The 55,716-nt window shown below is 71.6% G+C and carries 54 protein-coding genes and 2 tRNA genes (1 of these 56 only partly in view); 18 read left to right on the top strand and 38 right to left on the bottom strand.

Annotated elements, in window-relative coordinates:
• Positions 1 to 185, top strand: the final stretch of a protein-coding gene (locus AB0K28_RS15500) for an aldehyde dehydrogenase (RefSeq protein WP_364369787.1). Its footprint begins 1,249 nt before the window's first position; 185 of the gene's 1,434 nt are visible here — the last part of the coding sequence; its start codon lies off the left edge, out of view; it ends in the stop codon at positions 183 to 185.
• 222 nt (positions 186 to 407) lie between these two features.
• On the opposite strand, the gene AB0K28_RS15495 is transcribed toward AB0K28_RS15500, so the two are convergent.
• From AB0K28_RS15495 to AB0K28_RS15480, 4 genes are all read right to left on the bottom strand, one after another.
• Complete coding sequence (locus AB0K28_RS15495; protein WP_364369784.1) at positions 408 to 1,160, bottom strand: alpha/beta fold hydrolase; 753 nt, start codon at positions 1,158 to 1,160, stop codon at positions 408 to 410.
• A 49-nt stretch (positions 1,161 to 1,209) separates the two neighbouring features.
• Positions 1,210 to 1,575: an AMP-binding protein gene (locus tag AB0K28_RS15490; protein WP_345389116.1), complete on the bottom strand. Its 366-nt coding sequence runs from the start codon at positions 1,573 to 1,575 to the stop codon at positions 1,210 to 1,212.
• Between the two features lie 78 nt (positions 1,576 to 1,653).
• Entirely contained in the window at positions 1,654 to 4,068 is a 2,415-nt protein-coding gene (locus AB0K28_RS15485; RefSeq protein WP_364369781.1) for a LuxR C-terminal-related transcriptional regulator, read from the bottom strand.
• A gap of 52 nt (positions 4,069 to 4,120) precedes the next feature.
• Complete coding sequence (locus AB0K28_RS15480; RefSeq protein WP_364369778.1) at positions 4,121 to 4,864, bottom strand: AMP-binding protein; 744 nt, start codon at positions 4,862 to 4,864, stop codon at positions 4,121 to 4,123.
• Positions 4,865 to 5,041: 177 nt separating this feature from the next.
• On the opposite strand from AB0K28_RS15480, the gene typA reads away from it, so the two are divergent.
• Entirely contained in the window at positions 5,042 to 6,892 is a 1,851-nt protein-coding gene (gene typA, locus AB0K28_RS15475) for a translational GTPase TypA (protein ID WP_345389122.1), read from the top strand.
• Positions 6,893 to 7,106: 214 nt separating this feature from the next.
• Positions 7,107 to 9,635, top strand: coding sequence for a hypothetical protein (locus AB0K28_RS15470; RefSeq protein ID WP_364369775.1), 2,529 nt, complete (start codon positions 7,107 to 7,109; stop codon positions 9,633 to 9,635).
• A gap of 4 nt (positions 9,636 to 9,639) precedes the next feature.
• On the opposite strand, the gene AB0K28_RS15465 is transcribed toward AB0K28_RS15470, so the two are convergent.
• From AB0K28_RS15465 to AB0K28_RS15450, 4 genes are all read right to left on the bottom strand, one after another.
• Positions 9,640 to 10,290, bottom strand: a complete 651-nt coding sequence (locus AB0K28_RS15465; protein ID WP_364369772.1) for a DUF2461 domain-containing protein — start codon at positions 10,288 to 10,290, stop codon at positions 9,640 to 9,642.
• A gap of 31 nt (positions 10,291 to 10,321) precedes the next feature.
• The gene (locus AB0K28_RS15460) at positions 10,322 to 11,113 is read right to left on the bottom strand and encodes a polysaccharide deacetylase family protein (RefSeq protein WP_364369770.1); all 792 of its coding nucleotides are present in this window, start codon (positions 11,111 to 11,113) and stop codon (positions 10,322 to 10,324) included.
• 30 nt (positions 11,114 to 11,143) lie between these two features.
• Entirely contained in the window at positions 11,144 to 11,449 is a 306-nt protein-coding gene (locus tag AB0K28_RS15455; protein WP_355426970.1) for a hypothetical protein, read from the bottom strand.
• 160 nt (positions 11,450 to 11,609) lie between these two features.
• Positions 11,610 to 12,185 (bottom strand): XRE family transcriptional regulator, encoded by a 576-nt coding sequence (locus tag AB0K28_RS15450; RefSeq protein WP_364369768.1) that lies wholly within the window; start codon positions 12,183 to 12,185, stop codon positions 11,610 to 11,612.
• 84 nt (positions 12,186 to 12,269) lie between these two features.
• Between AB0K28_RS15450 and AB0K28_RS15445 the strand changes: the two genes are divergently transcribed.
• Both AB0K28_RS15445 and AB0K28_RS15440 read left to right on the top strand, forming a co-directional pair.
• On the top strand, positions 12,270 to 13,109 hold the full coding sequence (locus tag AB0K28_RS15445) for a DMT family transporter (protein WP_364369766.1): 840 nt from the start codon (positions 12,270 to 12,272) through the stop codon (positions 13,107 to 13,109).
• A 54-nt stretch (positions 13,110 to 13,163) separates the two neighbouring features.
• Positions 13,164 to 14,072, top strand: coding sequence for a sensor histidine kinase (locus AB0K28_RS15440; RefSeq protein ID WP_364369764.1), 909 nt, complete (start codon positions 13,164 to 13,166; stop codon positions 14,070 to 14,072).
• A 1-nt stretch (position 14,073) separates the two neighbouring features.
• Here AB0K28_RS15440 and AB0K28_RS15435 read toward each other — a convergent pair whose 3' ends face one another.
• Positions 14,074 to 14,658, bottom strand: coding sequence for a sigma-70 family RNA polymerase sigma factor (locus AB0K28_RS15435; protein ID WP_345389138.1), 585 nt, complete (start codon positions 14,656 to 14,658; stop codon positions 14,074 to 14,076).
• Positions 14,659 to 14,905: 247 nt separating this feature from the next.
• On the opposite strand from AB0K28_RS15435, the gene AB0K28_RS15430 reads away from it, so the two are divergent.
• Entirely contained in the window at positions 14,906 to 15,979 is a 1,074-nt protein-coding gene (locus AB0K28_RS15430; protein WP_364369762.1) for a PLP-dependent cysteine synthase family protein, read from the top strand.
• Here the strand turns inward: AB0K28_RS15430 and AB0K28_RS15425 are convergent.
• A complete protein-coding gene (locus AB0K28_RS15425) occupies positions 15,969 to 16,934 on the bottom strand; it encodes an iron-siderophore ABC transporter substrate-binding protein (RefSeq protein WP_364369760.1) in 966 nt (321 codons plus the stop codon). The genes AB0K28_RS15430 and AB0K28_RS15425 overlap by 11 nt on opposite strands.
• Positions 16,935 to 17,033: 99 nt before the next feature.
• On the opposite strand from AB0K28_RS15425, the gene AB0K28_RS15420 reads away from it, so the two are divergent.
• The 3 genes from AB0K28_RS15420 to AB0K28_RS15410 are packed head-to-tail and all read left to right on the top strand — an operon-like array spanning position 17,034 to position 19,887.
• On the top strand, positions 17,034 to 18,068 hold the full coding sequence (locus tag AB0K28_RS15420) for an iron ABC transporter permease (protein ID WP_364369757.1): 1,035 nt from the start codon (positions 17,034 to 17,036) through the stop codon (positions 18,066 to 18,068).
• A complete protein-coding gene (locus tag AB0K28_RS15415) occupies positions 18,068 to 19,111 on the top strand; it encodes an iron chelate uptake ABC transporter family permease subunit (protein WP_364369754.1) in 1,044 nt (347 codons plus the stop codon). Before AB0K28_RS15420 ends, AB0K28_RS15415 begins: the two co-directional genes overlap by 1 nt.
• The gene (locus tag AB0K28_RS15410) at positions 19,108 to 19,887 is read left to right on the top strand and encodes an ABC transporter ATP-binding protein (RefSeq protein ID WP_364369751.1); all 780 of its coding nucleotides are present in this window, start codon (positions 19,108 to 19,110) and stop codon (positions 19,885 to 19,887) included. Before AB0K28_RS15415 ends, AB0K28_RS15410 begins: the two co-directional genes overlap by 4 nt.
• Position 19,888: 1 nt before the next feature.
• Here the strand turns inward: AB0K28_RS15410 and AB0K28_RS15405 are convergent, their stop codons facing one another.
• The 6 genes from AB0K28_RS15405 to AB0K28_RS15380 form a co-directional block, all read right to left on the bottom strand.
• Positions 19,889 to 21,574: a tetratricopeptide repeat protein gene (locus AB0K28_RS15405; RefSeq protein WP_345389146.1), complete on the bottom strand. Its 1,686-nt coding sequence runs from the start codon at positions 21,572 to 21,574 to the stop codon at positions 19,889 to 19,891.
• Positions 21,575 to 21,833: 259 nt separating this feature from the next.
• Complete coding sequence (gene ftsY, locus AB0K28_RS15400; RefSeq protein WP_364369748.1) at positions 21,834 to 23,015, bottom strand: signal recognition particle-docking protein FtsY; 1,182 nt, start codon at positions 23,013 to 23,015, stop codon at positions 21,834 to 21,836.
• 53 nt (positions 23,016 to 23,068) lie between these two features.
• Entirely contained in the window at positions 23,069 to 26,749 is a 3,681-nt protein-coding gene (smc, locus tag AB0K28_RS15395; RefSeq protein ID WP_364369745.1) for a chromosome segregation protein SMC, read from the bottom strand.
• Between the two features lie 169 nt (positions 26,750 to 26,918).
• Positions 26,919 to 27,113, bottom strand: a complete 195-nt coding sequence (locus tag AB0K28_RS15390) for a hypothetical protein (protein ID WP_090938435.1) — start codon at positions 27,111 to 27,113, stop codon at positions 26,919 to 26,921.
• Positions 27,114 to 27,303: 190 nt separating this feature from the next.
• Positions 27,304 to 27,591 (bottom strand): acylphosphatase, encoded by a 288-nt coding sequence (locus AB0K28_RS15385; protein WP_364369742.1) that lies wholly within the window; start codon positions 27,589 to 27,591, stop codon positions 27,304 to 27,306.
• Between the two features lie 17 nt (positions 27,592 to 27,608).
• A complete protein-coding gene (locus AB0K28_RS15380; RefSeq protein WP_364369739.1) occupies positions 27,609 to 28,511 on the bottom strand; it encodes a LysR family transcriptional regulator in 903 nt (300 codons plus the stop codon).
• Positions 28,512 to 28,605: 94 nt separating this feature from the next.
• Between AB0K28_RS15380 and AB0K28_RS15375 the strand changes: the two genes are divergently transcribed.
• Complete coding sequence (locus AB0K28_RS15375) at positions 28,606 to 29,781, top strand: MFS transporter (RefSeq protein WP_364369736.1); 1,176 nt, start codon at positions 28,606 to 28,608, stop codon at positions 29,779 to 29,781.
• Here the strand turns inward: AB0K28_RS15375 and mutM are convergent.
• From mutM to AB0K28_RS15335, 8 genes are all read right to left on the bottom strand, one after another.
• The gene (gene mutM / locus AB0K28_RS15370) at positions 29,729 to 30,574 is read right to left on the bottom strand and encodes a bifunctional DNA-formamidopyrimidine glycosylase/DNA-(apurinic or apyrimidinic site) lyase (protein WP_364369733.1); all 846 of its coding nucleotides are present in this window, start codon (positions 30,572 to 30,574) and stop codon (positions 29,729 to 29,731) included. The two genes, AB0K28_RS15375 and mutM, sit on opposite strands and share 53 nt — an antisense overlap.
• Positions 30,575 to 30,990: 416 nt before the next feature.
• Entirely contained in the window at positions 30,991 to 31,704 is a 714-nt protein-coding gene (gene rnc / locus AB0K28_RS15365; RefSeq protein WP_345409369.1) for a ribonuclease III, read from the bottom strand.
• A 222-nt stretch (positions 31,705 to 31,926) separates the two neighbouring features.
• Positions 31,927 to 32,106 carry a 50S ribosomal protein L32 gene (gene rpmF / locus AB0K28_RS15360; protein ID WP_082535183.1) on the bottom strand — a complete coding sequence of 60 codons (180 nt, stop codon included), beginning with the start codon at positions 32,104 to 32,106 and terminating at the stop codon, positions 31,927 to 31,929.
• Between the two features lies 1 nt (position 32,107).
• Entirely contained in the window at positions 32,108 to 32,659 is a 552-nt protein-coding gene (locus tag AB0K28_RS15355; protein ID WP_345389161.1) for a YceD family protein, read from the bottom strand.
• Positions 32,660 to 32,731: 72 nt separating this feature from the next.
• Positions 32,732 to 33,208 (bottom strand): pantetheine-phosphate adenylyltransferase, encoded by a 477-nt coding sequence (gene coaD, locus AB0K28_RS15350; protein ID WP_345389163.1) that lies wholly within the window; start codon positions 33,206 to 33,208, stop codon positions 32,732 to 32,734.
• Positions 33,209 to 33,222: 14 nt separating this feature from the next.
• Positions 33,223 to 33,789, bottom strand: coding sequence for a 16S rRNA (guanine(966)-N(2))-methyltransferase RsmD (rsmD, locus tag AB0K28_RS15345; RefSeq protein WP_364369728.1), 567 nt, complete (start codon positions 33,787 to 33,789; stop codon positions 33,223 to 33,225).
• Between the two features lie 549 nt (positions 33,790 to 34,338).
• The gene (gene recG, locus AB0K28_RS15340; protein WP_364369725.1) at positions 34,339 to 36,510 is read right to left on the bottom strand and encodes an ATP-dependent DNA helicase RecG; all 2,172 of its coding nucleotides are present in this window, start codon (positions 36,508 to 36,510) and stop codon (positions 34,339 to 34,341) included.
• Between the two features lie 129 nt (positions 36,511 to 36,639).
• The gene (locus tag AB0K28_RS15335; protein WP_364369722.1) at positions 36,640 to 38,181 is read right to left on the bottom strand and encodes a DAK2 domain-containing protein; all 1,542 of its coding nucleotides are present in this window, start codon (positions 38,179 to 38,181) and stop codon (positions 36,640 to 36,642) included.
• Between the two features lie 302 nt (positions 38,182 to 38,483).
• On the opposite strand from AB0K28_RS15335, the gene rpmB reads away from it, so the two are divergent.
• A complete protein-coding gene (gene rpmB, locus AB0K28_RS15330) occupies positions 38,484 to 38,669 on the top strand; it encodes a 50S ribosomal protein L28 (RefSeq protein WP_043618345.1) in 186 nt (61 codons plus the stop codon).
• A 305-nt stretch (positions 38,670 to 38,974) separates the two neighbouring features.
• Here rpmB and AB0K28_RS15325 read toward each other — a convergent pair whose 3' ends face one another.
• Entirely contained in the window at positions 38,975 to 40,660 is a 1,686-nt protein-coding gene (locus AB0K28_RS15325; protein WP_364369719.1) for a hypothetical protein, read from the bottom strand.
• Positions 40,661 to 40,927: 267 nt separating this feature from the next.
• Positions 40,928 to 41,905, bottom strand: a complete 978-nt coding sequence (locus AB0K28_RS15320) for a thiamine-phosphate kinase (RefSeq protein WP_364369716.1) — start codon at positions 41,903 to 41,905, stop codon at positions 40,928 to 40,930.
• Between the two features lie 47 nt (positions 41,906 to 41,952).
• Here AB0K28_RS15320 and AB0K28_RS15315 point away from each other — a divergent pair, with 47 nt between their 5' ends.
• Both AB0K28_RS15315 and AB0K28_RS15310 read left to right on the top strand, forming a co-directional pair.
• Positions 41,953 to 42,186: an Lrp/AsnC ligand binding domain-containing protein gene (locus AB0K28_RS15315; protein WP_345389169.1), complete on the top strand. Its 234-nt coding sequence runs from the start codon at positions 41,953 to 41,955 to the stop codon at positions 42,184 to 42,186.
• A 9-nt stretch (positions 42,187 to 42,195) separates the two neighbouring features.
• Positions 42,196 to 42,627 (top strand): DUF3515 family protein, encoded by a 432-nt coding sequence (locus tag AB0K28_RS15310; RefSeq protein WP_345389171.1) that lies wholly within the window; start codon positions 42,196 to 42,198, stop codon positions 42,625 to 42,627.
• Here the strand turns inward: AB0K28_RS15310 and AB0K28_RS15305 are convergent, their stop codons facing one another.
• The gene (locus tag AB0K28_RS15305; protein ID WP_364369712.1) at positions 42,628 to 43,722 is read right to left on the bottom strand and encodes a D-alanine--D-alanine ligase family protein; all 1,095 of its coding nucleotides are present in this window, start codon (positions 43,720 to 43,722) and stop codon (positions 42,628 to 42,630) included.
• Between the two features lie 223 nt (positions 43,723 to 43,945).
• Between AB0K28_RS15305 and AB0K28_RS15300 the strand changes: the two genes are divergently transcribed.
• Entirely contained in the window at positions 43,946 to 44,392 is a 447-nt protein-coding gene (locus AB0K28_RS15300) for a zinc ribbon domain-containing protein (protein ID WP_345389173.1), read from the top strand.
• Here AB0K28_RS15300 and AB0K28_RS15295 read toward each other — a convergent pair.
• Together AB0K28_RS15295 and AB0K28_RS15290 are read right to left on the bottom strand one after the other, a co-directional pair.
• Positions 44,289 to 45,299, bottom strand: coding sequence for an NAD(P)H-dependent glycerol-3-phosphate dehydrogenase (locus AB0K28_RS15295; protein ID WP_345389175.1), 1,011 nt, complete (start codon positions 45,297 to 45,299; stop codon positions 44,289 to 44,291). The genes AB0K28_RS15300 and AB0K28_RS15295 overlap by 104 nt on opposite strands.
• A gap of 4 nt (positions 45,300 to 45,303) precedes the next feature.
• Positions 45,304 to 45,906, bottom strand: a complete 603-nt coding sequence (locus AB0K28_RS15290) for a lysophospholipid acyltransferase family protein (RefSeq protein ID WP_364369708.1) — start codon at positions 45,904 to 45,906, stop codon at positions 45,304 to 45,306.
• A gap of 187 nt (positions 45,907 to 46,093) precedes the next feature.
• Between AB0K28_RS15290 and cofC the strand changes: the two genes are divergently transcribed.
• Both cofC and AB0K28_RS15280 read left to right on the top strand, forming a co-directional pair.
• Positions 46,094 to 46,738: a 2-phospho-L-lactate guanylyltransferase gene (cofC, locus tag AB0K28_RS15285; protein WP_364369705.1), complete on the top strand. Its 645-nt coding sequence runs from the start codon at positions 46,094 to 46,096 to the stop codon at positions 46,736 to 46,738.
• Between the two features lie 17 nt (positions 46,739 to 46,755).
• Positions 46,756 to 46,971 (top strand): hypothetical protein, encoded by a 216-nt coding sequence (locus tag AB0K28_RS15280; RefSeq protein ID WP_345389181.1) that lies wholly within the window; start codon positions 46,756 to 46,758, stop codon positions 46,969 to 46,971.
• A 57-nt stretch (positions 46,972 to 47,028) separates the two neighbouring features.
• Here AB0K28_RS15280 and AB0K28_RS15275 read toward each other — a convergent pair whose 3' ends face one another.
• The 4 genes from AB0K28_RS15275 to leuC all read right to left on the bottom strand — a co-directional run bounded on the left by AB0K28_RS15275 (position 47,029) and on the right by leuC (position 49,635).
• Positions 47,029 to 47,328, bottom strand: coding sequence for an HU family DNA-binding protein (locus AB0K28_RS15275; RefSeq protein WP_355428372.1), 300 nt, complete (start codon positions 47,326 to 47,328; stop codon positions 47,029 to 47,031).
• A 100-nt stretch (positions 47,329 to 47,428) separates the two neighbouring features.
• Positions 47,429 to 47,668 carry a hypothetical protein gene (locus AB0K28_RS15270; protein WP_364369702.1) on the bottom strand — a complete coding sequence of 80 codons (240 nt, stop codon included), beginning with the start codon at positions 47,666 to 47,668 and terminating at the stop codon, positions 47,429 to 47,431.
• Positions 47,647 to 48,234 (bottom strand): 3-isopropylmalate dehydratase small subunit, encoded by a 588-nt coding sequence (gene leuD / locus AB0K28_RS15265; RefSeq protein WP_364369699.1) that lies wholly within the window; start codon positions 48,232 to 48,234, stop codon positions 47,647 to 47,649. The genes AB0K28_RS15270 and leuD overlap by 22 nt, the downstream gene beginning before the upstream one ends.
• A gap of 15 nt (positions 48,235 to 48,249) precedes the next feature.
• The gene (gene leuC, locus AB0K28_RS15260) at positions 48,250 to 49,635 is read right to left on the bottom strand and encodes a 3-isopropylmalate dehydratase large subunit (protein WP_364369696.1); all 1,386 of its coding nucleotides are present in this window, start codon (positions 49,633 to 49,635) and stop codon (positions 48,250 to 48,252) included.
• Positions 49,636 to 49,697: 62 nt separating this feature from the next.
• Here leuC and AB0K28_RS15255 point away from each other — a divergent pair, with 62 nt between their 5' ends.
• The gene (locus AB0K28_RS15255) at positions 49,698 to 50,414 is read left to right on the top strand and encodes an IclR family transcriptional regulator (protein WP_355428362.1); all 717 of its coding nucleotides are present in this window, start codon (positions 49,698 to 49,700) and stop codon (positions 50,412 to 50,414) included.
• A 58-nt stretch (positions 50,415 to 50,472) separates the two neighbouring features.
• Positions 50,473 to 52,185 (top strand): hypothetical protein, encoded by a 1,713-nt coding sequence (locus tag AB0K28_RS15250; protein WP_364369693.1) that lies wholly within the window; start codon positions 50,473 to 50,475, stop codon positions 52,183 to 52,185.
• A gap of 104 nt (positions 52,186 to 52,289) precedes the next feature.
• Here the strand turns inward: AB0K28_RS15250 and AB0K28_RS15245 are convergent.
• The 5 genes from AB0K28_RS15245 to AB0K28_RS15225 form a co-directional block, all read right to left on the bottom strand.
• Positions 52,290 to 52,362, bottom strand: a tRNA-Glu gene (locus AB0K28_RS15245).
• A gap of 19 nt (positions 52,363 to 52,381) precedes the next feature.
• A tRNA-Glu gene (locus AB0K28_RS15240) sits at positions 52,382 to 52,457 on the bottom strand.
• An 80-nt stretch (positions 52,458 to 52,537) separates the two neighbouring features.
• A complete protein-coding gene (locus AB0K28_RS15235) occupies positions 52,538 to 53,119 on the bottom strand; it encodes a hypothetical protein (RefSeq protein WP_364369690.1) in 582 nt (193 codons plus the stop codon).
• Between the two features lie 317 nt (positions 53,120 to 53,436).
• Entirely contained in the window at positions 53,437 to 54,057 is a 621-nt protein-coding gene (locus AB0K28_RS15230; protein WP_364369687.1) for a response regulator transcription factor, read from the bottom strand.
• A gap of 111 nt (positions 54,058 to 54,168) precedes the next feature.
• A complete protein-coding gene (locus AB0K28_RS15225) occupies positions 54,169 to 55,626 on the bottom strand; it encodes a sensor histidine kinase (protein ID WP_364369684.1) in 1,458 nt (485 codons plus the stop codon).
• Positions 55,627 to 55,716: the final 90 nt, after the last annotated feature.

Genomic DNA, 55,716 nt, shown 5'->3' with positions numbered 1-55,716 from the left:
CCGACTCCGAGCACGGCATGGAGGTGGCCCGCCAGGTGCGTACGGGGACGTACGGGGTGAACTGCTTCATGCTGGAGACCAACGCCCCCTTCGGGGGCTACAAGGCCAGCGGCATAGGCCGCGAGCTGGGTCCCGAGGGGCTCAACGGCTACCTGGAGTACAAGACGATCGCCCGCCTGGGCTGAGGCCGTGCCTGAGAGGGGCCTCCCCCCCGGAGGCCCCTCTCGGGCGGACCTAGCGCGCCCCCGCGACGCTAGGTCCCGCCGGCGGCGGAGCACCATGCGTGACGCGACCGCTACGGACCGACCACAGCAGTATGTCCCACGGCAAGAGCAACGACACTTTGCTCCCCCGGAGACTTTCTCCCGGCGGTTTCCATCCGTACGCCGCAGGATGACGGGTATTACTCAGGAAGGGTGAGTTGTCAGCCACTTGCCGATCCGGCGGATGAGATCGGGGGTCGCCGCCGACTCCGCGTGCCCGAAGCCGGGCTCCACCCACAGCTCCTTCGGCTCCTTGGCGCCCGCGTACAGCTGCTGGGCGTGATCCAGCGGGAAGAAGTGGTCGGCGTCGCCGTGCACGATCAGCAGCGGCACCGGCGAGATGAGCCCGGCCGCCTCGTGCGGCGGCATCGGGATCGGGTCCCACTGCCCGCGCGCGATGCGGGTGCGCTTGGCCACCCTGGCCGCCCACCGGCCGACCGGCTGCTCGATCGCCCAGTGCACCTGCCGCATCGGCCGGGTGCCCCGGTAGTACCAGCGGGCCGGGCCGCTCACCGCGACCACCGCGTCCACGCCGCCGCGCAGCCCCGCGTGCCGCACGGCCACCGCCGCGCCCATGGAGAAGCCCACCACCGCGACCCGCCGGTAGCCGATCACCCTGGCGTGCCTGACCGCCGCCTCCACGTCGAGGATCTCCAGGTCGCCGACCGTGGTCTCGCCGCCGGAGCGGCCGTGGCCCCTGAAGTCGAAGGCCACCACGCCGCCGTAGCGGCTCAGCACGTGGACGATGCGGCGGGCGCTGCGCTCCCGCCACGAGCCGGTGAAGCCGTGCGCCACGACGATGCCGAGATCGGTGCTGATAGAGGGGGTGTGCGCGGCGTCGATGCGGACGCCGTCCTCGGTTCTGAGCATGACGGGGAAGCTGGGCGCGAACGGCATGACACGAGCTTAGATTCGCCGCCCCCCGGTCCTCGCGCGACCCTCCAGCTCAGGGGTGCCGCGGCACCAGATCGGCCATGCTCACCACGATCCGCACCCGCGACTCCTCGGCCGCGTCGAGCGCCTCGCGGACGTTGGAGATCATCACCCGGGCGCCGCTGTCCAGGATGCGCCGGCGCAGCTCGGCCGCGTCGAGATGGGCGGGCAGCGGCCACACCACGCCGCCCGCGGCGATCACCGCATCGGTCGCCACCAGCAGGTCGGGCCCGACCGGCAGGCAGATGAGCACGGTGTCACCCGCGCGCACCCCGCTGCGCCGCAGCTGGACGGCCGCGACCGCGGACCGCTCGTCCAGCTGCTCCTCGGTGAGCTTCAGGCCGGTGCCGGAATCCACCATCACGATGCGCTCATCCATGGGGAACACCGTAAGGAGGGTGACCTGTGCACACATGGGGCGGAATATGCAGATCCGTATGCAGAAGCGGCCGCTCCGTTACTGGGCGGACCTGGGCTGTTCCGCCGCCCACACCGCGATCTGCGCCCGCGAGGTGTAGCCCAGTTTCTCCATGATGTTGGCGATGTGGCGGGCCACCGTGGCCGGGCTGATCACCAGCTCCTCGGCGATCGCCCGGTTGGACAGACCCCGGGTGAGCAGGCCGGCGATCTCCAGCTCGCGGGCGGTCAGCAGCGAGCGCCTGACCGGCTCGGCCGGCGCGGGCGCCGCCGCCGGTGGCCGCGCGCCCTCCAGCACGTGGCGCGCCGCGTCGTACGGGCGCGTCGCCCGTCCCCGCGACCACAACGCGGTGGTGCGGCCCTCGCCCAGCTTCGTCCTCGCCCGGCCGAGCAGCTCTTCGATCCTCCTCGTGGCCGCGTGCTGGCCGATCGACTCGCGCAGGACGGCCGCCGCCGCTGCCGCCAGCACCGCGCCCTCCAGGTCGCCCTCGCACTCGGCCAGCACCGACAGCCCCACCAGGCAACGGGCCACCCCCTGGCGCTGCCCGGTCGCCCGGCCCAGGGCGAGACTGGCGGCCAGCCGCTCGCGGGCCACGCCGAACTCGTGCAGCAGCGCCGCCACCCGGCCGATCCTGGCCAGGCAGCGCGCCAGCTCCAGGTCGCCGCCCAGCTCGCGCAGCCACGGCACGGCCCGCTCGTACTGCTTCTTGGCGGTCACCAGGTCGCCCCTGGCCTCGGCCACGGAGCCGAGCTGGGCGGCGGTGCGCGCCATGATCCAGCGGTGGCCGTGCTCGCGCGCCCGCGCCAGCGCGTCCTCGCCGAGCCGCTGCGCCTCGCGCAGCCGGCCGCGGACCAGCGCCACCGCCGACAGCCCCGCGAGGCCCGCCGCCTGGTTCCAGGTGTCGCCCGAGCGGATGGCCAGCGCGAGGCCCTCCTCGGCGTGGTGCAGCGCCGCCTCCGCCCGCCCCATGCGCAGCAGCACCACGACCATGAGGCTGTGCATGACGCAGCGCGGGAACACCTGGTCGGGAGGCAGCCCGGCCAGGCTGCGCCCGGCCATCTCCAGCGACCTGCTCAGCTCGTCGCGCGCTTCGAGACCATAGGCGAGGTACGCCTGCGAGTGGGCGACCTCCTCGGCCGGCACGTCACCGGGGTCGAGCGAGAGCAGCCGCTCGACCCAGCCGACGATCTCCGTCACGTTGCCGCCCAGCGGCAGCAGGCCCGTGCTCGTGCGGCACAGCCGCAGCCCCATGACCACGTTGCCTGACTCGGCGGCCCAGTCGAGCGCCAGCCGCTGGTCGTCCATCAGGCCGCGGCTCGCCCTGGCCGCCGCCAGCCTGCGCGACCACGGCTGCCTGGGCTCCACCATCTCGACGGCGAAGTGGCGCTCCATCAGGTCGCAGAGCACGTGCAGGTGCCGCTCGCGCAGCGCGCCGCGCTCGCCCGCCCGGTCGAGGCGTTCGAGCGCGTACCGCTTGATGGTCTCCAGCATCCAGTAGCGGCCGCGGGCGCCGTCGCAGAGCACCAGTGACTTGTCCACCAGGCCACCGAGCAGGTCGAGGATCTCGTCGGCCGCGATGGGCGGCGCCGCGCACACCCGCTCGGCCAGCTCCAGGTCGAAGTCGCCGGCGAACACCGACAGCCGCCGCAGCAGCACCTGCTCCCCGGGCGAGAGCAGGTCGTAGCTCCACTCGACGGTCGCGAGCAGCGTGCGCTGCCGGGCGGGGGCCGTGCGCCCGCCGGTGGTCAGCAGCGAGAAGCGGTCGTCGAGGCGGCCCGCGATGCGGGCGGGGCTCAGCACGGTCGTACGGGCCGCGGCCAGCTCGATCGCCAGCGGCAGCCCGTCGAGCGCCCGGCACAGGCGCACCACGTCGGGCAGGCTCTCGGGCCCCAGCCGGGTGCCGGCCGCCGCCGCCCGGTCGAGGAACAGCCGCACGGACTCGGCGTCGGCGGTGGCCTCCTCCGGCACGTCGAGCGGCGGCACCCGCCAGATCAGCTCGCTGGCGATGCGCAGCGGCTCTCTGCTGGTGGCCAGCACGCGCAGCGACGGGCAGGCCGACACCAGCGCCGCCGCGACCTGCGCCGACCTGTCGACGAGGTGCTCGCAGTTGTCGAGCAGCAGCAGGCAGCGCTGGTCGCGCAGCCGGGCGGTGACGGTGTCGAGGAGCGGGGCGCCCTGCTCCTCCGCCACGCCGAGCACCTGGGCGATCTCCCGCTCGACCAGCTCGGGCCGGGCGATCCTGGCCAGCTCGACCAGCCAGACGCCACCGGGAAAGGACGGCACGAGCCCGGCCGCGACACGCAGGGCCAGCCGGGTCTTGCCGATGCCGCCCACCCCGCACAGCGTCACCACGCGCGTCTCGCCGATCAGCTCGCGCAGGTCGTCGAGGTCACGCTCACGTCCGACGAACCGGTTGGGCTCGACCGGCAGGTTGTGCTGGGGGGAATCTGGCATGTGCTCACCCTGCGTCGCGGAAGGATCACACTCTCGCACAGTGTCGCACTTTTCACAGGCCAAGCGAACTGACGACCGCCCTTTCGTCGACCACCCGCAGGGTGGGGTCGCCCAGCAGCCTCCTGGCCAGGTCGTAGGGGGCGACGACCACCGTGGCCCGCCGTTCCTGCGCCAGCACCCGGCAGCCCACCAGGCTCGGCTCGTGGGCGACCACGACGTGGGCGCCCGCCGTCATCGCTAAATCGATCGTGCGCAGGCCGCGGAACGGCTCGCTGACCGCGCTGATCAGCACGTCGTCCTTGCCGACGACCAGACGGGTGGCGAGCCTGCGCAGGTCGGTCGCCAGCTCGGCGTTGTCGAGCAGCCGGGAGCCGTCGAGCGTGAGCGCGGGCCCGGCCAGCGGGCCGAACTCGACCACCGCCGGCCCCACCAGCTCGCTGAACGGCCGGGCCCCCGGGACGGGACGGAAGGAGAAGACGAGGTCGGCCTTGACCGCGGCCGGGTCGTAGCGGTCGTAGGTGATCGAGATGCGCGACTCGCCGTGGCTGCCGAGCACGGCGATGCCGCCCGCCCAGGCCACCGCGTGCACCGCCACCGGCAGGGCCGCGCCCAGCGGGACGTCGACGAGCACCCGCTCGCCGTAACGCAGGCCCTGCGCCTGCAGCCCGGCCGCCGCTCTGGTCACCCGTCTGGAGAAGGCCGCGTAGGACAGCACCTCGCCGGTCCTGACGTCGCTCACCGCCGGCTGATCGCCCTGCATCGGTGCCGCCGCCATCACGAGCTCTGTCCAGGTCATGCCGCCAATCTAGGGATCCGGGCCGCACTTGCCATGCGCAGGATTGTGCAGGCCGCTATGTAGTCGCGGGCCGTCGCGGAGGTTCCCGGCTCGCGCCTGCCAGCCGAGGGGATCAACTAGACTTATGAGGTCGCGACTTCGCGCGGCCGCCCCCACGACACAGAGCGAGACGTCATCATGCCTTTGAACAGCCGCGACGACCTGCGGAACATCGCGATCATCGCGCACGTCGACCATGGCAAGACCACGCTGGTCGACGCCATGCTCTGGCAGTCCGGGGCCTTCCGCGCCAACCAGGACGTCGACGACCGCGTCATGGACTCCAACGACCTCGAGCGCGAGAAGGGCATCACCATTCTCGCGAAGAACACCGCCGTCCAGCACGGCGGCATGACCATCAACATCATCGACACGCCGGGCCACGCCGACTTCGGCGGCGAGGTCGAGCGGGGGCTGTCGATGGTCGACGGGGTGGTGCTGCTGGTCGACGCGTCCGAGGGGCCGCTACCGCAGACGCGGTTCGTGCTGCGCAAGGCGCTGGCCGCGAAGATGCCGGTCATCCTGTGCATCAACAAGGTCGACCGGCCCGACGCCCGCATCAAAGAGGTCGTCGACGAGGTCTACGAGCTGTTCATGGACCTCGACGCCACCGAGGAGCAGATCGACTTCCCGATCGTCTACGCCTCGGCCAAGGCCGGGCGGGCCTCGATGGAGCGTCCCGACGACGGCGGCATGCCCGACTCCGAGGACCTCGAGCCGCTGTTCGACATCATCAAGTCGACGATCCCGGCGCCCACCTACGACCCGAGCGCGCCGCTGCAGGCCCACGTCACCAACCTCGACGCCTCCTCCTACCTCGGCCGCATCGCGCTGTGCCGCATCCACCAGGGGGTCATGCGCAAGGGCCAGCAGGTGGCGTGGTGCCGCACCGACGGGTCGATCCAGCGGGTGAAGATCACCGAGCTGCTGATGACGCAGGCGCTGGAGCGCAAGCCGGCCGAGGAGGCGGGCCCCGGCGACATCATCGCGATCGCCGGCATCCCCGAAATCATGATCGGCGAGACGCTGGCCGACCCCGACGACCCGCGCCCGCTGCCGCTGATCACCGTCGACGAGCCGGCCATCTCGATGACCATCGGCACCAACACCTCGCCGCTGGTCGGCAAGGTCAAGGGCTCGAAGGTGACCGCCCGCATGGTGAAGGACCGGCTGGAGAAGGAGCTGGTCGGCAACGTCTCGCTGCGCGTGCTGCCCACCGACCGCCCCGACGCCTGGGAGGTGCAGGGCCGCGGCGAGCTGGCGCTGGCCATCCTGGTCGAGCAGATGCGCCGCGAGGGCTACGAGCTGACGGTCGGCAAGCCGCAGGTGGTCACCAAGGTCATCGACGGCAAGGTGCACGAGCCGGTCGAGCGGCTGACGGTCGACTGCCCCGAGGAATACCTGGGCGCGGTCACCCAGCTGCTGGCCGTGCGCAAGGGCCGCATGGAGCACATGACCAACCACGGCACCGGCTGGATCCGCATGGAGTTCGTGGTGCCGGCCCGCGGGTTGATCGGCTTCCGCACCGAGTTCCTCACCGAGACCCGCGGCACGGGCCTGGTGCACCACGTGTTCGACTCCTACGAGCCGTGGTTCGGCGAGCTGCGCACCCGCAACAACGGCTCGCTGGTCGCCGACAGGTCGGGCCCGGTCACCGCGTTCGCGATGCTCAACCTCCAGGAGCGCGGCACGCTGTTCGTCTCGCCCGGCACCGAGGTCTACGAGGGCATGATCATCGGCGAGAACTCCCGCTCCGACGACATGGACGTCAACATCACCAAGGAGAAGAAGCTCACCAACATGCGCTCCTCCACGAGCGAGGAGACGGAGAAGGTGATTCCGCCGCGGGTGTTGTCGCTGGAGCAGGCGCTGGAGTTCATCCGCGAGGACGAGTGCGTGGAGATAACGCCCGACCACGTACGCATCCGCAAGGTCGTGCTCGACGCCGCCACGCGCGGCCGGGCCGCGGCCCGCGCCAAGCGCGCCTGACGCACGATTCCCTGCAAGCCGCGTTTCGTTTGCTTTATGCCGGCAAAGCGCGGCTTGCTGGTTAGTGACGGCAGTCAACGTGGCGGCTCGGCCACCTGCGATGAAAACGCCCTTCCGGGTCGCGTCGTCAAGAAATGTTGTCATGGGAACAGCTGTAATCACACCGTGACCACATGACATAGAACATTCGCGTTCGCCGGAGAATCATCCATTTGTGGGAAAGCTCCGGACTGCTATCGCGTTCGGGCTGGCTCTGGTGTCGTTCGGGGCGATCGTGTGGTGCACCGTGGCAGCCAGACCCGTAGCGGGGCCCGCACCGCCCCAGGGCACCGCGGCGCCCAACCCGTGGGTGGCCGCCGCCGCCCGCGCCGATCCCGAGGTGGGCTGGGCACGTACGGCCGCGACCGAGGTCACGGTCGCCGCGGCCGCCGATGCCGACCTGAACGAGGTGCCCGAAGGGCGCATCGACCCCCGCCAGCGGCAGGTGAAGGTGACGGTCGTGCACCGGCTCACGATGGTCCGCGACGACCCGCTCATCGAGACGCTGCGCCACGGCGCCGGCTTCCCTGCGACGTTGCAGCAGGTCACCGACGCCGCGTTCGGCGCGATCAAGGTGGACGGAGCCGCCCTCGCGCCCACCACCCGCCTCGCGCCGCTGCTCGGCTCGGACCAGCGGGGCACCACCGCCACGTTCACCGTGACGCTGCTGCGCCAGCTCGGCACCGACGCGCTGCTGAGGCTGCACTTCGCGGCGCCGAACGCGTTCCCCCTCATCGTCACGGGCCGCTCCATCGCGGTGCTGCCCGGCGAGTGGGCCGTGCTGCGGCTGGAAGGCATCACGCCGGAGCAGGAGCGGCGGGAGCGGCTGGCGTTCACCGTCGGGGCCTACCCGGTGAGCATGACGCTGGCGCCCGCCTCGTACGGCTTCGCCGACGTGGCCGCGCCCGACGACTTCTCGTGGGCCACCGCGCTCGGCGTGCTGACCGCGATCGCGCTGGCCGCGGTGCTGCTGCGCTCGCTGGGCGAGGGCTGGTGGTCGCGCATCCACAACAGGGAGCTGGGCGCCGGGCTGGCGCTGGCCGCGCCCGCGCTGCTGATCCCGCTGGCCGCCGAGGACTGGTCGGCACTCGCGTACGTGATCCTCTTCGTCGCCGTGCCCCTGCTCGCGCTGCGGCACGCCGGCCGGGTGATCCCGACCAGCCCGCCGTGGACCACCCGCGACCTGCTCGTGGTCACCGGCGCGGGCGTGCTGATCGGGCTCGGCATGCTGAGCTGGTCGTGGCTGCACGGCCAGCTCCCCGGGCAGGCCCTGCTGGCCGGCGGCGCCGTGGCGGCGCTCGCGGCGGCCGGCTCGGCGGTCGCGTTCAGCGTGGACCTCGGGGTGCGGCCGGTGATAATCCGGCTGGCGATGCTGTCGGCCGAAGCCGCGATCGGGCTGCTGGCGCTGGCGTTGTGGCTGCGCGCGCTGCTCGGCGGGGTCTACCCGCCCGACAGCATCCGGCTGGTGCTGGCACTCGGCTGGGCGATGATCCCGGTGGCGGCGATGGCCGTGGCGACCAAGCGGTGGAGCCGCCAGGTCGTCGTCGGGGCCGTGCTCATCAGCCTGCTCGTGCAGGGCTGGCCCACCGAGTGGCTGGACGCCGGGTCGTGGAGCCTCGCCGTCTCGCAACCCGAGCCACGGATCGGCAGCCTCGTGCTCACCCCGATCGTGCGCGGTGTGCTGGGCCTGCTGCTGCTCGGGTTCGTGATGCTGGTGCTGCGGCTGTGGCGGCTCGGCAGGCAGGGCTCGGCCGTCGGTGACCCGGTGGCCGAGTCCACCATGATCGCGGTGCTGATGGTGCTCTACATCACGCCGGGCGGCAGCATCACGCTGGCCGACATCGACGTGCCGCTGCCGCTGCTCGCGATCACCTCGCTCGTCGCCTGGGCCACCGCCCGCTGGCTGCTCACCGGCCCGCGCCCGGCCGTACCCGAGCCCGCCGACCAGGACGAGCACCGCCGGCTCGTCAGGGCCGCGCTGCACCGGCGGCTGCTGCTGGTCTCCGAGCAGGAGCTCTATCGCACGGGACGCACCCGCATCGGCGCGGGCGAGCTGTCGATCCCCGCGTTCGAGCAGCAGCGCAGCGCCCTGGAGGGGGCCATGAACGAGCACGGGAGACACCCCGAGACCGCGTTCGCCACCTCGGCCGGCTGCCCGCCCTGGCACAACGCGGTGCCCGCGTTCACCGTCAGCCTGCTGCTCAGCCTGCCCTTCGCCATCGTGTACGGCTGGCCGGAGGGCGCCGACCTGACCAGCTTCGTCTTCGACAGCCGCTATCTGCTCACCCTGCCGGCGTTCGGCTTCCTGTACGGCTACTTCTACCCGCGCGTACGCGGCACCCAGCCCATGACCAAGGCCCTGCACCTGGCCGCCGCCGCGCTGCTCACCGAGCTGTCGGGCTATCTGCCGACGCTGGCCGAGCCCGACATCGGCGCCTTCGACAAGATGCAGGTGGTGGGGATCGTGGTGGGCCAGGTGATGCTGGTCTGCGTCGGCCTCGGGTTGTTCTGGGAGTGGCGGATCATGCACCTGGCGGGCGAGCCGTGGGCGCGGGTGCGCACGCTGCGCAGTGTGCGCAGCCTCGCCGCCCCCGCGCTGGCCCTGGTGCTGGCCGCCGGCACGACCGCCGCGTCGTCGGCCGCCGGTCAGACCGTGGACCGGATACTGAAAGGCGACCAGGTGACCATCAGCGCTCCCCGCTGACCCTTCAGCGGCGGGACAGCTCGCTCCCGCGTACGTGCGTGCACAGCCACTCCACCAGCGGCCCGAAGGCGCGCCACGAGCGCTCGACCCGCGCACGCACCTCGGGCGTGTGCACCCACGGCTCCGGCTCCCACCGCACCCCGGCGTAGATCGAGCGGTGGCGCAGCAGGCCGATGCGCGGATGGTCGTCGTCGAAGCCCCTGGGCCTGGTCTTGAGGCGGTCGCCCATCAGCTCGTAGCCCGCGGTCACCAGCCGTTCGGTGAGCGCCGCCAGCGGCTTGCCCGAGACGTCTTCGTCGACCGCGGCGCGATAGCGGGCCACCTGGTCGGACGCGCCGGTGTAGACGCCGCCCGCGGCGAAGACGCCGGCCGCGCTCAGCTCGACGTAGTAGCCGATGCCGGGCATCAGGCCGGCGAAGGCGCCCTGGTGGGTCTTGTAGGGCGACTTGTCCTTGGCGAAGCGCACGTCGCGGTAGGGCCGGAACAGGTGGACCTCACCGAACTCCGGGCCCAGCTCGTCGGCCAGCGCCAGCATGGGCGCGCGTACGGCCTCCTCGTAGAGCTGCTTGTGCTGGGCGAAGTAGGTCTTGGAGTTGTCAGCCTCGAGCCCCTCGTAGAACAGGAACGCCTCGTCGGGGAAGCCGGTGAATCCCATGAGGTCAAGGGTGCCATGCGGCACCGACAACTCAGCGTTCGGTGTACATCTTCCCCGGTGACGGTGTCCTGCCGTACAGCTCCGAGACGGTGACGAAGGTGAAGCCCCTCCTCGCGAGGGTGTCGAGCACCTTCGGCATGGCGTCCACGGTGGTGCGGTGAATGTCGTGCAGCAGCACGATCGAGCCGGGCTTGGCGTGCGACGCCCGTTTGGCGACGGTCTCGGTGACGCGGTCACGCCAGTCGAGGGTGTCGAGGTTCCACAGGATCTGGGCCAGGCCCTCGCGCCTGGTCTCGGCCGCGACCTGCTCGTCGGTCGACCCGTACGGCGGCCGCATCACCCGCATCCGCACCCCGGTGAGCTGCCGCACGATGTGCTCGGTGTGCCGCAGCTCCTGCTTGACCCGGTGCGGCGGCAGCTCGGCGAGCGGCGGATGGCTCCAGGAGTGGTTGCCGATCTCGTGACCGTCGTCCACGATGCGGCGTACGGTGTGGCCGCCCTTGTCGGCCGCCACCATCTGGCCGATGACGAAGAAGGTGGCTCTGACGTCACGGCTGCGCAGCAGGTCGAGCAGCCGCCAGGTGTGCTCGCCCGGCCCGTCGTCGAAGGTGAGTGCCACGCACTTGAGCTTGGAGCAGTCGAAGTTCCGGCTGCGCGGCCAGCCCGCCTGCATCGACACCAGCCGTTTGGCGAACGTCACGGGATCGATGGTGGCGGGCTTGATGGGTGTGACCTTCATGTGCTGGTGCTGGCGTCGCGGCACCGCGTGGGTGACGCAGACGGCCAGCGCGAGCAGGGCCAGCGGCAAGGCCCAAACGCGCATGCTTCCCCCCGGAACGCCGCATGCGGGGGCCTATGGATAGTCCTGGACCGGCACCCCCCGCAGTTCCCTGGCCAGGTCGTCCCACCAGAGTGGGATATCGGCCTGCAATTCCTGGAAGCGGCGCGCCACGCGCATGGCACATCCAAGCGGATCCGTACCCAGATGCCGACGTTTCACCGGTCCTTCCTGCCAACGGTAAAAACCATCTCTATAACGTACGACCAGCCCTATCCACACCGAGATGGTCTCGCCGTCCCCCACCTCGTAAGCGCTGGTGACGCCCAGGCCATGAAGCTCCGCCTGGAGCTTCTCCGTCGCCGCTCGAGCCTCACTCACACGTCACCCCCTGCCGACGTCGCGCCCACCGGGCCGCGGAGCACGGTCGGCGCACACTGGGGATGTACCCAGCCACGGGCCTCAGCCGTCCAAAGCATGGAGTAATCATGAAACTCCACCGGGTCATCCGGAGGGCTTTCGCGCTTATTGATCAGGGATCTCAGGCGTCGTTCGCGGCGCGCGGCTCGGCCACGGCCATGACGAACCTGAGGGCCGCATCGCCCTGGTTGGCGTAGCGGTGGGGGCGGTCGGCGGTGAAGAGCACGGCGGCGTCCTCGCCGACCACGTGGCTCTTGCCGGCCACGATCAGCGTCAGCTCGCCCTGCAGGACGGTGAGCATCTCGCGGGTGCCGGGCGGATGGGCGTCGCCGTCGTGGTGCTCGCCGGGGGCGAGGCGCCAGTCCCACAGCTCCAGGATCAGCGGCATGTCGGCGCCGACCAGCAGCCGCGCCTGCACGTCGCCCTGGTCGAAGGTGACCACGTCGCTCTTCTGGACGACCCGCACCATGGGGACGTCGGCGACCTCCACCAGCCTGGCCACGGTGACGCCGAGCGCGGAGGCGATGCGGGTGAGGGTGGACACGCTGGGGTTGGTGCGGCCCTGCTCGACCTGGACGAGCATGCCCCGGCTCACGCCCGACCTGGCGGCCAGCGCGTCGAGGGTGAGCCCGCGGTGGGCCCGCTGGGCGCGCACGTTGTTGGCGATGGCCTGGGTGATCAGCTCGGGGTCTTCCATGTCAGTGCAGTGTAGTGAATGTGTCGTGCAGTGCACTGTACTCTGTAGGTTGCACTATTAGTGCAACAGAGAGGACTCCCCCTGGTGACCGTCATCCTGGCAACCGCCTGCGCCATCGTCTACGGCACCGCCGACTTCTTCGGCGGCCTGGCCACCCGGCGCTCGCAGGTGCTCTCCGTCGTCGTGCTCTCCCAGACGGCGGGCCTGGCGCTGGTCCTCGCCCTGCTGCCGCTGCTGCCCGGCACGTACAGCGCCCAGGCGCTCTCCTGGGGCCTCGCCTCCGGCCTCGCGGGAGCGGCCGGGCTGGTGCTGTTCTACCGGGCGCTGGCCACGGGCGTGATGTCCGTGGTGGCTCCGACGACCGCGGTCACCTCGGCCGCGCTGCCGGTCGTGTTCGGTCTGGCCACCGGCGACCGTCCCGGCCCGTGGGCGCTGGTCGGCGTGGTGCTGGCGCTCGGCGCGGTGCTGCTGGTCAGCCAGGACGGCTCGGGCGGCGGGAAGGTCACGCCGCGCTCGGTGCTGATCTCGCTGGCCGCCGGCGCGGGCTTCGGCGGCTTCTTCATCCTGCTCGCCATGGCGCCCGACGACGCCGGCATGTGGCCGCTGGTCGGCGCCCGCCTGTCGTCGGTGTCGGTCGTCGCCCTGCTGGCCCTGCTGACCAGGCGCGGGCTCAGGCCGGTGCCGGGCTCGCTGGGCGTCATCGCGGCGGCCGGCGTGCTCGACATGGCGGCCAACGTGCTCTATCTGCTCGCCCAGCGCGACGGCCTGCTGAGCCTGGTCGCGGTGCTCGTCTCGCTCTATCCCGCCAGCACGCTGCTGCTCGCCAACCGGGTGCTCGGCGAGCGGTTGCGGTCCGTCCAGATCACCGGCGTCGTCTGCGCACTGGCCGCGGTGGCGCTCATAGCCGTTGCACAGCACCCCTAGCCTTGCTACGTTTCGCCCGTGCGCCCTGACCGGGCACGTTCCGATGGTGGGTCGTTGAAGCACGTCGCGGTGCCGTACGACTCGGAGGAGTCCTTCGTGACTCTGACCGTGCCGCGCGTGCGTTCCGCGCTGGACGAAGGCAGGCGCGTGCTGGTCGTCACCGGCGCCGCCAAGCTCGGCCTGCTGGCCGCGGCGCTCGGGCCCGACGCCGGCCGCATCGACAGCCGCACCCCCGCCGCCTGGTACGCCCATCCGTACCGGATGCTGGCCGCCTATCACGACTACACCCGCGGCCGGCCCACGCTGGTGATCGGCGAGCCGGCCTGGACGGACAGGAGCGAGCGCGACCTCAGGGAGCTGATCCGATGCGACTCGGTGCTCAACGCCGCCCTGCACCGCGCGCCCGCGATCGTGATGTGCCCGTACGACGTGCGCCGGGTCCCCGAGCCCGTCGTGGAGTACGGCCCGGTCATCCACCCGGTCCTGCTCGGGTCTGACGGCGAGGTGACGAGCACCCGCTTCGTCCACCCTCAGGACCTGGCGTTCGACGACGACCACGCGCCCCTGCCCGCACCCGCACCCGACGCCCGGATCGTCCGCTTCACGGGACGCGAGCTGAAACGCCTGCGCCAGAGCGTCGGCGACTACGCCAGGGCGGCGGGCATGGACCACGACCTCATCACCTCGCTGGTGATCAGCGTCTCCGAGATCGCCGCCAACAGCGTCGAGCACGGCGCCGGCCACGGCACGGTCGCGATGTGGCTGCGTGAGGGCGAGCTGATCTGCGAGATCGCCGACCCGGGAGGCGCGCTGGACGACCCGTTGCCCGGCTACATACCACCAGAGCCCGAATCCCCTCGGGGATACGGGCTCTGGATCAGCAGGCAGTTGTGCGACTTGGTGGATCTGCGCGCGGAGGACGGTCTGTTACGGGTCCGCCTCCATCTGAGGACGGAGAGGTGAGTCAGGCGGCCCGCTGCGCGGGCAGGCGCACGGCGCCCTCCTCGCGGGCGTACTCCTCCAGCATCCCCCGAAGCTGGCGGCGGCCGCGGTGCAGCCGCGACATCACGGTGCCGATGGGCGTGCCCATGCGCTCGGCGATCTCCTTGTACGCGAAGCCCTCGACGTCGGCCAGGTAGACGGCCACGCGGAAGTCCTCGGGGAGGGAGCGCAGGGCGTTCATGACGACGTTGTCGGGCAGCCGGTCGAGCGCCTCGGTCTCGGCCGACCGCAGACCGGTGGAGCTGTGCGACTCGGCGGCGTGCAGCTGCCAGTCCTCGATGTCCTCGGCGGCGGACAGCTTGGGCGAACGCTGCTTCTTGCGGTAGTCGTTGATGAAGTTGTTGGTGAGGATGCGGTGCAGCCAGGCCTTGAGGTTGGTGCCCTCGCGGAACTGGTGGTACGACGTGTACGCCTTCGCCACCGTCTCCTGCACCAGGTCCTCCGCGTCCGCGGTGTTGCGGGTCAGGCGCATGGCGGAGGCGAACAGCTGCGACGTCACGGGCACGACGTCCCGCTCGAACCAATCCTGTCGCTGCTCATCGGTCATGGTGATCAATTCATTCCCCCTTGCGCTATCCCCCGTTTCGGCACAAGCCGCCTGACGGCGGTTCCATCATCGCAAGCCCCCGGTAAGGGGCGCGTTAGCGAGGTCCGCCTGTGGTCAGTAGGGGTTACGTCCATCTGCTCGCGGCGTGCGTGGTCACGTCCACGGCCGGACAAGTCTCATTATCATAACACTACCCACCCAATTCCACAGGAATAGTGGCGAGTGTCACATGGGATAGCGTATGGCCATGAGATTCGTGGACCGGCATGAGACGGGTACACGCCACTGGGTGGCTGAGGCCATACGCAAGGTCGAGGCCGACGCCAACCGTAGTTGCGACACACATCTGCACGTCTTTCCGCTGCCCCCGCAGTGGGGCGTAAACCTTTATCTGAAAGACGAGTCGGTGCACCCTACCGGTTCACTCAAGCACCGGCTGGCCCGCTCCCTCTTCCTGTACGGCCTGGCCAACGGCTGGATCGGCCCCACCACGACCATCGTCGAGGCGTCGAGCGGGTCCACCGCCGTCAGCGAGGCGTACTTCGCCCGGTTGCTCGGTCTTCCGTTCATCGCGGTCATGCCCGCCTCCACGTCGCCGGAGAAGTGTCACCTCATAGAGTTCTACGGCGGGAAATGTCATTTGGTTGACGATCCGGGCGCGATCTATGACGAATCTCACCGTCTGGCCGCCGAGACCGGCGGCCACTTCATGGATCAGTTCACCTACGCCGAACGGGCCACCGACTGGCGGGGCAACAACAACATCGCTGAATCGATCTATTCACAGATGTCCTTGGAGCCGCACCCCGAGCCGTCCTGGATCGTGGTGGGCGCCGGCACCGGCGGCACGTCCTCGACCATCGGCCGCTACATCCGCTACCGCCGCCACCCCACCCGCCTGGCCGTCGTCGATCCCGAGGGCTCGGCGTTCTACCCGAGCTGGGTCTCCGGCGACACGGCGGTCACGGCCCCCGGCTCGCGCATCGAGGGCATCGGACGGCCCCGGGTGGAGCCGTCGTTCCTCCCCACGGTCATCGACCGGATGATCGCGGTGCCGGACGCCCGCTCGATCGCCGCCATGCACTGGACCCGCGAGGTGACCGGGCTCGACGTCGGCGGCTCCACCGGCACCAACATGGCGGCCTGCGTGCAGCTCATCGAGGAGATGCGGGCGGCCGGCGAGCAGGGCAGCATCGTGACGCTGGTGTGCGACAGCGGCGACCGCTACAAGGGCACCTACGGCAACCCCGGCTGGCTGGCCTCCCAGGGCATGGACATCGAGCCACACCTTGAGGAGCTGCGCCGGTTCATCAACGGCTAGCGTCGACGCCGAACAGTTCGGCAACGTCGTCCAGCATCGCCTGCGCCCCCTGGATGCCCACCGCGGTCATCCAGGTGAGGTCGCTGACCTCGTGCTTCTTCCCCTTGAGCTTGGCCCACAGCGGGTTGCCGGTGAACTTCTCCTTCGGCCCGTCGGAGGCCGGGTCGGGGTAGGTCGCCACGAAAATGTGGTCGGCGTCGAGGTCGCTGATGCGTTCCTGGCTGACGTTCACCGCGATGGCGTCCTGGACGGTGGGCTGGCCTTCGGGGCGCGGGAAGCCGACGTCCTTCATGACCAGGCCCGAGTAGGAGTTCTCGACGTACAGACGGGTCGTGGGCTCGCCGGCGAAGCGGACGATCGAGATGGTGGGCAGCTCGCCCTCCTTCTCCTTGATCTGCTCGCCGATCGTGGCGGCGCGCTCCTCGTACGCCTTGATCCGCGTCTCGGCGAGGTCCTCCTTGCCCAGGGCCTGGCCCATGAGCCGGAGGTTGTCCTTCCAGATGGCCCCGGTCGTCTCGCTGAACACCGTGGGGGCGATCTTCGAGAGCCGGTCGTACAGAGCCTCGTGCCTGACCTTCGCCGAGACGATCAGGTCGGGCTTGAGCGCGATGATCTTCTCCAGGCTCGGCTGCTCCAGCGTGCCGACCGCGGTGGCCTCCTGCCCATGGCTCTGGACGACCGGGCCGAGGTAGTCGGGCAGCTTCGTGTCGATCGACCGGTACGTCGTGTACCCCACGACCGGCGTCTCCAGCGTCAGCACCGCGTCCACGAAGCTCTGGTCGAGCGCGACCACCCGCTTGGGCTGCGCGGGGATGACCGTCTCCCCCATCGCGTGCCGCACGGTCCTGAACGGCGCCGCGCTCTGCGAAGGGGCGGGGCCGGGGTCCGCCGAACCACCGCAGGCGGCCAGTCCCACCAGCAGAACGGCGCCGACCAGCACGCGCAACGGTTTCATCAGATCCCTTTCCCCGAAGTAAGGTAAGCCTAAATTAGGTTAGCCCTGCCTAAGCTGGCATACTTCAGCGGGATCGGGCAAACGTCAGGAGGGCATCGGGTGAGCGCAACCGCCGTCGCCCCGCGCCTCCACGGCATCCAGCGGCGCCGGTTCGGCCTGCTGGCCGCCCTGCTCGCGGCCGTCGCCATCGGTGTGCTGCTGAGCATCACGATCGGGTCCAAGTCCGTGCCGCTCGCCGACGCTTGGCACGCGATCACCGCCCCGACCGGCACCGAGAACGACATCGTCATCCGCTCCCTGCGGCTGCCCAGGACCGCGCTCGGCGTCATGGCCGGTGTCGCGCTCGGCGTGGCGGGCGCCCTCATGCAGGGCCACACCCGCAACCCGCTCGCCGACCCCGGCCTGCTCGGCGTCACGCAGGGCGCCGCGTTCGCCATGGTGTCGTCGATCATCCTGCTCGGCACGTCGAGCCTGCTCGCCTACATCTGGTTCGGCCTCGCCGGCGCGCTCGTGGCCAGCGTCGCGGTCTTCGCGCTCGGCATGGTGGGCGGCAGGGGCGGGCCCACGCCGGTCACGCTGGCCCTCGCCGGCACCGCCGTGAGCGCCCTGCTCTACGCGCTGACCTCGGCCATCGTGCTCCTCGACGAGCAGGCGATGGACGTCTTCCGCTTCTGGCAGGCCGGCTCCATCGCCGCCAGGGGCGCCGACGTGGCCTGGCAGGTGCTGCCGTTCATCCTGGCCGGGTTAGTGCTCGCGATGATCAACGCGCCCGGCCTCAACGCGCTCTCCCTCGGCGAGGACGTCGCCCGCAGCCTCGGCCAGAACATCGCCATGACCCGCACGGTCGGCGTCGCCGCCGTCACCCTGCTGTCGGGCGCGGCGGTGGCCGCCTGCGGCTCGCTCGCCTTCGTCGGGCTCATCGTGCCCCACCTGGCCAGGCCGCTGTCCGGCACCGACCACCGGTGGCTGCTGCCGTACTCGGGGCTGATCGGCGCCGCCCTGCTGCTGGTCGCCGACGTCATCGGCCGCGTCGTCGCGCCGCCCGGCGAGCTGGAGGTGGGCGTCGTGCTCGCGCTGCTCGGCGCGCCCTTCTTCGTCGCCCTGGTACGCCGCAGAAAGCCCGTACGCCTGTGATGACCACCCTCCCCCTGCGACTCGGCGGCCTGTCCTGGCGGCTGCGGCTGCGCGGCGTCGCCGTCACCGTCACGGGCGCCCTGCTGCTCGCCCTGCTCATGGCCCTGAACATGCGCATCGGCGACATCGACATGACGCTGCCCGAGGTGCTCGCGGGCACGTTCGACGCGGGCAGCCCCGCCCACTTCGTCATCATGGAGCTGCGCCTGCCGCGCGCGCTCACCGGCGCCCTCGTCGGCGCCGCGCTCGCGCTGTCCGGCGCCATCATCCAGTCGATCGCCCGCAACCCGCTCGCCAGCCCCGAGATCCTCGGCGTCACCACCGGCGCCTCGGTCACGGTGGTGGCCGGCGTGGTCTTCAGCGGCAGCGTGTACGGCGGCGTCAGCGGCCTGCTGGCCGGCCTCGGCATCCCGGCGCTCGCGCTGCTGGGCGGCCTGATCGGCGCGGCCATCGTGTACGGCCTGGCCTGGCGGCGCGGCCTGGACGGCTACCGCCTGGTGCTGGTCGGCATCGGCGTGGCCGCGGTCTTCACCAACGTCAAGTTCTGGCTGCTGACCGTCGGCGACGTCAACGACACCGGCCGCGCCATGGTGTGGATCAGCGGCTCGCTCAACGGCCGCGGCTGGGAGCACGTCGTCCCGACCGCGCTGGCCCTGGTCGTGCTGGTGCCGCTCACCCTGCTCGGCACCCGCTCGCTCGACGCCCTGCGCTTCGGCGACGACACGATCACCGCGCTCGGCATCCGAACGAACCTGGCCAGGGCCCTGATGATCCTGGCCGCCGTGCTGCTGGCCGCCGTGGCGACCGCGTCGGCCGGGCCGATCGCGTTCGTGGCGCTGGCCTCGCCGCAGATCGCGCTGCGCCTGGTCCGCTCCGGGCAGCCGCCGCTGCTGTGCTCGGCGGTCGTCGGCGGGGTGCTCACCACGGGCGCCGACCTGCTCGCCAGGTCCCTGTTCTCCCCCATCGAACTGCCCGTCGGCATCGTCACCGCCGTGCTGGGCGCCCCCTACCTGATCCACCTGATCTGGAGGTCGCGAAAGTGAGACTGCAGGCCGCCGACGTCAAGCTCGGGTATGGCGACCGCCTCATCGTGGACGGGCTCGACCTCGGCATCGAGGCGGGCACGGTGACCACCATCATCGGCCCGAACGGCTGCGGCAAGTCGACGCTGCTGCGCGCGCTGGGCCGGCTGCTCAAGCCGCAGGGCGGCGAGGTGCTGCTGGACGGCAAGCGCATCGACAAGATCCCCACCCGCGAGGTGGCCAAGATCCTCGGCGTGCTCCCCCAGTCGCCCACCGCCCCCGAGGGGCTGACCGTCGCCGACCTGGTCGCCAGGGGACGTCACCCGCACCAGACGTGGTACCGGCAGTGGTCGTCCGACGACGAGGGCGCGGTCGCGGCGGCCCTCGACATGACCGGCCTCGCCGACCTCGCGGAACGTCCGCTCGACGAGCTGTCCGGCGGGCAGCGGCAGCGGGCGTGGATCTCCATGGCCCTCGCCCAGGGCACCGACCTGCTGCTGCTCGACGAGCCGACCACGTTCCTCGACCTCGCGCACCAGGTGGAGGTGCTGGAGCTGGTCCGGCACCTGCACGAGGAGGGCGGGCGTACGGTCGTCATGGTCCTGCACGACCTCAACCTCGCCGCCCGCTACGCCGACCGCCTGGTCGCCATGCGGTCAGGCCGGGTCTTCGCCTCGGGAAACCCGCACGAGGTGCTCACCGAGGAGCTGCTGCGCGAGGTGTTCGAGCTGGACGCCAAGGTCATCCCCGACCCGGTGGCCGGCACCCCGCTGGTCGTCCCGATCCGCCCGCTCTGATTCAGCCGTCGGCCGGCTCGGCCAGCGCGGCCCGGACGTCCGCGTCGTCAGGAGCCAGCTCCGCGGCCCTGAGCAGGTCCTGGCGGGCCTGCCCGGTCAGTCCCGCCGCGCGGTACGCCAGCGACCTGTTGAAGAGCAGCTCCGCCGTCTCCCCCAGCTTCAGCGCCCGCGTCAGGTCGGCCACCGCCAGCTCGTTGTCGCCCCGCTCGTACGCCAGCTCCGCCCGCCCCGCCCAGGCCGCCACCAGCTCGGGATCGAGCTCAAGCGCCCGGTCGAAGGCCAGCCGCGACTCCGGGTAGCGCTCCTCGGCCAGCTCGACCTGCCCCAGCACGCACAGCAGGTAGGGGTCGTGCGGGGCCAGCGACAGCCCGCGCTCGACGTCCTGCCGCGCCCGTGCGTAGTCTCCGGCGGCGACGTGCAGGCCGCAGCGGTTGACGTACGCGGGGCCGAAGTCGGGGTCGAGCTCCAGCGTGTGGTCGAGGTCGGCGAGCGCGCCTCCCAGGTCGCCGGCCGCGTAGCGGACCTCGGAGCGGTTGTAGTACGCCTCGGGGAAGGGCGGGCTGAGCCGCATCACGCTCTCGTAGTCGGCCAGCGCCTCGGCCGAGCGGCCCATGGCGTGCAGCAGGTTGCCCCGGTCGAGGTAATAGTCGGGGTAGCCGGGGTCGGCGGCGATCGCCCGGTCGTAGCCGGCCAGCGCCTCCTCCCTGCGCCCGCCGAGTGCCAGCAGCTGGGCCCTGTTGGCGTACAGGATGAGCTTGTGGATCGGGTGCTCGTCGCGCAGGTGCGTCTCGGCCAGCTCGATCGCCTGCGCCACCAGGTCCATGGCCGACTCGCGGCGGCCCCTGCGCAGCTCGACCAGGGCCTTGCCGTTGAGGTCGAAGCCGAGGTGGAAGGCGCGCTCGCGGGGGTCGGGCAGCAGCGAGGTGATGGTGACGGCCTCGTTGATCCAGGCCAGCGCCTGTTCGGGGTCGCGGGCCGCCGGGTCGTGGTGACGGACGAGGATCATGGCCGTCGCGTACGCGATCGTCGCGCGGTGCTTGGGGTCGGTGCTCAGCCGCCTGGCCCTGTCGTACAGGTCGCGGGCCTCGTCCTCGCGCTCGATCGCCTCCAGCGCGGCGGCGACCCGCTGCACGAGCACCTGCCAGCGCTCCGGATCGTCCTCGTACGCCAGCCCGCGCAGCACCTCGAGGCCCGACTCGGCCATGGCGTGGTGGAAGCCCTCGTCGCGGTAGCGGTCGAAGTCGGCCCGCAGCGGCCCCGAGCCAGGCGCCGACGGTCCCTCCTCGACGCGCAGCAGGGCGGGGTCGAGCCGGCGCCGCAGCACGGCCACCAGCTCGGTGTCGGTGTGGTCGGCCTCGCCCAGGTTCGTCACGCGCAAGGTGAGCGGCCCGGTGCGGGTCAGGTGATCACGGACGAACTCCGCCAGCCCGTTGGCCATCCGCAGGCTGCGCCGCGCGCCCGGCACCAGCACGCGCTGCGCTCTCGGCAGGTCGTCGGCCAGCGAGTGCCGGCGTGCGGGCACGACGTCCCGCAATGAGGGCGCGGCGGCCCTGATCTCGATGTCGTGCGCGGCGACCAGCTCAGGCGCGCTTTCCAGCGCGGCGGGAACGAGCCGCGCGAGCAGGGCCGAGGCCAGCGTGTACGGGCCGCCGATCCGGCGGTCCGCGTCGATGAGGATCGTCTCCACAGGGGTGGTTCCGCTTCGGCCGGCGCCCCCGCGGAGACGCCGGCCCGCGCAGCTCAGGCGCTGTGCCTCGGAGCCGCCGCAGCGGTCGGCTTCACAGTTCCTGGCCGGTGGACGACGATCTTCTTCATGAGCGGCCTTTCACGTTCCAATTGGGACCGAACGATCTTTGATGACGATATATGTCAACACAAGAAAAACCGGTCGATCAAGGCTTATCTGGTAAGGGCTCCTTCACCTTGAATTACGGCGTATCCGTAACTCACTCCCCCAAAATCGCGTCCACGAAGACTTCGGGGTCGAAAGGCGCCAGATCGTCAGGCCCCTCGCCCAGCCCCACGAGCTTCACCGGCACGCCCAGCTCCCGCTGCACGGAGATCACGATGCCGCCCTTGGCGGTGCCGTCGAGCTTGGTCAGCGCGATGCCGGTGATGTTGACCACCTCGGCGAACACCTGCGCCTGGCGCATGCCGTTCTGGCCGGTGGTGGCGTCGAGGACGAGCAGCACCTCGTCGACCGTGGCCTTCTTCTCGATGACCCGCTTGACCTTGCCCAGCTCGTCCATGAGGCCGGTCTTGGTGTGCAGGCGGCCCGCGGTGTCGACGATGACCGTGTCGACCTTCTCCTCGATGCCCTTGGCCACCGCGTCGAACGCCACCGACGCCGGGTCTCCGCCCTCGGGCCCGCGCACGGTGTCGGCCCCCACCCGCTCGCCCCACGTCTGGAGCTGGTCGGCGGCGGCGGCGCGGAACGTGTCGGCCGCGCCCAGCACGACCTTCTTCCCGTCGCCGATGAGCGAACGGGCCAGCTTGCCGGTGGTGGTGGTCTTGCCGGTGCCGTTGACGCCCACGACCAGCACGACCGCCGGCCGCTCACCGTGCTTCTGCACCCGCAGCGTACGGTCGAGGTCGGGGTTGACCTGGGCGAGCAGCTGCTCGCGCAGCAGGCCGCGCACCTCATCCTGGCTGCGGCTGCCGAGCACCTTCACCCGGGTGCGCAGCTCCTCCACCATGACCTGGGTCGGCGCGACGCCCACGTCGGCGCTGATCAGGCTCTCCTCGATCTCGTCCCACACCTCGTCGTCGAGGCGGTCGCGCGAGAGCAGCTCGAGCAGGCCACGGCCGAGCGCGTTCTGCGAGCGGGCCAGCCGCGAGCGCAGCCGCACCATGCGGCCCGCCGACGGCGGCGGCGTCTCGACCTCGGGCTCCTTGATGAGCGGCTCGGCCGGCTTGACCTCAGGCGGCGGCAGCGTGGTGGTCGCGCCCTCGGCCTCCTCACCGGCGCCGGCGGGCCGCTTCGCCTCCTCCTCCGGCAGCACCGGGGTCTCCGGCGGCTTGACCGGCGGGGCCGCCTTACGGCCCGGCCTGAACAGCAGGAACAGACCGCCGACCGCCAGCACGGCGACGACGGCCACGATCACGATCACACCGAGGTAACCATCCACAAGATGTCAGTTTTCCAGATCGTCCGGCATGGTCACGCACAAGGCCACACCGATCAGGCGGACTCTCGCTCCCTGAGCCGCTGGCTGACCACCTGTGTCACGCCGTCACCGCGCATCGACACGCCGTAGAGGGCGTCGGCGATCTCCATCGTGCGCTTGTTGTGGGTGATGACGATGAGCTGTGAGCTCCGCCGCAATTCCTCGAACAGGGTCAGCAGCCGCTGCGTGTTGGTGTCGTCGAGGGCTGCCTCGACCTCGTCCATGACGTAGAACGGCGACGGCCGCGCCTTGAAGATCGAGATGAGGAACGCCACCGCCGTCAGCGAGCGCTCGCCGCCCGACAGCAGCGACAGCCGCTTGACCTTCTTGCCCGGCGGCCGCGCCTCGACCTCGATGCCCGTGGTCAGCATGTCGGACGGCTCGGTCAGCACCAGCCGGCCCTCGCCGCCGGGGAAGACCCTGGTGAAGATCTGCTCGAACTCGCGGGCGACGTCCTCGTAGGCCGAGGCGAACATCTGCTCCACCCGGTCGTCGACCTCCTTGACCACGGTCAGCAGGTCGCGCCTGGTCTTCTTGAGGTCTTCGAGCTGGGAGTTGAGGAACGCGTGGCGCTCCTCCAGGGCCGCGAACTCCTCCAGCGCGAGCGGGTTGACCTTGCCGAGCTGGTTCATCTGCCGCTCGGCCGCCCTGGCCCGCTTCTCCTGCTCCTCGCGTACGTAGGGGACCGGCGGCTCGCCCGGCACCGGCGCGTCGGGCCCGTATTCGGCGACCAGCGCCTCGGCCTCGACGCCGAACTCCTCCAGCGCCCGCTGCTCCATCTGCTCCAGGCGCAGCCGCTGCTCGGTGCGGGCCATCTCGTTGCCGTGGACCCGGTTGACCAGCTTGTCGAGCTCCTGGCCCAGCTCGCGGACGCGGACCCTGACCTGCTTGAGCTCGGCGTCGACCGCGACCCTGGCCAGCTCGGCCTCGTCGCGCTCGCGCTCGGCCAGCGCGATCGACCGGGCCAGCGCCGCGAGCACCTTCCTCGCGCCCTTGCTGACGGCCTCGGCCAGCGCCGCCTGACGCCTGCGCCTGGCCCGCTGAGCGGCCGCCTGGGCGCGTTCCTCGCGCTCGCGCCGCGCGGCCCGCAGCAGGCCGTCGGCGCGGCCCTCGATGCCCTTGACGCGCTCCTCCGCGGTGCGCACCTGGAGACGGGTGTCCATCTCGCGCTGCCTGGCCGCCTCACAGGCGCTCGCCAGCTCGTCGCGCAGGTCGGTGGTGGGCTCGGACTCCAGCTCCTGGGCGTATTCGGCCTCGGCCAGCCGGACCTCCAGCTCGGCCAGCTCCTCAAGCCGCTCGGTGCGGGCCTCCTCGGCCCTGACCACGCTCGCGGTCAGCCGCTCGGCCTCGTCGCGGGCGGCGCCCGCGGCGGCCTCGATCTGTGCCAGCCGCCTGGCCGCGGCCGCGTTGGCCTGGTCGGCCTCGCGCTGACGACCCCTGATCTGGTCGAGCGCGCCTTGCGCGGCGCTCACCCCGGCCTGGGCGGTGGTGACGGCCGTCTGCGCCTCGTTGACGCGGGCCTGGGCGGCCTCCAGAGCGGACTGGGCGGCCTGCTCCGCGGCCATCGCCTCATCCAGCGCCACGGCGCTCTGCTCGGCCCTGGACTCGGCCGCCTCGAGGTCGGCGACGGCCTCGTCGAGCGCGGCCCGCACCTGCAGCACGGAGGTGCCGCCGCTGGACCCGCCGGTCGCCAGGTGGGCGCCGACGAGATCGCCGTCTTTGGTGACCGCCCGCAGCTCGGGATGCCGCTCGACCAGCGCCCGCGCGCCGTCGAGATCGTCGGTGAGCACGACGCCCGCCAGCACGTGGTCGAGCGCGGGCCGCAGATGCTCGGGCACCGTCACCAGGTCGGCCACCCACCGGCCACCGCCCGGCGCCGCGCCACGCGGGTCTCCTCCGTGGCCGTTCGCGAGCGCCACCAGGAGCGTCGCCTGGCCGGTGCCCTGGGTGCGCAACAGCTCAAGGGCCTCCACGGCGGTGTCGAGCGACTTGACCGTGACGGCCTCGGCGACCGGCCCGAGCACGGCGGCGACCGCCTGCTCGGCTCCCGGCGTCACCTGCATCGAGGCGGCCAGCGGTCCCAGCACCCCGCCGAGGTCGGCGTCGAGCAGCGCGGCCCCGCCGTCGCCCTTGGCCAGGCTCATCTCCAGCGCGTCGCGGCGGGCGGCCAGCGCCGCCACCGCGCGCTGCGCCTCCTGGTCGGCGGCGCGGGCGGTGCCCACGCCCGCCTTGGCGGCCTGTACGGCGGCACGCGGCGCGTCGAGACCGGAGCGCGCCTCGTCGGCCGCCGCGCGGGCCTCGTCGGCCACCGCCTTGGCCTCCTCGACGGCGGCCTGCGCCGCGGCCAGCTCGTCGGCCAGCCCGGGATCGACGGCGGGCTCCTCCAGCCGCTGCGCCTCCAGGTCCTCCCTGGCGCGGCGCTCGCGCTCGGCGGCGTCGGCCACGGCCTGGCGCAGGCGGCCGATCTCCTCCTCGGCGGCCCGCGCGCGGCTGCGTACGGAGTCGACCTGGCCGCGCAGCTTGGCCAGGCCCTCGCGGCGGTCGGCGGCGGCCCTGGCGGCCAGCGCGAGCCGCTGCTCCTCGGCGCCCAGCTCGGCCTCGGCCGCGGCGCGCCGCTGGACGGCGTCGTCGAGCAGCTCCTGGGCCTGCTCCAGCTCGGCCCGCAGCAACTGCTCGCGCTCGCGCATCTCGGCGGCCTCGCGCTCCAGGTCTTCGGGGTCGCGCCCGCGCCGCTCGATGGCGGCGGCGTCGAGCGCGTGGCGGTGGCGTTCGGCGGCCAGCTGCTCAAGGCCGGTGGTGCGCTCGCGCAGCGAGGAGAGCCTGAAGTAGGTCTCCTGGGCGGCGGCCAGCCGGGGCTGGGTCTCAGCCTCGGCCGCCTCCAGCGCCGCCTCGCGCTGCTGCGCCTCGGCCAGCTCGGTCTCGACCTGCTGCCGCCTGGCCGTGATCGCGGCTTCATCGGCGGCCTCACGTTCAAGAGTGGCGCGCAGGATGCAGACGTCGTCGGCCAGCAGCCTGAGCCGCGCGTCGCGCAGGTCGGCCTGGATGACGGCGGCCTTGCGGGCGATCTCGGCCTGCCGGCCCAGCGGCTTGAGCTGGCGGCGCAGCTCGGTGGCGAGGTCTTGGACGCGCGTCAGGTTGGCCTGCATCGCGTCGAGCTTGCGCAGCGCCTTCTCTTTGCGCTTGCGGTGCTTGAGCACCCCCGCCGCCTCTTCGATGAACGCCCGGCGATCCTCGGGGCCCGCGTGCAGCACGGCGTCGAGCTGACCCTGGCCGACGATGACGTGCATCTCGCGGCCGATGCCCGAGTCGGACAGCAGCTCCTGGATGTCGAGCAGCCGGCAGGTGTCGCCGTTGATCGCGTATTCGCTCTGCCCCGACCTGAACATCAGCCGGCTGATCGTGACCTCGGTGTAGTCGATCGGCAGGGCGCCGTCGCTGTTGTCGATGGTCAGCGTGACCTCGGCGCGGCCGAGCGGCGGCCGGTTGGCCGTGCCGGCGAAGATGACGTCCTCCATCTTGCCGCCGCGCAGCGACTTGGCGCTGTGCTCGCCCATGACCCAGGCCAGGGCGTCGACGACGTTGGACTTGCCCGAGCCGTTGGGGCCGACCACGCAGGTGATGCCGGGCTCGAAGCGCAGGGCGGTCGCCGAGGCGAAGGACTTGAAGCCGCGCAGGGTGAGGGTCTTCAGGTACACGAGCGCGACCCCCTCTCCCCGGAACGGACTCGGAAAAGCCTACTGGTCCCGGCCGCCGCGAGTGGGCATCTGCCGCAGGGACCGCGCGTGACCTCGCAGCCGTGGGTTCAGGGCAAATAACAAGGGACGCCTCTTCGAGACGTCCCTGGGTCTTGCGCTCCGATCACTCTCAGGTGAGTGCCGGCTCGCGCTCCTGCATGCGGCTGAGTGCCTCGTCGCGGGTTTGCGCCGCAAGAGCGTCATTCGTGGCCTGAAGTCGGATGAGTTCTGCCTCCAGATCCCGGATACGCTGCTGCAGGCGGCGCATCTCCGAGACCATTCGAGGGTCAGGACCGCCGACGTGGCCGAGTAGAGCCTTCGCCATGGTAAAGGGTCCTCCACGCTGAGTGACCAGACTGGTTCGCGCACTTCTATTCCGCGGGAGGGGTGCGCGTGGTACCTAACAAGAGTCGCACCGGCAGTGTGGGCGGTCAAGTCGATCGAACCGCTGAGCCCTACTGATGGGCACTCCCGACATACAACTATACCCTATTTGGGCTGTTTAGCGAAACGAGCTACCTTTCCACAAACCCCCCCAAACTACCTCGGGATTCGCTCCAGCGTTCCACTACTCCATCCACTCTGCCCGGCGTGTCGCAACCTCTGAGCAGCTCCAGGAGCTTGACGCACGCCTCGCGCGGCCCCTCCGCGACCACCTCCACGCGGCCGTCGTCGGTGTTGCGCGCCCAGCCGGTCAGGCCGAGCTCCAGCGCACGCGAACGCGTCCACCAGCGAAAGCCCACACCCTGCACCCGGCCGCGCACCCAGGCGGTCAGCCGGGCATCGGCACCGCTGTCAGGCATCCGGACTCCTTCATGGATCAGGCCACCAGGGCGGGCGCCGCGTTCGCGTTCGCGACCGCGGACTCGTTGAACGCCCTGACGGCCGCCGTCTCACCCGACTTCGGCCAGGCCAGGCCGAGCACCGAGGCGGGCAGCCCGGTGACCGGCACGAAAGCGATGTCGGGCCTGGCGTGCTGGGCAGCCGTGGGCGTGCAGAAGAGCATGCCGCCCCGGTTGAGCGCCACCTGGGTCAGGCCCTCCTGCGTGGTCGCCACCTTACCGGCCTGCGCAATCGTCCGGCCTGAAGGGGTCCTCGGCGGCGCGATCCGCTCCCGCCAGGAGCGCGGGGCGGGTCCGTCCAGCCCGATCAGCGGCACCGCTGCCAGCTCCTCCGCCTCGATGACCGCCCTGCTCGCCATCGGGTGGCGTACGGACAGGCCGAGCCGGTAGGAGACCCGGTTGAGGGGCTCGCCGGTGACCAGGTCGGGCTCGTCCACGGGCAGCAGCGTGAACGCGATGTCCACCTCGCCGGCCCGCAGCCTGCCGAAGGGGTCGGACAGCGGGATCTCGATCAGCTCGACCTCGCTGCCCGGGTTGCGCCGCTCGAACGCGCGCACGCTGCCCGTCACCACGTCGGTCGGCGTGGCCAGGAACCCGAGCCTGAGCACGCTCGTCACGCCCCTGGCAGCCGCCCTGGCCCGCCGCACGGCCTGAGAGAGGCCGTCGTAGGAGGGCCGCAGGTCGGCCAGGAACCGCTCGCCGAGCGGCGTCAGGCGCACGCGCCTGCTGGTCCGCTCGAACAGCCGGCCGCCGATCCTGGTCTCCAGCGAGCGCACGAGCTGGCTCACCCGGCCCGGCGACAGGTAGAGCCGCTCGGCCGTACGCGCGAAGTGCATCTCCTCGCTGAGGACGACGAAGCACTCCAGCTCCCTGAACTCCATCGGCACCTCCGCACCCGGATCGCTTAGCCTGCCTAAACCAAGCCTTCGGGCTTCGTCATTGTTCCCGCTCCCGGGCCGCACGAGGCTGAGCGGCATGACGATGACCGATGTTCCGAGCGCCGTACGCGCGCGCTGGCTCGCCGTGACCTCGGTCGCGGTGGGCACCTTCACCGTGGTGACCAGCGAGATGCTGCCCGTCGGGCTGCTGACCTCGATCGCCGCCGACCTCGGGGTCTCGGCGGGCACGGCCGGCCTGGCGATGACGGCTCCCGGGCTGGTGGCCGCCGTCGCCGCGCCCGCGCTGGCGTTCACCACGCGCCGCATGGACCGGCGCCTGCTCCTCATCGGGCTGATGGCGCTGCTCGGGGTGGCGAACCTGGTGGCCGCCGCGGCACCGAACAACGCCGTCATGCTGGCCGCCAGGGTGCTGACGGGAGTGAGCATCGGCGGGTTCTGGGCGTTCGCCGCCGCTCTGGGATCGCGGCTGGTGCCCGAACGCTCGGTCGGGCGGGCCACCTCGATCATCCTGGGCGGGGTGTCGGTGGCGTCGGTGCTGGGAGTTCCGGCGGCGACGTTCGTGTCGTCGTTCGCGGGGTGGCGCAGCGCGTTCGTCGCCGCCGGCGTGCTCGCGCTCGGGTTGCTCGCGGTCCTGGCCGCGACGCTGCCGCCGTTGCGTCCCCCGGCCGAGGAATCGGGGCCCGCGACGCGGGAAAAGCGCTTCTCGTGGCTCTCAGGGCCGCTCATCCTCGTCCTGGTGCTCACCGCGCTGACCATCTCGGGGCACTTCGCGGCCTACACCTACGTACGCCCGTTCCTGGAGCAGGTCTCAGGCGCCGGCCCCGCCCTCGTCGGCACCGCGCTCCTCCTGTACGGCGCCGCCGGCGTGGCGGGCAACTTCGCCTCGGGCGCCCGCGCGGCCAGGAACCCCAGGTCCACCTTCATCGTGCTGGTCGTCCTGATGGCCGTGGCCATGCTGGCGCTCCTGCTGACCGGCGTGCCGCCGCTGGCCGCGCTGGTCGTCTGGGGGCTCGGCTACGGCGGCGTCGGCGTCGCCCTGCAGCTCTGGCTCATGCGCGAGGGCGGCGGCGAGCTCGGCACGGCCCTTTTCGTCAGCTCGTTCAACGTCTCCATCGCCCTCGGCGCCCTGGCCGGCGGCCGGATCACGGACGCGGCGTCAGTGCCCGCCGTGATGGGGGCGGGCGCCGCGCTCACCGTGGTCAGCGTGGTCGTCGCTGGCATCTGGGGCAGGAATAGGACGACCGGTTCATGAACGCCTCGCGCCGGATGGCCGTGCCGCAGCGGGAGCAGGGCAGGTCGCGGCGGCCGTACACCTCCAGCGAGCGCTCGAAGTAGCCGCTCTCGCCGTTGACGTTGACGTACAGGCTGTCGAACGAGGTGCCGCCCTGCTCCAGCGCCGCGCCCATCACGGTGCGTACGGCGGACACCAGCTCGGCGATCTTGGGCCGGGTGAGCGTCTCGGTGGGCCTGGCCCAGTGCAGCCTGGCGATCCACAGGGCCTCGTCGGCGTAGATGTTGCCGACGCCGCTGATCAGCGACTGGTCGAGCAGGGCCCGCTTGATCTCGGTGCGCCTGGCCCGCAGCCTGCGCGCGAACTCGGCCTCGTCGAACGCCGGCTCGAACGGGTCGGGGGCGATGTGCGCGATCGGCGCGGGCACCCCGTCCACCAGCGGCGTCAGCATCACGTGGCCGAACGTGCGCTGGTCGACGAAGCGCAGGTCGGGCCCGCCCTCCTCGAAGCGCAGGCGGACCCGCAGGTGCTTCTCAGGCGGCGACTCGGGATCGACGACGAGGAGTTGCCCGCTCATCCCCAGGTGAGCGAGCAGCGCCTCCCCGGCTCCCGACAGCGGCAGCCACAGGTATTTGCCGCGGCGCTCGGCCGACAGCAGCGTGCGGCCCTTGAGCCGGGCGGCGAACTCGTCGGCGCCCGGCACGTGCCGCCTGATCGCGCGCGGATGCAGCACCTCAGCGGCGGCGATCTCGCGCCCGATCACCCATTGCGCGAGGCCGCGCCTGACGACCTCGACCTCCGGCAGCTCAGGCACCTCGAACCTCGTCCTTCGACATCAGGGGGAACGTAAGTCTCACCTTCCGGACAACATCGGACGCCTCCCCGGCCCTTCCCGGCGCCCTGCTCCCGGCCACCCGCACCGGACCCGCCATCGTCCGCCACACCGGCTCTCCGCCGAAAGCCCTCCAGCCCCGAAGCCTCCGACCGAAACCCCAGCCACGACCCGAATCCCGCTTTCCAGCCACCCAGAACCCTCCACGGCAGTCGCCGAAACCCCAGCGAAACGACCACCCTGTACTTGAAGGCGCCCTAACCCGACAAGCGGGACGGGATCAGCCGGCGGGCTGGCTTTCGCGCTGCTCGCCGACCCAGGCCCCGGCTCTGCGCGACCTCCGCGCCGCCCGCCTGGGGCCGGTCGAGCGGGGTAGCAGCAGATCGCGAGAGGCGGGGTCAGCCGGTGGGCTGGCTTTCGCGTTGTTCGCGGCGGGCGCGGATGCGGGTCCAGGCCGCCTCGGCGGCCTGCTGCTCGGCCTCCTTCTTGCTGCGGCCGGTGCCCGAGCCGTAGGACTCGCCGCCGACCCGCACCATGGCCGTGAACGACTTGGCGTGGTCGGGCCCGCTCTCCTCGACGTGGTATTCGGGCACGCCGAGCGCCTCGGAGGCGGTCAGCTCCTGCAGGGAGGTCTTCCAGTCGAGCCCGGCTCCGAGCGAGGCAGAGCGCACGATCAGCGGGTCGAACAGCAGGTGGACCACCCGGAACGCCTCGTCGAGGCCCTTGTCGACGTAGATGGCGCCGATCAGCGCCTCAAGGGTGTCGGCCAGGATCGAGGACTTGTCGCGCCCGCCGGTGCCCTCCTCGCCCCTGCCGAGCCGCAGGAACCGGCCGAGGCCGAGCCCCCTCGCGACGTCGGCCAGCGCGCGCATGTTGACCACAGCGGCCCGCAGCTTGGCCAGCTGGCCCTCGGGCAGATCGGGGTGGTTGCGGTAGAGCGTGTCGGTGACGACCAGGCCCAGCACGGAGTCGCCCAGGAACTCCAGGCGCTCGTTGGTGGGCAGGCCACCGTTCTCGTAAGCGTAGGAGCGGTGCGTCAGCGCCCGCTCGAGAATGCCGGTGTCCAGCGCGACGAAAAGGACCCGCTCCAGCTCGTCTCTGGCGACCTCCACGGCCACCGGCTTAGGACCTGCGCCCACGTGCTTCCTCCTCGGACATCTTCACATGGCGCGCCGACTGCGGAAGATGCCCGAAAACGTGGTGGGCGTCGGGGTAACGCGTTAGCCCCGGCGTCCACCACGGCCGCGGGCGAACCGCCGCCGCACGCATCTGAGACGGTAACGCCGACCGAGGCACAATGGCACTCGGTCGGCATCACGTCAACTGCTGGCGGATCAGGCGGACGGCTCGACGACCTGACGGCGGTTGTAGGTGCCGCAGGTGGGGCACGCGATGTGCGGCTGCTTCGGCGAACGGCACTGCGGGCAGCTCACCAGGGCGACAGCAGTCGTCTTCCACTGGGAGCGACGGGCGCGGGTGTTGCTCCGCGACATCTTTCGCTTCGGGACGGCCACGTCACTTCTCCTGATCGTTATCTTTGTCGGTAATCAGACCCTGCAACGACGCCCAGCGGGCGTCGATCTTCTCGTGCCCGTGGTCATCGCCGGCCTCGGCCAGCTTGACCCCGCACTCCGCACAGAGCCCCGCGCAGTCCTCGCGGCACACCGGGCTCAGCGGCAGTGCGAGCACCACCGCGTCGCGGAACGTCGGCTCGAGGTCGAGCAGCTCACCGTCGAGCAGTGAGTCCTCCTCCGAGGCGTCCTCGTCGGAGTAGAAGAACAGCTCCTGCAGATCGACCTGGATCTCCGAGGAGACCGGGTCGAGACACCGCGCGCACTCCCCGGCGAGCGGGGCCTGCGCCGTGCCTGACACGAGCACGCCTTCCATCACTGCTTCGAGCCGGAGATCCAGCTCGACTTCGGCGTCCTTGGGAACGCCGATCATGTCGACGCCGAGATCCACCGGTGCCGGGAGGGTCAGGGTCATCTGCCGCATCGTGCCCGGCCGCTTCCCCAGGTCATGTGTGGAGATCACCCACGGGGAGCGGGGGTCGAGGTGCTGAGTCATCCTGCTCTCGCTAGGCATGGCGAAAGGCATCGCCGTCGTACAAGGCCGAAAAGTAAGGATAGCAGCTTGCGACTAGCCTCTGAGCCGCTCAATGAGCAGCTGGTGGACCAGGTCGGGCACGAGACCCGAGACGTCACCACCATACCGGGCGATCTCCTTCACCCGGGACGATGACAGGAACGAGTACTCGGGGTTGGTGGGCATGAACAGCGTCTCGACCCCGGACAGCCGGTAGTTGAGCTGAGCCATCTGCAGCTCGTAGTCGAAGTCGCTGACCACCCTGATGCCCTTGACGATGGCGGGGATGTCGTTCTGCTTGCAGAAGTCGACGAGCAGGCCGTGGAACTTGCGCACCTTGACGTTCGGATATTCCTTGGTGACGGTCTGCAGGATCTCGATGCGTTCGTCCACCGTGAACAGGCTGGATTTCTCGACGTTGATGAGGACTGCCACGGTCACCTCGTCGTACAACCGCGCGGAGCGGCCGATGATGTCGAGGTGGCCATTGGTGATGGGGTCGAACGACCCCGGGCAGACTACGCGGCGCAAGACGCCTCCCAGGTCTACGGGTTCCCGGCGGCGCGACCGTACCAAACGGACGCTTCGCCATATCTACGGACCCTCTCCTCAACGTACCCCTTTGGCCACATCAGCGGCCCTCCCCGGCTTTCCCTCTCGAAAGCCACCAATCCCTCTTCGACCAGCCAGCCGTTGTCCCGCAGCAGCTCAAGCACCGTCCGCACCTCGTCGTCCGGCACCGCGTAGGGGGGATCGGCGAAGACGATGTCGTACGGCGTGTCGGCTTGCCTGCCGAGCACCCGCTGCACCTTGTCGGCCACCACCCGCGCCCCGGCGAGGCCCAGCGAGGCGACGTTGGCCTTGATCGTGCGCACCGCCTTGGGGTCGGACTCCACCAGCACCGCCTCGGCCGCCCCCCGCGACAGCGCCTCCAGCCCGACCGCGCCCGAGCCGGCGTAGAGATCGAGTACGCGGGCGTCGCGCAGGCCGTAGAGGGAGTCGAGCGTCAAGAGGATGCCTTCTCTGGCCCTGTCGCTGGTCGGTCGCGTGCCGCGCCCCGGCGGCACCGCCAGCCGCCGCCCACCCGCCGTGCCTGCGATGATCCGCGTCATGTCACCCATTGTCCCGCATGTTCACGCAGGTCAAGAGTGGACAAGTGTCGGCCTCGACTGCGCAAGGGTGATTCACATCGGGCCGGGCGGCCCGCATGATGATTCTGCGGCCTTCAAGGTGACCCACATGAAGGCCGACCGGCGTGATCGTGAGCCCTTCCGCACGCCGGTTCCCTCGGCACCTGACCCGAGGGTGGGCCCAGCCGGGGACGGCATTCGGGGGGAGGCCGTCCCCGGCGGCTGGGCCAGAACTCGCCTCACCAGCACCCGGCCGCCGGCCCCTCTGCACCCCCGGCACACCGGCCGCTCCCACGACTCGGCCGCCCGCCCTCCACAACCGCCGGCTGCCAAGCTCACGTGCCCTCCGACCGACCGGCCTTCACGGCCGCCGGCTGCCAAGCTCACGTGCCCTCCGACCGACCGGTCTTCACGGCCGCCGCCCACGGGCAGGCCCCCAACGGGCGCCTCCGCCAACCGCCTGGCCCCGCACCCGCCCACCACCAGGCCCTTGGTGGCGCACCTCAACAGTCGGACGGGTTCATCGGGCCGTCAGGTCTTCTCCAGGTATTCGGCCTTCTCATCGGCCAGCAGCCGCTCGATCTCCGCGCGCAGGCCGGCGTGCCTGGTCAGATCGGGGTCGTCGGCCAGCAGGGCGGCGGCCTCGTCGCGGGCGGTGGCGATGACGTCCTCGTCGCGGAGCAACTGCAGCAGCTTCAGCGACGTCCGCTTGCCCGACTGCGCCGCGCCCAGCACGTCGCCCTCACGCCGCTGCTCCAGGTCGACCCGCGACAACTCGAACCCGTCGAGCGTGGCCGCCACCGCGTCGAGGCGGGCGCGGGCCGGAGTGCCCTCGGGGAAGTCGGTGACCAGCAGGCAGAGCCCGGGCAGCCCGCCCCGGCCGACCCGGCCTCTGAGCTGGTGGAGCTGCGAGACGCCGAAGCGGTCGGCGTCCATGATGATCATGACGGACGAGTTGGGCACGTCGACGCCGACCTCGATGACCGTCGTCGCCACCAGCACGTCGAGCTCGCCCCGCGTGAAGGCGCGCATGATCGCGTCCTTCTCCTCGGGCGGGAGCTTGCCGTGCAGCGTGCCCACCCGCAGGTCGTGGAAGGGACCCTCGGTGAGCATCTCGGCCACGTCGAGGACCGCCAGCGGCGGCCGCCGCTCGTCGTCGGACGCCGCCATGTCGCCCTCGTCGCCTTCGAGGTCGCCGATGCGCGGGCACACGATGTACGCCTGCCGCCCCAGCCCCACCTCCTCCTTGACCCGCTGCCAGGTGCGCTCGAGGTAGTGGGGCTTCTCGGCGGCCGGCACGACGTGGGTGGTGATCGGCGCGCGACCGGACGGGAGCTGCGACAGCGTCGAGACCTCCAGGTCGCCGAAGACGGTCATGGCGACCGTACGCGGGATCGGGGTGGCGGTCATGACCAGCACGTGCGGCCTGGCGTCACCCGCCTTCTCGCGCAGCGCGTCACGCTGCTCCACCCCGAACCGATGCTGCTCGTCCACCACGACCAGCCCCAGGTCGGCGAACTGCACGTGCTCCTGCAGCAGCGCGTGGGTGCCGACGACGATGCCGGCCGTGCCCGAGGCCGCGTCGAGCAGCGCGGAGCGCCGCGCCGCGGCCCCCATGGACCCGGTCAGCAGCGTGACCGCGGTGCCGCCGAACATGCCGCCCTGTGCCAGATCGCCCAGCATCGTGGTGATCGAGCGGTGGTGCTGCTGGGCCAGCACCTCGGTGGGCGCCAGCAGCGCCGCCTGCCCGCCCGCGTCGACCACCTGCAGCATCGCCCGCAGCGCCACCACCGTCTTGCCCGCGCCGACCTCGCCCTGCAGCAGCCGGTGCATCGGGTGCGCGGTCGCCAGGTCGGCGGCGATCTCCTCGCCCACCTGGGCCTGCCCCTCGGTCAGCGCGAACGGCAGCCGCCCGTCGAAGTCGGCGAGCATGCCGTCGGAGCGCCGGGGCCGCGGCTTGGCCGGCCACGCGGTCGCCGCCTGGCGCCGCTGGAGCAGCACGGCCTGCAGTACGAACGCCTCGTCGAACTTCAGCCTGTTACGCGCCCGCCCGACCTCCGCGAAGTCCTTCGGCCGGTGGATCGCCACCAGCGCGTCGCCGAGGTCCTGCAGGCCGTGGCGGGCCCGCAGCGCGGCGGGCAGCGGGTCGTCGAGCGGGCCCAGCGTGTCGAGCACGACGCCGACGGCCCGCCTGATCGCCCACGGCGTGAGGTCCTTGCCCGCCGGATAGATCGGCACCGGCGCCGCCGCGAACTCCTCGGCGCTCGCCTCGCCCTCCTCGAACAGCTCGAACTCCGGGTGCGCGAGCTGCCAGCGCGGCTTCGACCGCGCGCCGAACAATCCCACCTTGCCGGCGAACATGCCGCGCCTGCCCGGCTTGAGCCGCGACTCGGCCACGTGGGAGCCCTTGCCGAAGAACGACAGATAGATCCTGTTGCCGTTGCCGTCGACGACCTCGACCTCCAGCCAGGTGCCGCCGCGGTTGCGCATCGGCTTGCGCATGAGCCTGGTCACCTCGCCCACCACGGTGACGTGCTCGTCGACCTCCAGCGCGTCGAGCGAGGTCAGCTCGCCGCGCTCGGCGTAGCGTCGCGGATAGTGGCGCAGCAGGTCGCCGACCGTCTCCAGGTCGAGCACGCTGTGCAGCAGCTTGGCGGTCTTCGGGTCGAGCGCCTTCGTCAGAGGCTCGTCGAAACGGCTCACGGCAATAAGTTCTACCGCTTGCGGCCGACAGGAATCCCCAGCGACGCCGGGTATCACCCCACGCCGTCACGGCGGGGACCGCGCGAAGGGCACGCGATCACTCCATACCGTCGTGGCGGGGGCCGGGGGTCACTCCACGCCGATGAGGAGCGGGTAGCCGCCCTGCTCGCCGTCGTACACGACGAGGTCCACGTCGGGCCGTGTGCCCGCGACGTGCCGCTCCACCTCGGACGCCGCCTCCCCCGCGCCCTCGCCGGTGACCAGCGTGACCAGTTCGCCGCCGCCCGCCAGCATGCGGTCCACCACCGTGACCGCCACGCCGGCGACCGACTCGCCGATCACCGCCACGTCGCCGCCGATCAGGCCCAGGACGTCGCCGGGCCGGCACACCCCGGCGCTCGTGAACGCCTCCTTGTCCGCCACCGTCACGTGCCCGCTGCGGGTGTGCCCCGCGGCGTCGGTCATCGCCACCACGTCGTCGTCGAAGCGCCGCAGCGGATCGTGCACGGCCAGCGCGGCCAGCCCCTGCACGGTCGCCTCCGTGGGCAGCACGCTGACCGTCACGCCCTCCTCGCGGGCGATCTCGGCGGCAGCGGCGGCGACCGCGCGTACGCCGTCGTCGTTCGGCAGCACGGCGACCTCGTCACCGGCCTGCCGGATCGCGGCCAGCAGCGCGGGCAGGGCAGGGCAGGTGCCGGGCGCACGGCGTACGACGATCGCGCCGCACTCCTCGAACAGCGCCGCGATGCCGTCGCCCGCCGCGACCGCCACCACGCCGCTGCCGCTGCCGCCCTTGTGAGTGCGTTCGGCCAGGTACGTGATCCTGATCCGGTACGGCCGCCCCGCCCTGATCCCCGCCTCCACCGCCGGACCGGCTTCTGGGACGTGGACGTGCACGTTCCACAGCCCGTCGCCGCCCACCACGACCAGGCAGTCGCCCATGGCGTCGAGTTCTCCCCGCAGCGCGGCCACCGCCCGGTCGCCGGCGTCCAGCAGGTACATGACCTCGTAACCCGCGCCCGCCTCCGTCATCGGCGTCACCCGGGAGGTCGGCGCGGGCACCTCGTAGTGCTCGGCGGCGCCACCCGTGACCACCGTGGCCAGCGTCTCCAGCACGATCGCCGCCCCCGCGCCGCCCGCGTCCACCACGCCGCTGCGCGCCAGCACGTCGAGCTGCTCAGGCGTACGGCCGAGCGCCGCCCGCGCCTCGCCCGCCGCCTGCCGCGCCACTTCGGGCAGGTCGCCCTCCACCTCCCGGACGGCCCGCGCCGCCGACTCCAGCACGCTGAGCACCGTGCCCTCGACCGGCCTGGCCACCGCCTCCCTGGCGAGCACGGCCGCTCTGAGCAGCCCCGCCCGCAGGTCGGAGCCGTCCTTCAGCACCTCGGCGAGGCCGCGCAGCGCCTGGCTGACGATCACCCCCGAGTTGCCGCGCGCCCCCATCAGCGCGCCGTAGGAGAGGGTCTGCCACACGACGGCGGCGTCCACGTCCTCGGGCAGCGACTCGACGGCCTCGGCCGCCGACAGCATGGTGAGGTGCAGGTTGGTGCCGGTGTCGCCGTCGGCCACCGGGAAGACGTTGAGCGCGTCGATCTCCGTCCTGGCCTGGCCCAGCGCGTCGGCGGCCAGGCGGGCCCAGCGGCGTACGGCGGGCGGGTCGAGGATCTTCATCTGGTGCCTCCGGCTACGTCCCCCGACCTACTGCCCCGACGGCTCGGCCCCGATGACCGGCCCCGATGGTCCGGCACCGATGACCGGCACCGATGGTCCGGCACCGGCCGAGCGAACCGCCTGGATGCGCTACGGTTGTGCGAGGAGAATATCGCCGCCCGGGATCCGGCCCAGATGCTCTGGTTCGCGCCCATCGGCGTGGATCGGATATTCTCTTCTGGCTGGCCGGTCGTCCCGGCATGCCCTCCGCCCGGAAAGCATCAGCGGACAGGGCTACATCGACTGTTTTAAGGAGCGATACCGTGGCTTCCGTCTGCGATGTCTGCCGCAAGGGCCCGACCTTCGGCAACAACGTTTCCCACTCCCACCGCCGCACCCGCCGTCGCTGGAACCCCAACATCCAGACGGTCCGCGCGGTCGTCGGCGGCACGCCGAAGAAGCTGAACGTGTGCACCTCGTGCATCAAGGCGGGCAAGGTCACCCGCTAGTTCATCTTTCGAAGGGCCCGCCTCCCGTTCAGGGAGCCGCGGGCCTTCGTCATGTCCGGCCCCTTTTCCCGGCGTGCCACCGGAAGAGCCCTCAGCGCCGCCTCCAAGAGCTGGAGGCGGCGTCGTCGGTTCAGGAGCCCTCGTCGCCCGCACGCGCCGAGGAGAACGCCGCTCAGGGGCGCGCGGACAGGTCCTGCCCCCGCGGAGAGGTCATCACAGCGATGGAGCCACCGGCCCACCAGGTGGTGAGATCGGTGGCTCCAGGACGCCGGGGCCCGCCCGGGGGGCGGGTGGCTAGGCAGGGGTCAGCTGATGGCGCACTGGCCGGCGACCACGCCGCAGTTCTTGGCCTTGCTGCCGCGGCCGGTGGCGGTGAAGGAGACCTCGACCGAGTCGCCGGAGGCGAGCGTCGTGGAGACGTCGAGGATCAGCAGGTCGCCGTCCTGCGTCCACGTGGCGCCCTCCACCTTCACGACCTTGCCGTCCACCGGGACGGAGACCGTCGGGCTCCTGAGGGGCTGCACGGAGTCGTTGGAGAGGGTCAGGTTCGCCTGGTACGTGGTCAGCCGCTGCTTGATCGTCTGCCGGACGTTGAGCGCGCCGGTGTTCGTCAGCGGCGAGTCGATCCCCGAGTCGTTCGCCGGCGGGGTGGACTCGTCGGGGACGACCCCGGTGCCGGTGTCGGCGTCGTCCAGCGTGGACGGCTGCTCGCTCGGCGCCTCGGAGACGGTCTCCTCGGCCTCGGCCGAGGGGTCGGCGGCCGGCTCGTCCACCGGCTTCTCCTGCTTCTTCACCCTCGTCTTGGTGGGCGTCGGCGTGGGAGTGGCGGTGCGGCGCGGCGCTCCCACGTTGGAGGTGGCCGTCGGCGTCGGCCTGCTCGACGGCTCCTCGTCGGCCGCCGTCTCCTCCTCCACCGGCTCGTCCTCGGGCTCGGGCTCGCTCTCCTCGTCCACGGGTCCCGACCCGGCGGGCGCGGGCTTCTGGCTCGGAGCCTGTACGGCGGCGCAGGACGTACCCTCGCACTTGGCCGGGTCGCCGCTGGAGCTCATGAACTTGACGCCCGCCACCGTGCCGCCGAGCACGACGGCCACGGCCGCCACCGACAGCAGCGCCACGCGGCCCTTGCCGGCGCCGGACGGAGCCGCGGCGAGCACGTCGTCGTCACCGCCGCCACCGCCACCGCGGCCCTTGCGGCGTCCGCGGCGGGTGCGCGGCTCGTCGGCGTCGTCCGGCCAGCCCGAGCCGTTGTCGGGGCCGAGGAAGCCGGTCTCGGCGTTCGCCCACGCGGGGGCCAGCATGGCGGTCGGCTCGCCGGCCACCTTGACGTCGCCCGGCTCGGGCGGGACACCGGAGCCGGGGGGCGGGTCGAACCGCGCGGTACGGCTGTCGGGGGCGTCGTCGAAGGGCGAAGAGCCGAAGGGGTCGTGGGGATCGGCCGGCCCGTCGAAGGGACCGGGCTGATCGTTGAACGGCCCACGCTGGTCCCCTGGCCCGTCGAACGGGCCACGCTGCTCGGGCCCGTTGAAAGGCCCCTGAGGGCCTGCGGGAGCGTCGAACCGATCCCGCTCATCCTCGAACTGCATCCGCCGGCCGTCGAAGGGCTCACGCTGATCGTCGAAGGCGCCCGGGTGGTCGTCGAAGGACCCTCTCCGGCCCGCCGGCGGGTCGAAGAGCCCGCGCTGCTCAGCGGGCGGGTCGAACAGCGCGTCACCCTGCCCTGGGAACTGCTGCGTGCCCCCGGGACCGCCGAAGACGGCCGTCTGGTCGGGGGGCTGGTTCCACTCCTGCGGGCGGGCGAACGCCCCCGTCGTCTCGAACGGCCCTGCGTCATCCATGCCCGGGTCCAGGCCCGGGTCCATCCTGGGGTCACGCCCAGGCTGCTGCGGGTAGGCGCCCGCGGGGTCGTTGGTGGGCACGGCGAAGGCCCCGGTGGTCTCGAACGGCTCCGACTGCGGCGCGCGCGGAGGCGGCCCGTCGGCGCGCCTCGGCATCGGGGCCCACTGCCCCGTCACCTCGGGCTGGTCCGGGAGCGACGGCCAGCCCGGCGGCTCGGCCTGCTCGTCAGGACCCCAAAAAGCGCTGTGCCCCCGTTCGTCCCCGTCTTCGGATCCACCTGTGCCGTGGCGGCCCATGGCTGCCCTTTCTTCCCGGTTACAGTGGCCGCCAATCTTCATAACACCTTTGCTACACCGTTGTCACAGCAATCCCGCTAGTCATACCCCAAAACAGGAAAATTTCACGTAAATCGGGACATCTCATCACCGAAAGTGATCCCACCCGCGATGCCCGATCTCCCGCCCGCGCACCACCACGTCAGAACCCTCGGCCACCCGGCCCACGACCTGCCACGACTCCGGCAACGACACCTCGGCGGGGAACACCGCCGCCAGCGCGTGATCCTCGCCACCCGACAGCACCCACTCCAGCGGATCGGCCCCCAGCTCCTTGGCCGCCGCCGCCACCGGCTCCGCCGTGGTGAACACGGTGAAGGCCGCCGGATCGAGCTCGATCCGTACGCCACTGGCCCTGGCGACGTGCCCCAGATCCTGCAGCAGCCCGTCGCTGACGTCCAGCATGGCGCTCGCGCCCAGCTCGGCCGCCTCGGCCCCGCTCGCGTACGGCGGGCACGGCCGCCGATGCCCCGCCACGGCCGCCCGCAACCCGGGGGTGTCCACGGAGACGCCCGCCTCCAGCAGCGCCCACCCGGCGGCGGCGTGGCCGAGCCGCCCGGCCACCGCCACCACGTGCCCTGGCCTGGCCCCCGACCGCAGGACGGGAGCGCGCCCGCCGAGGTCGCCCAGCGCGGTCACCCCGAGGACGACCAGGTCGCAGCGGGTCACGTCGCCGCCCGCCACGCTCGCCCCCACGACCCCGCACTCGTCGGCGAACCCGGCGGTCAGCTCGTCGAGCCAGCTCACCGGCAGGTCGGCGGGCAGGCCCAGGCCGACCACGAGCGCGGTGGGACGGGCGCCCATGGCGGCCACGTCGGCGAGGTTCTGGGCGGCGGCCTTACGGCCCACGTCGTAGCCGCGCGACCAGTCGCGCCTGAAGTGGCGGCCCTCGATCAGCAGGTCCGTCGAGACCGCGACACGCCCGTCGGGGGCGCCGATGACGGCGGCGTCGTCACCCGGGCCGAGCATCACCGCGTCACCCTGGGGCAGTTGTGCGGTAATGCGATTTACCACACCGAATTCGCCGAGATCTCCGACTGTGATGACGCACCTCCTGACGCACACAGGGTACGGTGGCCCTTCGGCGTGATCCAATCGCCCGGGAGGACGTGATGGTGCAGGCCTACATCCTTATCCAGACCGAAGTCGGCAAGGCCGCCGCCGTGGCTCGCGAGATCTCCGGGATCCCGGGGGTCACCCGGGCCGAGGACGTGACGGGCCCCTACGACGTGATCGTGCGCGCGGAGGCCAACAACGTCGATGAGCTGGGCAAGCTCGTCGTCGCCCAGATTCAGGCGGTGGAGGGCATCACGCGTACGCTGACGTGTCCGATCGTCCATATCTGAGGTCCCTAGATGCGTGTCGCCGCCGTCCTGCTCGTTCTCCTGACACTCGCCGGCTGCGGCGGCGCCGTTCAGGTCGAGCCGCCGCGTCCTGAGGGCGAGGCGGCGACGGCCTGCGACCGGCTGGCCCCGCTGCTGCCCAAGACGCTCGACGGCGAGGAGCGCGGCACGTCCGAGCCCGCGTCCCCCTACGTCGCCGTCTGGGGCTCGGGCGTCATCGCGCTGCGCTGCGGCGTGCCGCGGCCGGTCAGGATGGCGCCGACCGACCAGCTGCAGGAGATCGAGGGCGTGGGCTGGTTCGCCGACCCCGAGAAGCCGGCGTTGTTCACCGCCGTGACCGGCACCGCGTACGTCGAGGTCACGGTCGGCGGCGAGCACGTGGCGGCCGAGGTGCTCGCCGACCTGTCGGGGCCGATCGCCCAGGCCACCACGCCCAGGGCCTGATCAGCGCAGTCCTGGCCTGCGCTGCAGGGCGAGCTGGACGAGCCGCTCGACCAGCTCAGGATAGGACAGCCCCGAGGCGGCCCAGAGCTGCGGCGCCACCGACAGCGAGGTGAACCCGGGCATGGTGTTGATCTCGTTGAAGATCAGCTTGCCGTCGGGGGTGTAGAAGAAGTCGACCCTCGCGAGCCCCTCGCAGTCGAGCGCCTCGAACGCCCGCACCGCCATCTCGCGCAGCTCCTCGGCCGTCTCCTGCGGGATGTCGGCGGGCACCGTGAGCGACATCTGGTCGGGGTAGTACTTCGCCGCGAAGTCGAAGAACTCCTGCCCGCCCTCGACCTTCACCTCGCCCGGCATCGACGCGGCGGCCCGCTCGTCGCCGGGCGACTGCAGCACCGCGCACTCGATCTCGCGGCCGACGATGGCCGCCTCGATGAGGACCTTGGGGTCGTGCTCCCTGGCCAGCTCGATGGCCGCGGCCAGCTCCGCGCGGTCGTCCGCCTTGGAGATGCCCTGGGACGAGCCCGCCCTCGCCGGCTTGACGAAGACCGGGTAGCCGAGCTCCTCGGCCTCCTTGAGCACGGTCTCGCGGTCGAGCCGCCAGTCGCGCTCGCGTACGACGACGTAGCGGCCGATCGGCAGCCCGGCCGCGGCCATGACGGTCTTCATGTGGGCCTTGTCCATGCCGACCGCGCTGGCCAGCACGCCGGAGCCGACGTAGCGGACGCCGGCCATCTCCAGCAGGCCCTGGATGGTGCCGTCCTCGGCGAACGGGCCGTGCATCACGGGGAAGACCACGTCGACGGTGCCGAGCTCGACGGGGATCGCGCCGGGGTCGTACGCCACGAGGCCGCCGCTCCCTGAGGGCAGCGCGAGCGCCGCGCCCGAGGTGTCGACGACCGGCAGCTCGCCGGATTCGATGGCGAACCGCTGGTCGGAAGCGGCCAGCACCCACCTGCCGTCCTGGGCGATCCCGATCGGGATCACCTCGTATTTGGTCCTGTCGATCGCCTCCAGCACACTGCCCGCCCCCATCAGGGAAACGGCGTGCTCGGAATTGCGACCTCCGAAAACGACGGCGACGCGTGGCTTGCTCATGGTGTCCGAATCTACCGGGGTGTCCCGGTCACAGCGAGCCGAGCACGCCGTATTCAGGTCATCAGATACCTCCGTGGCAACCCCCGCCTTCAGGCGGGGAAGGAATCGGACCCCTGCGGAGCAGGACAGGGACAGCCGGTTCGCCGTCAGGCGAACCGGCGTATCGAACACATGAGCGAGCTTTGGCTGATCGTTCGGTAGCATGTGAGGCGCGGCGCAGATCGTGAAGCGGGCCTACAAGTACCGCTTCCACCCGACCCTCGAGCAGGCCGGTGAGCTTGCCCGGACGTTCGGCTGCGTCCGCCTCGTCTACAACAAGGCACTCGAAGGCGGCATGCCGGAGTACAAGGCCGCATGGTACGGGCGAACCGTGGTGGCGGTCGACCGCTGGTTCCCCTCCTCCAAACTGTGCTCGCAGTGCGGGACCCTGCAGAAGAAGATGCCGCTGAACGTCCGGGAGTGGACTTGTGCCTGCGGCACGGTCCACGACCGGGACGTCAACGCGGCCAGGAACGTGTTCGCCGCCGGGCTGGCGGAGAGCATTGACGAGGGGGAGGATGTCAATCTCACAACCCGTACCGTTCAGGTTTCGGCGAGCGGGACATCAGCAGCATTCCAGCCTCGGCCGGCGACATGCCGTCGTGCACGACGCCGACGACGACCTCGGTGATCGGCATCTCCACGTCGTGCTTCCTCGCCAGCTCCAGCACGGACTCGCACGACTTGACGCCCTCGGCGGTCTGCCTGGTGGCGGCGACGACCTCATCCAGCGTCATGCCGCGGCCGAGGTTCTCGCCGAACGTGCGGTTGCGCGACAGCGGCGAGGTGCAGGTGGCGACCAGGTCGCCCATGCCGGCGAGCCCGGCGAAGGTGTGCGGGTCGGCGCCGAGCGCGGCCCCGAGCCGGGAGATCTCGGCCAGGCCGCGCGTGATGAGCATGGCGCTGACGTTGTCGCCCATGCCCATGCCGGCGGAGACGCCGACGGCGAGGGCGATGACGTTCTTCACCGCGCCGCCCAGCTCGACGCCCACGACGTCGGGGTTGGTGTAGGGGCGGAACCACGGCGGCAGGTGGCAGATCGCCTGCAGCCGCTCGGCCACGCTCTCGTCGGTGCAGGCCACCACGGTCGCGGCGGGCTGGCGGTGGGCGATCTCCATGGCCAGGTTGGGCCCTGAGACGACCGCCACCCGCTCGTCGGGCACCTCGGCGACCTCGCGGATCACCTCGCTCATCCGCTTGGTGGTGCCCAGCTCGACGCCCTTCATCAGGCTCACCAGCACGGCGTGCGGCGGGATGGACGGCTTCCAGGCCGCCAGGTTGGCCCGCAGCCGCTGGGACGGCACCGCGAGCACCACGAAGTCGGCCCCCGCGAGCGCCCGCCCGGGGTCGGTGGTGGCCCGCAGCGAGGGCGGGAGCGGCACGCCCGGCAGGTAGTCGGGGTTGACGTGGTCGCGGTCGATCGCGTCGACTAGCTCCTGCCTGCGGCCCCAGAGCATCACCTCGTTGCCCGCCTCGGCGAGGAGCATCGCGAACGTGGTGCCCCACGAACCCGTGCCGAACACGGCTGCCTTCGTCATGCGCTCACCGCCTGGTCGGATCGTAGGGGGTCTCCGGTGCCTGCTCGCCGCGCAGCTCGGCGAGCTGGGCGGTGACCGCGGCCATGATGTCGGCCGTGGCCTCGCGCAGCACGTCGGCGTGCATCGGCCCGCCCGCGTACTTCGACAGGTCGACCGGCGGGCCCACCGTCACGCGGAACGTCTTGCGGGGGAACAGCCTGGGCTTCTTAGCGCCGTACGGCAGCAGCTCGTGCGCCCCCCAGTGGGCCACGGGGATCACGGGGGCGCCGCTCTCCAGCGCCAGCCGGGCCGCGCCCGTCTTGCCGGTCATCGGCCACAAACCAGGGTCGCGGGTGCAGGTGCCCTCGGGGTAGAACAGGATCGCGCAGCCGTCGGCCAGCCGCTCCTCCGAGATGCGCAGCGACCTCGCGGCCTCGCTGCTGCCCCGCTCGACCGGGATGGCCCGCAGCGCGGCGACGGCGTGACCCAGGAACGGCACCTTGAACAATCCCGACTTGGCCAGGATGACCGGCCAGCGGCCGTGGTTGTACAGGAAGTGCGACAGCAGCACCGGGTCGGCCCACGACAGGTGGTTGGCCGCGATGATCACGCCGCCCGTCCTCGGCATGCGATCGCCGTTACGCCAGTCTTTCTTGACCAAAAGCCAGGACAGCGGTTTCACCACGACGACTGCCAGGGTTTCCCAGAAACGCGATGGTCTCGTGGGGCGGCTCATGGTCTCCTCCAAGACGTACGGGATGCGCCCCAAGTCTCCCGGTTGGCCGCGTGGGATGTCGAGGCGCGATGCTTACCCTATGAGCATCCGCTGGTCCCTGGTCATTCCGGTGAAGACGCTGGTCGCGGCGAAGACCCGGCTGGCGGCCGCGACGGGGCCGCACCGTACGCGGCTGGCCGTGGCCGTGGCCTGCGACACCGTGGCCGCCGCGCTGTCCTGCCCGCCCGTCGCCCGGGTCATCGTGGTGACGGCCGATCCCGCCGCCGCCGGGCCGCTCGCCGCGCTGGGCGCCGACGTGGTGCACGACCCCGATCGGGGGCTGAACACGGCGCTGCGCACGGGCGCCGCCCACGCCGTACGCGTCGCGCCCGATGACGCGGTGGGCGCCCTGCAGGCCGACCTGCCCGCGCTGCGTCCCGCCGAGCTGGCGGTGGCGCTGGGGGCGGCGGCCGAGTTCGACCAGGCGTTCGTGCCCGACGCGCTCGACGTCGGCACCACCTTCTACGGGGTGCGCCCAGGCCGGCCCTTCACGCCGAGGTTCGGCGGCGAGTCGCGGGCCAAGCACCTGGCCGGCGGCGCCAAGGAGCTGTGCGTGCCCGGCATCGACTCGGTCAGACGCGACGTGGACACCCCCGACGACCTGCGCGCGGCGATCGAGCTCGGCCTGGGCAGGCACACGGCCGCGGTGGTGGCCGAGCTGTGGCCGGTTGATCGGGAAGGGTGAGCGCTTAAGCTGGTGGCGTGCAGGCGACCGTACGCAGTTTCGACGAGGCCACCCGTTCCGGCACGGTCTTCCTCGACGACGGTGCCGTGCTCCCCTTCGGCGCCGCCGCCTTCGACGCGGGCCCGCTGCGGCTGCTCCGCTCAGGCCAGCGGGTCAATCTCGGCATGAGCGGCGGCGAGATCGGCTACATCACGCTGTCCACGTTCCCGGTGCCCGACGCCTACAAGCCCTGATCCGGACACGCGGACGCCCGGACCGAGATGGCCCGGGCGTTCGGCGGTCCGCTGTGTTTACTTCTTCTTGCCGATTTTCTTGCCGCCCTCGTTCACCAGTTCTTTGAAATCAGAACCGGGACGGAACTTGGGCGCCCAGCTCTCGGCCACGTTGATTTCCGCGCCGGTGGACGGATTGCGCGCCGTGCGGGCGGGCTTGTTCACCATCTCGAACGCGCCGAAGCCCGTGATCGAGACCTTGTCGCCGCCGGCCACGGCCTTCTGAATGGCGTCGATGACCGCGTTGACGGCCTCCGTGGCCGTCTTCCTGTCGCCCACCCGATCCGCGATGGCCTCGACGAGTTCTCGCTTGTTCATGAAAGTCCTGCTCCCCCAGTTACGGCTCGGGGCTCCAGCTCACGAGTTCGACGTAGAAACCCCTTACGGGCTCTGAAAGTAGGCGGGATCGCCGATGAACTCAATCACCTAGCGGGTTTTCTTCACTACGTGGCGTGTCGAAAGCCTCGTCAAGGGCCCGGAGAAACGCCCCGAGGCGCAGCGCCGCTCTTTCCCTGTCGTGCTTCGCCAGGTCGCAGATCGCGAGATAGCGGCGCCCGAGGCGTTCCCTGCGGTCGGCGGGCAGCATGCGGACGCGGCGGTGCGCCTCGCGCAACCGCCGCGCCAGTTCGTCGTCTTCTAGACGGTCGTCGGCAGCCATGGCTGCCGACCATTCTCGTACGCCGCCACTTCGCCCTCGTGACGCAGGGTCAGCCCGATGTCGTCGAGCCCCTCCATCAGCCGCCAGCGGGTGTAGTCGTCGATCTCGAACGGGACGGCCTCGCCGGCCCAGCGGACCTGGCGTTCGACCAGGTCGACGGTCACTTCGAGCGTGGGCTCCGCCTCGACGGCGGCCTGCAGCTCCTCGAGCTTCTCGCCCGGCAGGACGACAGGGAGCAGGCCCATCTTGGTGGAGTTGTTGCGGAAGATGTCGCCGAAACGGGCGGCGATCACGGCGCGGAACCCGTACTGCTGCAGCGCCCAGACGGCGTGCTCGCGGGAGGAGCCGGTGCCGAAGTCGGGGCCGGAGACCAGGATCGAGCCGCCCTCGTATGAGGGGTCGTTGAGCACGAACGTCGGGTCCTCGCGCCAGGCGGCGAACAGGCCCTTCTCGAAGCCGGTGCGGCTGACCTGCTTGAGCCAGACGGCCGGGATGATCTGGTCGGTGTCGACGTTGCTGCGGCGCAGCGGCACCGCCGTACCGGTGTGGGTGGTGAAGGCATCCATGGAACGTGGTCTCCCTTACAGGTCGGCGGGGGCGGTGAGGCGGCCGGTGACGGCGGTCGCGGCGGCGACCTGCGGCGACACCAGGTGGGTGCGGCCACCCTTGCCCTGGCGGCCCTCGAAGTTGCGGTTGGAGGTGGAGGCGCTGCGCTCGCCCGGCTTGAGCGTGTCGGGGTTCATGCCGAGGCACATCGAGCAGCCGGCCTCGCGCCACTCGGCGCCCGCGGCCTTGAACACCTCGTGCAGGCCCTCCTCCTCGGCCTGCTTCTTGACCATCATCGAGCCGGGCACGATGAGCGTGCGGGTCTTGACCTGGCGGCCGCGCAGGATCTCGGCGGCCGAGCGGAGGTCCTCGATGCGGCCGTTGGTGCACGAGCCGACGAACACGGTGTCGACCTCGATCTCGCGCAGCGGCGTGCCGGCGGTCAGCCCCATGTACTCCAGCGCCCGCTCGGCGGCCGAGCGCGCCACCGGGTCGTCGAAGCTCTCCGGCGCGGGCACGGACTCGCCCAGCGGCAGGCCCTGGCCCGGGTTGGTGCCCCACGTGACGTAGGGGGTCAGCGTGGCGGCGTCGATCTCCACGACCTTGTCGAAGACGGCGTCGTCGTCGGTGCGCAGCGACTTCCAGTATGCGACCGCCTGGTCCCACGCCTCGCCCTTCGGCGCGTGGGGGCGGCCTTTCAGGTACGCGAACGTGGTCTCGTCGGGGGCGATCATGCCGGCCCGCGCGCCCGCCTCGATCGACATGTTGCAGATCGTCATGCGGCCCTCCATGGAGAGCTTGCGCACGGCCTCGCCGCGGTATTCGACGATGTAGCCCTGGCCGCCGCCGGTGCCGATCTTGGCGATGATGGCAAGAATCAGGTCCTTGGCGGTGACGCCGGCCGGCAGCTCGCCGCTGACCTCGATGGCCATCGTCTTCGGGCGGTAGGCGGGCAGCGTCTGCGTGGCCAGCACGTGCTCGACCTCGGAGGTGCCGATGCCGAACGCGATGCCGCCGAACGCGCCGTGCGTGGAGGTGTGGGAGTCGCCACACACGATGGTCATGCCGGGCTGGGTGAGACCGAACTGCGGGCCGATGATGTGCACCACGCCCTGCCCGGCGTCGCCCATCGGATGCAGGCGGATGCCGAACTCGGCGGCGTTCTTGCGCAGCGTCTCGACCTGGGTCTTGGAGACCGGGTCGGCGATGGGGCCGAGCACGGTCGGCACGTTGTGGTCCTCGGTGGCGATGGTGAGATCGGGCCGCCGCACCTTGCGGCCGGCGAGCCTGAGCCCGTCGAACGCCTGCGGGCTGGTCACCTCGTGGATGAGGTGCAGGTCGATATAGAGCAGGTCCGGTTCGCCCTCCGCGCGACGGACTACGTGTTGCTCCCAGACCTTCTCGGCCAGTGTGCGGCCCATGATCTCCTCCTTGAGAATCATCCGACTTGCTTTCTCATATGTCGAGACTGCAGTATCGGTGTATGGACAACTCTAGCGGAGTCGGAGTACTCGACAAGGCGGTTCTTGTACTCAATGCCCTCGAAGCGGGACCCGCTTCACTGGCCCAGCTCGTCCAGGCCACCGGCCTGGCCCGCCCCACCGCCCACCGGCTGGCCGTCGCCCTTGAGCACCACCGCATCGTGAGCCGCGACACACAGGGCCGTTTCGTGCTCGGCCCCAGGCTGTCGGAGTTGTCCACCGCCGCCGGCGAGGACCGGCTACTGGCGGTCGCCGCGCCCGTTTTGATGCATCTTCGTGACCTGACCGGGGAGAGCGCGCAGCTTTACCGCCGCCAGGGCGACGAACGCGTGTGCGTGGCCGCCGCCGAGCGCGCCAGCGGCCTGCGCGACACCGTGCCCGTCGGGTCCGCGCTGCCCATGACGGCAGGCTCCGCAGCGCAGATCCTGCTGGCCTGGGAGGAGCCCGACCGGCTGCACAGGGGGCTGCGCGGGGCCAAGTTCACCGCCGCCACGCTGGCCTCCGTACGACGCCGTGGGTGGGCCCACAGCGTCGGCGAGCGCGAGCAGGGGGTGGCCAGCGTCTCCGCTCCCATAAGGGGTAGCGGCGGCAAGGTGATCGCGGCGGTGTCGGTCTCCGGCCCCATCGAGCGCCTCACGAGAGCGCCAGGACGGCTCCACGCGGTGCCGGTCATGGCCGCCGCCGAGCGGATCACCGAGGCCATGCGCCGGACATCATGATCAGCGAAAGGCGTTATTTCGGGAGCCGACAGCCTCGCGGGCACACTAGCCTGAGTGCGTGACAGATCGCATCGAGGTAGCCGCCACTGAGCTGCGACCCCTGCTCGAAGAGTTCATCATGTGGGCGCGTGCGAACGCCCCCGGGAGCGACCCCGAGCTCGTGGGGCCCGCCGCGCTGTGGCATCGGCTCGCCTTCTCGCAGGACCTCGGCACGTGGAAGCGCGCCGACCTGCGTAACCTGCTGCTCGACCGCATGCCGAAGGTCGTGGAGGATCCCGACGCCGCCGCCGACGGGATGCTCCCGGCCGTCGACGCCTACCTGACCTTCCTCGACAGCACCGGCCGGCTGGGCAAGGGCTCCGACTCCCTCGCCGATCTGCAGGCCGAGCTCGACGACGTCGAGGACGAGTTCGTCGACCTGATGGAAGAGCTGCTCGACGAGAGCGAGGGCGAGGAGGGCGACGACGACGCCGGCGACCTCGGCGACTTCGAGCCGTTCGCCGACGAGTTGTCCGAGCTCGACACGGTCAGGCTGCGCCCCGACTCCGAGCTGGCCGCCGCCGCCCGCCAGGCGCCCCTGGTCGCCAAGGCCCGCGATCTGGCCGTGTGGGTGGGCACAGGGCGCAAGGTGGGCGAGGAGACCTTGCTCACGGACGCGGAGGTCGAGGAGGCGCTGGAGGCCGTCGGGCTGCCCAGGCCCGAGACCGAAGGGCCCGTCTCCGAGGCCGTGCCCCAGCTGTGGAACGTCTGGAACCTCGCCGTCGACCTCGAGTTCCTCGAGCCGGGCGAGGGCGGCACCGTCACCGTCCAGGACGACACCGCCGAGTGGCCCTTCGACGACGACGAGGACGTGCTCGACGCGTGGATGCTCGGCCTCCACTCCGTCGACTACGGCGACCCGGAGCTCGACGACGACGACCTCACCATGGCGCTGGCCGGCCTGACCAGGGGCGTGCTCGTCCGGCTGCTGCTGGCCGGCGGCTCGCGCGAGGTCGACGGGCTCGCCCGCGAGCTGGGCGAGGCCGCCGCCGACCTCGACGAGCTGGGCGGCGACGCCTGGGAGGCGGCCGGCGACGACCCGCTGGCGTCCTCCATCGAGTGGCTGACCGGCTACGGCATGGTCGAGCGCGACGGCGACGTGCTGCGTCTCACCCCGCTCGGCACCGAAGGCGTCGTCCACCTCATCGACGACGCCGACATCGAGGTCGACGCCCGCCCGGCCATCGACTCCATGAGCGCCCACGAGCTGCTCGCGCTCAGCGCCGAGCTGCCCGAGGAGGAGGCCGACGCCGAGTTCGCGGCCTGGATGCGGCTGCGCGAGCCCGCCAAGGCCGCCGAGGAGCTGCTGGCCGCCGCGGCCGAGGACGACAGCGACGCGCTCATCAGGGTGCAGGCCGCGAGCGTGGTCGGCACGCTGGGCGAGGCCGCCGTGCCGGCCTGGCAGGCGGCGCTCGACCACCCCTCGCTGCGCCCCTACGCGGCCACCCACCTCAGCCAGCTGGAGGTCGAGGACGCGCCGGAGCCGACGCCCGACGACACCCACTGGCTCATCCTCGACATGTGGACGATCTCGGCCGGTCTCGGCCGCTCCGAGTTCGTCAGCAGCCTGCGCGACATCGGGCCCGACATGGTCAACGACCTGCTCGAGGTGATCTGGAAGATCCCGCACGCGCACGTGGAGGAGCTGCTCGACCTGATCTCCCAGGTGCACCCCGACAAACAGGTGGCCAAGGCCGCGCGGCGCGCGCTCTTCAAGGCCCGCTCGAAGTAGGTTCCGGGCCGGGTGCCGCCGCGAGGCGGCACCCGGTTCTTTCTTCTCGCGTACGGAAAACAAAAAGCTCCGGGCTTTGAGCACCGGAGCTGATGTTGCAGACGTAGTCCCGACCGGATTCGAACCGGCGCTACCGCCTTGAGAGGGCGGCGTCCTGGGCCACTAGACGACGGGACCTTCGCGGGCTTGTGACAAGTGGTAGTCCCGACCGGATTCGAACCGGCGCTACCGCCTTGAGAGGGCGGCGTCCTGGGCCACTAGACGACGGGACCCTGTCCACAAGCTGCTGTGCCGGGGGCTTCCCCGGCGACGCAGGTAACTCTACCGCACCTGGAAGACCACACCAAACCGCTTAAGGGCCCATCAGATCGGGCCTGTAGCGCCGGACCCAGTCCCCCATCGGGCCACGCTGCCACACCGGGTCGAACTCGCCCAGCGGGATCGTCACCTCCGGCCTGCCCGTCGCCGGGTCCACCGGGACGCGCGCCAGACGGTCCCGCATCCAGGCGGGGATGCGCGGCGGCACCGCGCGCTCGCCCCAGCCGATGAGCCCGACCGAGCGCAGCGCCCGCACCCTGGCCCTCGCTCCCCCCGGCCGTCCCATCCTGCGGGGGTCGGCGAGCTGGGTGTCCACGACGTCGATGCGGGTGACGTCGCGCCAGCGCAGCCACACCCTGAACCCCATCCGGTCGACCAGCTCCACGCCCTCGGGCGAGAAGCGGGCCACGGTGCCCTGGGTGAGACGGCGATGCTTGACGGCCAGGACGCCCACCAGCACGCCGGTCGCGATCGCGCCGATCAGGACGCCCAGCGGGGTGCTGTTGGTGAGGATCGCGCCCAGGAGGAGCAGGACGAAGAAGAAGAGGATGAGCGGGGCGATGAACGGAGCGAGGAAACGCGGGAAACCCCCCGCGCGGGGTCGAAACTCAACCATAAGACGCCCGACCCTACCGAACCGCCACCGCATGATCACAACCTGCAACCAACCCCCCACCCGGCGACCCCGCCGTAGTTCACCAACCGTCCCTCCGAGAGGGGGGGTGGACGACCGCCCGGCGAAAGGCCGTCGGCGGGCGTGGTTCGCGGACCGCACCCCATCCGAGGCGGGCCGGCGACCGCCCGGCGCAAGGCCGTCGGCGGGCGTGGTTCGCGGACCGCACCCCATTCGAGGCGGGCAGGCGACCGCCCGGCGAGAGGTTGGAGCTTGGGCATCGGTGGGCGTGGTTCACCGGCCGTTCCCCTGCGGCGGTGTCAGTGGGGCAGGAGGCCGCGGCGGTAGGCTTCGCCGACTGCGGCGGCGCGGTCGCGGACGTCGAGTTTGGCGTAGATGTGCAGCAGGTGCGTTTTGATGCTGGCCTCGCTGATGAACAGGCTCGCCGCTGCTTCCTTGTTCGTGGCGCCTGCGGCCACCAGGCGCAAGACCTCCAGCTCTCGCGGGCTCAGTTGCCCCCGTGCGGGGCGGCGGACCTGGTCGGCGAGGCGGCCGGCCACGGCGGGGGCCAGGACGGTCTCGCCGCGGCTGGTGGCGAGGACGGCGCGGGCCAGGTCGGCGGGCGAGGCGTCTTTCAGGAGGTAGCCGGTGGCGCCCGCTTCCAGCGCGGGCAGGACGTCGGTGTCGAACGTGGTCAGCACCAGCACCCGGGGGCCCGTCCCGGCCAGGCGGCGGATGGCGGCCATGCCGTCCATGCCGGGCATGCGCAGGTCCATCAGGATGACGTCCGGCGTCAGCTCCCCGGCCAGGCGTACGGCCTCCTCGCCGTCGCCCGCCTCCGCCACCACCACGATCCCGCTCTCGGGGTCACGGGTGAGGGCGGCGCGCAGGCCGTCGCGCACGATCGGGTGATCGTCGGCTATCAGCACCCGCACGGACATGGCCGCTCCCCCCCGTCGGCTATCAGCACCCGTACGGACATGGCCGCTCCCCCTCGTCGGCTGCCGGCACTCGCTCGGGCATGGCCGCTCCCTCTGTCGCGGTACAGCGTCTCATCGGCGCCCGTCTGACGTCGTGGGTGGGATGGCGGGGACGGCGGCGGCGACGGCGGTGCCGTGGCCCGGCTCGGATTCGACGGTCAGGGTGCCGCCCAGGGCGCCGGCGCGCTGGCGCATGCTGTCCAGGCCGAAGCCGTCAGTCGGCCGCTGCGGCGGGAAACCGAGGCCGTCGTCTCGGATGTCCAGGAGGATGAGTTCGTCGGTGTACGTCAGGGTGAGGCCCGTCCTGGTGGCGTTCGCGTGCTTGGCGACGTTGGCCAGGGCCTCCTGGGCGATGCGGAACAGGGCGGACTCCACGTCGGCGGCCAGGGCGACCGGCGTGCCGGTGACCTCGAAGCGCAGGTCGACGCCCGCCGTCTCGGCCCACGACCTGGCCATGTGGTGCAGTGCCTGGGGCAGGTCGGTGCGTTCGAGCGGCTCGGGGCGCAGGGCGCTGATCGAGCGGCGGGTCTCGGCCAGGCCGCGCCGGGCCAGCGCGGCGGCCCTGTCGAGGTGCTCGCGGGCCGGCCCGTCGGCAGCGAGACCGGCAGCGTGACCGGCGGCGTGACCGGCGGCGTGACCGGCGGCGTGACCGGCGGCGTCGAGCTGACCGATGAGGGCTACTAGGTCCTGGGCGAGCGTGTCGTGGATCTCACCTGCCACGCGGTGCCGCTCGTTCAGGACGCCCGCCCGCCTGGCCTGGTCGAGGAGGCGAGCGTTCAGCTCGGCGTTCTCCTCCATGGCGGCGCGCAGGCGCTGGACGAGACGGCGGCGCTTGTCGTGCTCGGCGGAGACGTACCAGCCGGCGGCCACCAGCGGCAGGGCCACGCCGGCGAGCACCGCGAGCAGGGTGTCGCGCGCGCCTGGCCCGGCCTGTACGGCGACGTTGACCAGGGCCGTCAGCGTGACGCCCGCCATGACCAGCCGGGCCGGGAACATGGCGATCGCCAGCGGGTAGCCGATCGAGGCGAACACGATGAACGCCGGTGCCTTGAGCGTCAGACCGGCGGCGATCGCCAGGAGGACGAGGGTGTGGCCGACGACGAGCGCCCGCTGCCGCTCCCGTACGGGATGGAGCCACGCGACCGGCACCAGCCACACCGCCGCCACCACTGCCAGGAACGGCCACGGCACACTCCCCCACACCGCCTCCACGCTCAGCGGCCCCTGAGCCGTCCCGGCCGCGAGGGGACCGGCCAGCCAGGAAGGAAGGCCGAGGGTGCCAGCGTCGGCGTCGGGAGTTCCCCCTGGTTCGGCGAGGGCGGTCACCAGTGAGCTGACGGCGAGCAGCGCATAGGCCAGCACGGCGAACACCCACCGCTCACGCCCCTGCCCACCGGCGGGCAGCCTCCGCGACCCGGCGCCGCCCCCAGCGGGTGGCGCAGGCGACCTGGCGCCCTCACCGATGGGCGGGGTTCGCGGGTCGCGGTCGCCGGCGGCAGTTCGTGGGGCGGGGGTGTCGGGGCCGGTCATCAGATACCTCCGAGGAAACTCCCGCCTTCAGGCGGGAGAGGAATCGGACCCCTGCGGAGCAGGACAGGGGCAGCCGGTTCGCCGTCAGGC

The sequence above is a fragment of the Nonomuraea sp. NPDC049504 genome (genome assembly GCF_040676845.1).
Classification (GTDB): Bacteria; Actinomycetota; Actinomycetes; order Streptosporangiales; family Streptosporangiaceae; genus Nonomuraea; species Nonomuraea salmonea.
The sequence above is the reverse complement of the archived record's forward strand: the minus strand, read 5'-3'. Positions and strand labels throughout refer to the sequence as shown.

Excerpts from the sequence above, each read along its gene's own strand:
- AB0K28_RS15495 (WP_364369784.1), bottom strand. The coding sequence starts at position 1,160 with ATGCCGTTCGCGCCCAGCTTCCCCGTCATGCTCAGAACCGAGGACGGC.
- AB0K28_RS15490 (WP_345389116.1), bottom strand. The coding sequence starts at position 1,575 with ATGGATGAGCGCATCGTGATGGTGGATTCCGGCACCGGCCTGAAGCTC.
- AB0K28_RS15485 (WP_364369781.1), bottom strand. The coding sequence starts at position 4,068 with ATGCCAGATTCCCCCCAGCACAACCTGCCGGTCGAGCCCAACCGGTTC.
- AB0K28_RS15480 (WP_364369778.1), bottom strand. The coding sequence starts at position 4,864 with ATGACCTGGACAGAGCTCGTGATGGCGGCGGCACCGATGCAGGGCGAT.
- typA (WP_345389122.1), top strand. The coding sequence starts at position 5,042 with ATGCCTTTGAACAGCCGCGACGACCTGCGGAACATCGCGATCATCGCG.
- AB0K28_RS15465 (WP_364369772.1), bottom strand. The coding sequence starts at position 10,290 with ATGGGATTCACCGGCTTCCCCGACGAGGCGTTCCTGTTCTACGAGGGG.
- AB0K28_RS15460 (WP_364369770.1), bottom strand. The coding sequence starts at position 11,113 with ATGCGCGTTTGGGCCTTGCCGCTGGCCCTGCTCGCGCTGGCCGTCTGC.
- AB0K28_RS15450 (WP_364369768.1), bottom strand. The coding sequence starts at position 12,185 with ATGGAAGACCCCGAGCTGATCACCCAGGCCATCGCCAACAACGTGCGC.
- AB0K28_RS15435 (WP_345389138.1), bottom strand. The coding sequence starts at position 14,658 with ATGACCGATGAGCAGCGACAGGATTGGTTCGAGCGGGACGTCGTGCCC.
- AB0K28_RS15430 (WP_364369762.1), top strand. The coding sequence starts at position 14,906 with ATGAGATTCGTGGACCGGCATGAGACGGGTACACGCCACTGGGTGGCT.
- AB0K28_RS15425 (WP_364369760.1), bottom strand. The coding sequence starts at position 16,934 with ATGAAACCGTTGCGCGTGCTGGTCGGCGCCGTTCTGCTGGTGGGACTG.
- AB0K28_RS15415 (WP_364369754.1), top strand. The coding sequence starts at position 18,068 with ATGACCACCCTCCCCCTGCGACTCGGCGGCCTGTCCTGGCGGCTGCGG.
- AB0K28_RS15390 (WP_090938435.1), bottom strand. The coding sequence starts at position 27,113 with ATGGCGAAGGCTCTACTCGGCCACGTCGGCGGTCCTGACCCTCGAATG.
- AB0K28_RS15385 (WP_364369742.1), bottom strand. The coding sequence starts at position 27,591 with ATGCCTGACAGCGGTGCCGATGCCCGGCTGACCGCCTGGGTGCGCGGC.
- AB0K28_RS15380 (WP_364369739.1), bottom strand. The coding sequence starts at position 28,511 with ATGGAGTTCAGGGAGCTGGAGTGCTTCGTCGTCCTCAGCGAGGAGATG.
- AB0K28_RS15375 (WP_364369736.1), top strand. The coding sequence starts at position 28,606 with ATGACGATGACCGATGTTCCGAGCGCCGTACGCGCGCGCTGGCTCGCC.
- AB0K28_RS15355 (WP_345389161.1), bottom strand. The coding sequence starts at position 32,659 with ATGACTCAGCACCTCGACCCCCGCTCCCCGTGGGTGATCTCCACACAT.
- rsmD (WP_364369728.1), bottom strand. The coding sequence starts at position 33,789 with ATGACGCGGATCATCGCAGGCACGGCGGGTGGGCGGCGGCTGGCGGTG.
- AB0K28_RS15335 (WP_364369722.1), bottom strand. The coding sequence starts at position 38,181 with ATGAAGATCCTCGACCCGCCCGCCGTACGCCGCTGGGCCCGCCTGGCC.
- AB0K28_RS15325 (WP_364369719.1), bottom strand. The coding sequence starts at position 40,660 with ATGCCGAGGCGCGCCGACGGGCCGCCTCCGCGCGCGCCGCAGTCGGAG.
- AB0K28_RS15315 (WP_345389169.1), top strand. The coding sequence starts at position 41,953 with ATGGTGCAGGCCTACATCCTTATCCAGACCGAAGTCGGCAAGGCCGCC.
- AB0K28_RS15310 (WP_345389171.1), top strand. The coding sequence starts at position 42,196 with ATGCGTGTCGCCGCCGTCCTGCTCGTTCTCCTGACACTCGCCGGCTGC.
- AB0K28_RS15305 (WP_364369712.1), bottom strand. The coding sequence starts at position 43,722 with ATGAGCAAGCCACGCGTCGCCGTCGTTTTCGGAGGTCGCAATTCCGAG.
- AB0K28_RS15295 (WP_345389175.1), bottom strand. The coding sequence starts at position 45,299 with ATGACGAAGGCAGCCGTGTTCGGCACGGGTTCGTGGGGCACCACGTTC.
- AB0K28_RS15290 (WP_364369708.1), bottom strand. The coding sequence starts at position 45,906 with ATGCCGAGGACGGGCGGCGTGATCATCGCGGCCAACCACCTGTCGTGG.
- cofC (WP_364369705.1), top strand. The coding sequence starts at position 46,094 with ATGAGCATCCGCTGGTCCCTGGTCATTCCGGTGAAGACGCTGGTCGCG.
- AB0K28_RS15275 (WP_355428372.1), bottom strand. The coding sequence starts at position 47,328 with ATGAACAAGCGAGAACTCGTCGAGGCCATCGCGGATCGGGTGGGCGAC.
- AB0K28_RS15270 (WP_364369702.1), bottom strand. The coding sequence starts at position 47,668 with ATGGCTGCCGACGACCGTCTAGAAGACGACGAACTGGCGCGGCGGTTG.
- leuD (WP_364369699.1), bottom strand. The coding sequence starts at position 48,234 with ATGGATGCCTTCACCACCCACACCGGTACGGCGGTGCCGCTGCGCCGC.
- leuC (WP_364369696.1), bottom strand. The coding sequence starts at position 49,635 with ATGGGCCGCACACTGGCCGAGAAGGTCTGGGAGCAACACGTAGTCCGT.
- AB0K28_RS15255 (WP_355428362.1), top strand. The coding sequence starts at position 49,698 with ATGGACAACTCTAGCGGAGTCGGAGTACTCGACAAGGCGGTTCTTGTA.
- AB0K28_RS15235 (WP_364369690.1), bottom strand. The coding sequence starts at position 53,119 with ATGGTTGAGTTTCGACCCCGCGCGGGGGGTTTCCCGCGTTTCCTCGCT.
- AB0K28_RS15230 (WP_364369687.1), bottom strand. The coding sequence starts at position 54,057 with ATGTCCGTGCGGGTGCTGATAGCCGACGATCACCCGATCGTGCGCGAC.
- AB0K28_RS15225 (WP_364369684.1), bottom strand. The coding sequence starts at position 55,626 with ATGACCGGCCCCGACACCCCCGCCCCACGAACTGCCGCCGGCGACCGC.